The following is a 50379-nucleotide window of genomic DNA, read 5'->3' as shown; positions in this document are numbered from 1 at the left end:
ACATGCGGGTGCTGGCTGCGGAGCTGGAAACGGCGCTGGCCGGCGTGCAACCCGCAGATAGTGAGGTCGCGTTCTGCTCTTCGGTGGTCGGCGATCTGCTGGATGGGGCGGGGTTGTCGGGCCGGTACTGGGTGGACAACCTGTGCCGGCCGGTGTTGTTCGAGCAGACCGTGCAAGCTGCCGCTGCGGCGGTGAGCAGGCCGGTGTTCATCGAGGTCAGCCCGCATCCCGTGTTGGTGGGCGATGTGGAGGACATCTGCCGGGCGGTCGGGTTGGACGCCGGCGTGTGCGGCTCGTTACGGCGAGGTGAGGGCGGCCCTCACCGGATGCTGGCTTCGCTGGCGCAGGCGTGGGTGCTGGGTGCGCCGGTGGCGTGGCCGCTGGTGTTGGCGACCGGGCCGGGTCCGGCGGGTCAGCCTCCTACCTACGCCTTCCAGCGAAACCGCTACTGGCTCGGTGACGGCCTGGCGACCGGCCGCCCGCCCGGCGCGGGCATCGACGGCTCACGCCACCCGCTGCTCAGCGCCGTCGTGTCCGTGGCCGACGACAGGTTCGTGTTCACCGGCCGGCTCTCGCGCAGGACCGCGCCCTGGCTGGCCGACCACGCCGTGGCGGGCGGCGTGCTGCTGCCCGGAGCCACGTTCGCCGAACTCGCGCTGGAGGCCGCCGCCCACGCGGGCTGCGACCGCCTCGACGAGCTGATCATCGAGACCCCGCTGTACCTGCCCGACACCGGCACGGTCACCATCCAGGTCACTCTCGACCCTCCGGACGCCGAACGACGCCGTCCCGTCGCCGTGTTCGCCCGCCCGGCGGACGCCGACGGCTGGCAGCGGCACGCCTCAGGCATCCTCGCCGAAGACGCCACCGCCGCCGCCCCGTACGGCTGGGCCACCGCCTGGCCGCCGCCCGGCGCGACTCCGGTGGACATCGCCGACGGGTACGAGCGCCTGGCCGAACAGGGCTACGAGTACGGCCCGGCCTTCCAGGGGTTGCGCGCCCTGTGGCGTATCGGCGAGGAACTGTACGCCGAGGTCGTCACGCCCGACGGAGTGGACGTGGCGGGCTTCGGCATCCACCCTGCCCTCCTGGACGCCGCGTTCCACCCCCTGGTGTTGTCCCGCGACGACGAGGAACTGCGCCTGCCGTTCGCCTTCAGCGGGGTGCGGCTGCACACCGCCCGGGCCCCGGCCCTCCGCGTACGGCTGGCCACCACGGGACAGGACGCCGTCGTGGAGGCGGCCGATCCCACCGGCGCCTCGGTGCTCTCGATCGACGCCCTGCGCACCAGGGCCGCCGCCTCCCGCGCCACCACCACCCTGACCCCGTATGGCGTGGACTGGGTGGAGGCTTCTCCCTCCGCGGCCGGAGCCCCCGACCCGGTCGTGATCCCCTGCGTGAGCGAACAACAGGACGTGACCGCCGCCGCCAGAGAGCTGACCGCCCGTGTCCTGGACGCCATCGCCGCTCAGCCGGACGACGTTCCCCTGATGTTCGTCACCCGGCCGGGCGACCTGGCGGGCGCGGCGGTGTGGGGCCTGGTGCGCTCGGCGCAGTCGGAGCAGCCGGGCCGGTTCACGCTGGCCGAGGTCGAGGACGGCTACACCGACTGGGGCCGGCTCGCCTCCGCAGACGAGCCGCAGATACGGGTACGCGAAGGCAAGCTCCTCGTGCCCCGCCTGGCCCGCCGCAAGGCCGTCACCGAGCCCTCGACGGACGTGTCAGGGACGGTGCTGGTGACGGGCGGCACCGGTGGCCTCGGCGCTCTGGTGGCGCGGCACCTGGTGGAGCGGCACGGGGTAGGCGACCTGCTGCTGCTGTCCCGGCGCGGCCCGGCTGCTCCCGGCGCGCAGGACCTGGTTGCCGAGCTAGAAGAGCTGGGCGCGCATGTCACCGTGACGGCCTGCGACGTCTCCGACCGCGAGGCCCTGGCAGCCGCGTTGGCCTCGGTGCCGGCACTGACCGGGGTCGTGCATGCGGCGGGAATCCTGGACGACGCCCTGGTGGCGGACCTCACCCCGGCCCGGATGGCGTCGGTGCTCGGGCCGAAGGCCGATGCCGCCTGGCACCTGCACGAGCTGACCCGCGATCGGCCGCTGTCGACGTTCGTGCTGTTCTCCTCCCTGGCCGGCGTGCTGGGCAACGCCGGACAAGGCAACTACGCCGCGGCCAACGCCTGCCTCGACGCGCTGGCGACGCACCGCCACGAGCTGGGCCTGCCCGCCGTGTCGGTGGCCTGGGGCCTCTGGGACACCGCCTCCGACATGACCGGCGGCCTCAGCCAGGCCGACCTCGCCAGGCTGGCGCGGGCGGGCATCGCCCCGCTCTCCGCCGAACAGGGCCTGGGGCTGTTCGACGCCGCCCTGGTCAGCGCCGAGCCGGTCGTGGTGGCCGCCCGTTGGAACGGGGCGGGACTGCGTACCAGAGCCGAGAACGGCGACCTGCCGCCCATCATGCGCGGCCTGGTACGCGCGCCGCGCCAGACGGCGGCCCCCGCGACCCAGGCGGCGGCGCCCGCCACCCTCGCCGACCGCATGTCCGCGCTCCCGAGACCTGCCGCGTTACGCCTGGTCACCGAAACCGTCCAGGCCCACGTGGCCGCGGTACTGGCCCACGGCAGCACCGACAACGTCGAGGTGGACCGCCCCTTCAACGAACTCGGCTTCGACTCCCTGACCGCCGTCGAGCTCCGCAACCGGCTCAACACCGACACCGGCCTGCGGCTGCCCGCCACGCTCGTCTTCGACCACCCCACCGTCGCCTCGCTCGCCGAACACCTGTCCAACTCGCTGGCCCCACCGGAGTCCGCGCCCGATGACCTGCTCCGCTCCGCCCTGGCGCGGATCGACCAGGTGCTCGAGCGCGCCAACGGGGACGCGGCGGCCATCCTCGACCGGCTCGTGCCCATCCTGCAGAACGCGCTCACCAAGCTCGGCTCGGCCCCGGCCACCGCCGACGGCGTGATGGACAAGATCGACTCAGCCTCCGACGAGGAGATCTTCGCCCTCATCGACAACGAACTGTGACCACGACCGCGACCGGAAAGGCTCTTCCGTTGGGGACCGAGGAAAAGCTCCGCGCCTATCTCAAGCGCGTGACCGTCGAACTGGCCCAGACCCGCCAGCGTCTCACCGACCTGGAGGAACGCCGCCACGAGCCCATCGCCGTCGTCGGCATGGCCTGCCGCTACCCGGGCGGCGACACGGTCGAGGACTTCTGGGACCTGCTGCGGCGGGGCGACAACGCGGTACGCGAGGTGCCCGCCGCCCGCTGGGACATCGACGCCTACTACAACCCGGACCCGGGCGTCCCCGGCGGCATGTACACCAGGTACGGCGCCTTCCTGGACGACGTCACCGGATGGGACGCCGAGTTCTTCGGCCTCTCGCCCCGCGAGGCGCTGCGCGTCGACCCGCACCAGCGCCTGCTGCTGGAGCTGGCCTGGGAGGGCCTGGAGAACGCCGGCCTGTCGCCCTCCCGCCTGGCCGGCAGCCGCACCGGCGTGCTGGTCGGGTTCATGGACACGCTCCAGTACGGCAGGCTGCAGATCGAACGGCAGGGCGACGCGGCCGCGTCCGACCCCTACCTGGGCCAGGGCGCGGTGCCCAGTGTCGCCGCCGGGCGCATCGCGTACCAGCTCGACCTGATCGGCCCCACCGTCACGGTGGACACCGCCTGCTCCTCGTCCCTGATCGCGATCCACCTGGCCGCCGAGAGCCTGCGCAGGGGCGAGTGCGACCTGGCCATCGCGGGCGGGGCGTCCCTCACCCTGCACCCCACGGTGTACCTGCAGGCGTGCGCCGGGCTGATGATGTGCTCCGACGGCCGGTGCAAGACCTTCGACGAGGAGGCCGACGGCTACGTCATGGGCGAGGGCGGCGGCGTGCTGGTGCTGGAGCCGCTGTCCAGGGCGCTGGCCAACGGCCGCCGCATCAGGGCCGTGCTGCGCGGCTCCGCGGTCAACCAGGACGGCCGCAGCAACGGCCTCACCGCCCCCAGCCGCCGCGCGCAGACCGACGTCATCACCCGCGCGCTGGCCGCGGCGCGCGTGTCGCCCGACGAGATCGACTACGTCGAGGCGCACGGCTCCGGCACCCACCTGGGCGACGCCATCGAACTGTCGGCGCTGCACGACGTCTTCGGCGCCCGCTCGCCGGAGCGTCCGCTCCGGGTGGGCGCGGTCAAGACCAACATCGGCCACACCCAGGCCGCCGCCGGAGTGGCCGGCGTCATCAAGACCGTGCTGATCCTCGAGAACGGCCTCGTCCCGCCCAGCCTCAACCTGACCACCCCGGCCGTCGCCATCCCCGAAGACGGCACCGTCCAGCCGGTCACCACCGGAGTCCCGCTGCCGTCCCGTGACACCCCGAGACTGGCGGGCGTCAGCTCCTTCGGCCTGTCCGGCACCAACGCCCACCTCATCCTGGAATCGGCGGCGAAGCTCGCCACTGTATCTGAGAGCGCTGTATCTGAGGACGCCCCAGCCGTTCGCGGGCATGTCCTGCCGGTGTCGGCGGCCAGTGCCGTCGCGTTGCGGGAGCAGGCCGCCCGGCTGGCCGGCTGGCTGACCGAGCGTCCCGGTACGGCGCTGGACGACCTCGCCCACACCCTCCAGACCGGCCGCGCCGAGCTCGACCACCGCCGCGCCCTGGTCTGCGGGGACCTCGGCGAGGCGGTGCGGCGGCTGCGCGCCACCGCCGAGGACGGCGGCGGGCACCGCGTCAAGGGCCGCCCCCGCATCGCCTTCCTGCTCCCCGGAGTAGGCGACCAGTACGCCGGCCTCGGCAGCGAGCTGTACGCCACGGAGCCCGTCTACGCCGAAGCCGTCGACCAGTGCGTCGACCTGGTGCGCGAGCGCTCGGGCGTGGACCTGCGCCCGTTCTTCACCCCCGGAGCCCCCACCGCGGACCGCCCCGCCGACCTGGCCGCCCTGCTGGGCCGAAGCGACGCCCCGCCCGCCGACGACCCGCTCGGCCACGCCGCCGTCGCACACCCCTTCCTCTTCACGGTCGAGTACGCGCTGGCCCGCCTGCTCCGCCATTGGGGCGTCACCCCGGACCTGCTCATCGGCTACAGCCTGGGCGAGTACGTCGCCGCCTGCCTGGCCGGCGTGTTCACGCTGGAGGACGCCCTGCACGTGGTCGTCGAACGAGCGCACCTCATCAGCGCGGTGCCCGCGGGCCGCATGGTCGCGGTCGCCGCCCCCGAGGACCGCATCCGCGCCGCGCTCTCCGCGGCCGGGGTCGAGGTGGACGTGGCCGCGCGGAACGGCCCGGCGATGACCGTGCTCAGCGGCCTGCCGGCGGAGATCGAGGCCGCGACCGCCGTACTGACCGGGGAGGGCCTGGCCTGTCGCCCGCTGCGGTCCGCGCACGCCTTCCACTCCGTGCTGCTGCAGCCCGCGCGGGAGAAGCTGGTCGCGGTGCTGGAGACGGTCCAGCGGCACGCGCCCGCCGTCACCATCGTGTCCAACCTCACGGGTGAACCGCTCACCGCCGAACAGGCCACCAGCACCTCGTACTGGGCGGACCAGCTGGTCAGCACGGTCCGCTTCGCCGACGGCGTGCGGCACTGCCTGGGCCAGGACGTGACCGCGTTCGTCGAGCTGGGACCGGGCCAGACCCTGGGCGGGCTGGTACGGCAGAACCTGACCGGCGGGCCCGCCGCCGTACTCGGGACGTTGCCCCCGTATTGGACGGCGGGGCAGCCCCGCGACGCCCACGCCGAGCTGCTGGCCTCGTGCGCCGCGCTCTGGGAGCTGGGCGTCGGGGTGTCCTGGGAGCGCACCCGCCCGAGCGGGGGCCGCGTGCTGAGCCTGCCGACCTACCCGTTCCAGCGAACCCGCTTCTGGCCGGAGCCCACACAGGAGCCCGAGGTAACGCACACCCAGCAACCCGCCGAGCCCACCGACTTCACCTTCGTGCCCACCTGGCGGCGGGACCCGGCCTCCGGCGCCCTCCCCACCGCCCTGAACCTGCCCGGCCCCCTCGTCGTCTTCGCCGACCCCGAGGGAGTCGGATCGGCGCTCGCCGACCTGGCCGCCGCGTCCGGAACGCCCGTGGTGGAGGTGGTGCCCGGGTCCGGGCCGCGCCGCGAGGGGCGCCGCCTGACCATCGATCCGGCCGTGCCCGAGCACTACGCGGAGGTGTTCGCGGAGCTCCCACCGGGCCCGGTGCACGTGGCCCACCTGTGGAGTCTGGTCTCCTCCGCCGGGATGCCCGATGACGACGAACTGCGGGACGCGGTCGGGCACGGCTTCGACAGCCTCATGCTGGCCGTGCAGGCGCTGGGCGAGCGGCCCGGACGGCTGCTGACCGTGAGCCGGGGAGCGACCGAGATCCTCGGCGGCGACGTTCCCGCCCCGCACCAGTCGCTGGGGCACGGTCTCGGCCGCGCCGCCAGGCACGAGTACGCCGGGCTGACCTGGAGCGGCGTGGACCTGGACGCCGAGGCGGGCTCCTCCGCCACGGTCACGGCCGCGCAGGTCGCCCACGAGCTCCTGTCCCGGCCGGACGAGGACACCACCCCCGAGGCACCCGACCCGCTGGCCGGATGGCGCCGGGGCCGTCGCTGGGTACGCGGCTGGACGGAGGCCCCCGCCCAGCCACCCCAGACGTGGCGCGAGGACGGCGCGTACCTGATCACCGGCGGCACCCGCGGCCTCGGCATGGCCCTCGCCAAACACCTGGCCCGAGCCGGCGTGCGCCGCCTCGCCCTGGTCAGCCGCACCCCGCTGGCCCGCGAGGGAGCCCCGCAGGGCGATACCGCCGGAGTCGTGGCCGGACCGGACGAGGGGCGGGTCGCGCAGACTCTTCGCGACGTGGCCGAGTTGGAGGCGGCGGGCGTCGAGGTGCTGCCGCTCACCGCCGACACCGGCGTACCGAGTCAACTGCGCGCCGCCCTGCGCAGCGCGCGCGAGCACTTCGGCGGGCTGCACGGCGTGATCCACGCCGCGGGGCTGCCCGCCGGGGGCATGCTGCGCCGCCGTACCCCCGCCGAGGCCGGGCGGGTGCTCGCGCCCAAGGTGCTCGCCATGGGACCGCTCGCCGAGCTGGTCAGCGCCCGCACCCCGGCCGACGAGCGGCCGGAGGTGCTCGTGCTCTACTCCTCCGCCGTCACCGCGTACGGCGGCGTCGGCGAGGCAGACTACTGTGCCGCCAACACCCTGCTCGACGCGTACGGCCAGGCGCTGGCCGCCACCGCCCCCTCCACCCGGGTCGTGTCGGTCGCCTGGGGGCCGTGGCAGCACGACGTCTGGCAGGCCGAAGGGCTCAAGGCGACCGGCGGCCTGGCCGGCCGGGTGGCGGACTACCGCGCCCGCTACGGCTTCGCCGACGACGCCGGATGCGCGCTCCTCGACCGGATCATCGCCGGGGGACACGGCAGCGTCATGGCGGTCAGGCAGCCGCTGCGCGAGGTCCTGCGCGCCTGGTCGGCCATGCTCGACCTGGGCGACCTCGTCGGGGCGGCTGCCGTCGTGCCCCAGGGGCAACGGTTCCCGCGCCCGATGCTGCGTACCGACTACGCGGCGCCGCGAACGGAGTCCGAGGCCGGGATCGCCGAGCTGTGGGGCGCCTACCTCGGCATCGACCGGGTCGGCGTGCACGACCCGTTCTTCGACCTCGGCGGCAACTCCCTGCTCGGGATGGCCATGGTGCTCGCCATCGAGAAGGAGCTCGGCCGCCCCGTGGCGCCGGCGGTGCTGTTCGAGCACCCGACCGTCGCCGAGCTCGCCGCCGCGCTCGACGGCGACGGCGGCGCGGACCCGCAAGAGACGCTCACCACCAGTTCGGCGCGGGGGCAGCGGCGACGCCGGGCCCGTTCCAGCAACCGGAAATGAGGACGGTAGACGTGAACGACGACATCGAAAGCCCGGGCACCGACATCGCGATCGTCGGGATGTCCGGCCGCTTCCCCGGGGCGTCCGACGTCGCCGAGCTCTGGTCGGTCATCCGGGCCGGGGCGTCCGGGATCACCCGCTTCAGCGAGGAGGAGCTCCGGGCCGCGGGGGTGCCGGACGACCTGCTCGCCGACCCCGCCTACGTGCAGGCCGGGCCGGTCATCGACGGCGTGGAGCTGTTCGACGCGGCCTTCTTCGGATTCAGCCCCAAAGACGCCCAGATCCTCGACCCGCAACACCGGCTCTTCCTCGAACACAGCTGGACGGCGCTGGAGGACGCGGGTTGCGACCCCAAGCGGTTCGACGGCTCGATCGGGGTGTTCGGCGGCTGTGCCCACAGCTCGTACCTGCAGAACAACCTCCTCCCCAGCGGTATCGGAGCCGTTGTGGGAGAGCTGGCGCTGGGGCTGGCCAACGACAAGGACTCGCTCACCACCCGCGTGGCGCACGCGCTGGGCCTGTCGGGCCCCAGCTACGGCGTGCAGAGCTACTGCTCGACCTCGCTCGTCGCGGTGTGCGCGGCGGCCACCAGCCTGGCGGGCTTCGAATGCGACCTGGCCCTGGCCGGCGGCGTCGCGGTCAACGTGCCCCACCGCGTGGGCTACCTGTACCAGCAGGGCGGCATCGCGCCGCCGGACGGCGAGTGCCGCGCCTTCGACGCCGGCGGGCTCGGCAGCCCGCTCGGCAGCGGCGTCGGCGTGGTCGCGCTGCGGCGGCTGGAGGACGCGCTCGCCGACGGCGACCAGATCTACGCGGTCATCCGCGGCTGGGCCGTCAACAACGACGGCGGGCGCAAGGTCGGCTTCACCGCCCCCGGGGTGCGGGGCCAGGCCGCCGTCATGGCCGAGGCGCTGGCCAGCGCCGACCTGACGGCCGCCGACATCGACTACGTCGAGGCGCACGGCACCGGCACCGCGCTGGGCGACGCCGCCGAGCTGGCCGCGCTGCAGCAGGTGTTCCGCGGCCAGTCGCTGCTGATCGGGTCGGTCAAGACCAACCTGGGCCACCTGGACCGGGCGGCGGGGGTGACCAACCTCATCAAGGCCGCGCTGGCCCTGTGCCACGACGAGATCCCGCCCACGCTCAACCTGACCGAGCCCAACCCGCAGCTCGCCGCGGGCGAGGCCGACCTCGAGGTGGTCACCGGCCTGCGGAGCTGGCCGCGCGAGGCGGGCCGGACGCGTCGGGCAGGGGTGAGCGCGTTCGGCATCGGCGGCACCAACGCCCACGTCGTGCTGGAAGAGGCGCCGCTGGTGCCCAGGACCGAGGAGCCGCCCCGGCCCGAGCTGCTGGTCTGGTCGGCCCGTAACGCCGGCGCCGCCGACGCGATGACCGGGCGCCTCGCCGCGCACCTGGACGGCGACGGGCGCGAGCATCGGCTGGCCGACGTGGCCCACACCCTGCAGACGGGCCGTCAGGTGTTCGGCCACCGCAGGATGCTGGTCGCCTCCTCCCCGGCCGAGGCCGCCGAGGGGCTGCGGAACGCGGGCGTACTGGGACGTGCGGAGAGCCGTACCGACCGTCCCGCCGCCTTCCTCATCCCCGGGACCGGCGAGCAGTACCCGGGCATGGCCGAGGAGCTGTACCGGTCGGAGCCGGTGTTCCGCGAGGTGCTCGACGAATGCCGGGCCGAGCTGCGCCGGCTGATGGGCGCCGGTACGGACCCGCTCGCCGACATGCTGGCCCCCCGCCAGACGAGCCAGGACCGCCTCGGCCGGCTGCTCGGCCGCGGCCCCGCGCCGGACGCCGCGACCCCGACCGAGGTCCTGCAGCCGGCGCTGTTCGCGGTGGAGTACGCGCTGGCCAGGCTGGTGTTGTCGTGGGGGATCCAGCCCGCGGCGCTGGCCGGGTACAGCCTCGGCGAGTACGTCGCGGCCACCCTGGCGGGCGTGTTGGCACCGAACGACGCCCTCGCCCTGGTCGCGCACCGCGCCCGCCTCATCGGCGAGTTGCCCGCGGGCGCGATGAGCGCGGTCCCGCTGCCCGCCGCCGACCTCATGGACCGTCTCCGGCGGGCCGGGATCACCGGGGTGGACGTGGGCGCCGTCAGCGGCCCAGAGCTCACCGTGCTGTCCGGCGAGCCGGAGGCCATGCGGGCCGTCAGGGCGCTGCTCGAGGCCGAGGCGGTGCCGTGCCGCCCGCTGGCCACCACGCACGCCTTCCACTCCGCGATGATGGCGCCGATCAGGGACCGGCTCACCGCCTGGATCGCGGCCAACGTCCCGCTCCGGGCACCCCGCATCCCGTACGTCTCCAACGTCACCGGGGAACTGGTCACCGCCGAGCAGGCGAGCGACCCGGCGTACTGGGCCGAGCACATGTGCGCACCCGTCCAGTTCGACGGTGTCCTGCATACCCTGCTGGCCCTGGACGGCGACGCGGCGCTGCTGGAGATCGGCCCGGGGCAGTCCCTGGGTGCGATGGCCCGCGGGCACCGCGACTGCCCGCCCGAACGCTGGCCCCTCATCGTGGCCACGCTGCCCGGCGCGGACGACCCCCGACCGGCCCAGACGGTGCTCGCCGCGGCGGCGGGACGGTTGTGGCTGGCCGGCGCGCCGATCGACTGGTCCGGATACCGCCAGGACCGTCCGGTGGCCAAGGTCGGACTGCCGACCTACCCGTTCCAACGCGAGCGCTACTGGGTGGACGCCGCCGCCGTCCCGACCCCAACCCCCGCCGGCGTCCCGACCCCGCCCCCCGCCGACCCCCGGCTCCCGCACGTACGCCTGATGGCACCCCGCTGGACCCTTGCCCCTCTGCCGGACGCCGCCGAGCCGGTCGGGACCTGCGTCCTGCTGGCCGGCCGCGCCGAGACCGCGGAGGCGGTGGCCCGCGCCCTGCGCGCCGCCGGCACCGAGATCGTGACCGTGCTGCCAGGAGACTCCTTCGCCGAGACGCCCGGCGGCCACACCATCGCCCCGGAGTCGGCGGCGGACCACGCCTCCCTGGCGCGGCACCTGAGCGACGCCACCGTCGTGGTGGACCTCCGCCTCCTCGACCAGCCGCCCTCCGGCCAGCCCGCCAACGGGCACTTCGACCGGCCCATTGACCGGCCTGCGGACAGGCCCTCCGACCGGCATGCCGACGGGCGTGGCAGTCTCCTCCCCGTGGCCCGGTTGCTGCACGCCTGGGGCGAGGACGGCGGCGACAACACCCGGGTCCTGCTCGCCACCAGAGGCGGCCATGCGGTGGCCGACGGCGAAACCCCCGACCCCGGGCAGGCCGCCGCCGCCACCCTCCCCATGGTCGCCAACCAGGAGTACCTCACCCTCGACTGCGCCACCGTCGACTTCGCCCCGGACGTCACCCTGGAGGCCGTGGCCGAAGCGCTCGCCACCGAGGTCCGCCACCGCGGCGACGGCACGTTCGTCGCCTACCGCGACGGATCCCGCCTCGTCCGCGCCCACACCGACGCCGAACCGGAGAACCACCCCGCCGACGCCGAGCCGGAGAGCCACCCCGCCCTCGCCGACACCCAGCCGGAGAACGCCCCCGCCATCCGGGCCGGCCACACCTACCTGATCACGGGCGGGCTCGGCGACGTCGGGCTGATCGTGGCCGAACACCTGGTCAGGGCTGGTGCCGACCGGCTCGTTCTGACCAGTCGCGGTGGCGTTCCTGACGACGAGGACGACCCGCGGCACCGCGCCGTACAGCGGCTGCGTGCGCTCGGGGCCGAGGTGCTGACCCCGCGCGTGGACGTCACCGACGCCACCGCCATGCGGGCCGTGCTCGCCGACACGCTCCACGACGGAACGCTCGGCGGCGTGGTCCACGCCGCGGCCGAGACCTCCCCCGACACCTTCCGCCCGCTGCGCGACCTCGACGAGGCCGCCGTCGCCAGGCACTTCGCCGCCAAGGTGACCGGCGCCCTGGTCCTGGAGGAGGTGCTGGCCGAGCTCCAGGCCGCGCCCGGCTTCTGCGTGCTGTTCTCCTCCACCTCGGCCGTTCTCGGCGGCATCACGTTCGGCAGCTACGCCGCCTCCAACGCCGCGCTCACCGCGCTCGCCCACCGCAACCCGCGCTGGGTGGCCGCGAGCTGGGACACCTGGGCGGTCACCCTCGACCGGATCGAGGGCGGCCTGGGCGCCGCGATGGCCGCGCACGCCATGTCGGCCGACGAGGCGCTGGCGGCCTTCGACCGGCTGCTGGCCGACCCCCGGCCCTCCCTGGTCGTGGCCGCCGGCGGGCTGGAGGACCGGCTGCCCAGGAAGGTGCCCGCCGCACCGGCGAGCCGCGACCGGTTTCCCCGCCCCGAGCTTCCCCAGCCCTACGCGCCGCCGCTCACCCAGGCCGAGCGCGACCTGGCCGCGCTCTGGTCCGAGGTGCTCGGTGTGGAGCCGGTCGGCACCCGGGACAACTTCTTCGACCTCGGCGGCAACTCCCTGGTGGCGCTGCAGATGCTGGCGCTGGTGAAACAGCGCTTCGGCGTGGCGGTCCCGACGGTGGTGCTGTTCGAGGCCCCGACCGTGCACACCCTGGCCGCCGTCCTCGACGAGCGCTCCGCGCCACCATCCCCGCAGCCGGTCGGCCAACCCCGGTCCGTGCACGTCACGGAGCAGTCTGACGAAGACGACCGGCGCATCGCGATCGTCGGCATGGCGGGCCGCTTCCCCGGGGCTCCGGACGTGGAGGCGTTCTGGCGGAACCTGCGTGACGGCGTCGAGTCCATCAGCGTCTTCACCGAGGAGGAGCTGCTCGGCTCCGGCGTGCACCCCGACCAGCTCGGGGACCCGGCGTACGTGCCCGCCCGCCCGGTGCTGGACGACGTCGGCGGCTTCGACGCGGCCTTCTTCGGCATGAGCCCCCGCATGGCGGCGATCACCGACCCGCAGCAGCGGGCCTTCCTCGAGGTCTGCTGGGAGGCGCTGGAACAGGCCGGGTACGCCGCGCCGGAGCACCGGGGCCGGGTCGGCGTGTTCGGCGGCGCCAACATCAGCACCTACCTGCTCCGCCTGACCGGCCAGCTGCTCGGCGGCGGCCAGCAGGAGTTCAGCGACTTCGAGGTCATCATGGGCAACGACAAGGACGCCCTGACGACGACCGTCTCCTACCTCTTCGACCTGTACGGCCCGAGCGTCGCCGTACAGACGTTCTGCTCCACGTCGCTGGTCGCCGGGCACCTGGCCGTGCAGAGCCTGCGCAACGGCGAGTGCGAGCTGGCCCTGGCCGGAGGCGTCTCCATCCGCGTGCCCGACCGGGTGGGCCACCTGTACGGCCCCGGCGGCCAGGAGTCGCCCGACGGCCACGTACGCACCTTCGACGCCCAGGCCCGAGGCAGCATGTTCGGCGACGGGGCGGCCGTGGTCCTGCTCAAGCGGCTGCCCGACGCGATCCGCGACGGCGACCACATCTGGGCCGTGATCCGCGGCTCGGCCATGAACAACGACGGCGCGCTCAAGGTCGGCTACACCGCCCCCAGCGTCGTGGGCCAGGCCAGGGTGATCGCGGACGCGATGGCCGACGCGGGCGTCACCGGAGACGACATCAGCTACGTCGAGGCGCACGGCACGGCCACCGAGCTGGGCGACCCCATCGAGGTGGCCGCGCTGACCCGCGCCTTCGGCCCCACCAGCGACAAGCGGTACTGCCCGATCGGCTCGGTCAAGACCAACGTCGGGCACCTCGACCGGGCGGCGGGGGCCAGCGGCCTGATCAAGACCTCGCTGGCGCTGCGCGAGGGCGTGATCCCGCCCAGCCTCCACTACACCAGCCCCAACCCGGAGATCGACTTCGACGACAGCCCGTTCTACGTCAACACCGAGCTGTCGCCCTGGCACACCCGGGACGACCGCCCTCGCATCGCCGGGCTCAACTCCCTCGGCATGGGCGGCACCAACGTCCACATGGTGGTCGAACAGCCGCCCGCCAGGCCGGCCGCCGAGCCGTCCGCGCGCCGTTACCACGTCCTGCCCTTCTCCGCCCGCAACGCCGCCGCCGCGGACCAGGCGCGCGACCGCCTTGGACGGCACCTGACCGCCGGGCCGGGCGCGCGGCTCGCGGACGTGGCCTACACGCTGCAGGCCGGGCGGAAGACGTTCGAGCACCGCCGCGCGCTGGTCGCCGACGGCACCGCGGCGGCGGCCCAGGCGCTGGGCGGCGGGGCCGGGCTGCTGGGCCGGATCGACACCGTGCAGGGCCGCCAGGTCGCCTTCCTCTTCGACGGCGTCGGCGAGCAGTACCCCGGCCTCGCCGGCGAGCTGCACCGGCACGAACCGGCCTTCCGTGCCGCGTTCGACGAGTGTCTGGACCTGCTCGGCGAGGCCGCGCACGCCCCCGACCTGGCCGCCCTGCTCACCGGTGAGCGCGCCGACCCGGGCGCGACCCTGGCCGCCCTCCTCGGCCGCACCGGCACAGGCGCGGGCGACGACCGGACCGCCGCGCTCGAACGGACCGAGGTGGTGCAACCCGCGCTGTTCGCCGTGGAATACGCGCTGGCCCGCACGCTCATGTCCTGGGGCCTGCATCCGAGGCTCATGCTCGGCTACAGCCTCGGCGAGTACGTCGCGGCCACCCTGGCGGGCGTGTTGTCACTGAAGGACGCACTGGCCCTGGTCACCCACCGGGCCCAGCTCATCGCCGCGCTCCCCGCCGGAGCCATGCTCGCCGTGTCCCTGCCCCCCGACCGGCTGCGCCGCCGCTTCCGGCTGGACGAGCGCGGCCTCGACGTCGCCGCCGTCAACGGCCCCCAGGTCACCGTCGTCGCGGGCCCCGGCGAGGCCGTCACGGGGCTGGCGGCCGACCTGCGGGCGGCCGAGATCCCCTGCCGCCAGCTGGAGACCACCCACGCCTTCCACTCCCGGATGCTGGAGCCGCTGAGCGACGAGCTGACCCAGTGGGTCAAGGCCAACGTGCGGCTGAACCCGCCCGCCCTGCCGTACATCTCGAACGTGACCGGCGAGATCGCCGACGCCGAGCTGGTGTGCGACCCCGGCTACTGGGCCAGGCACATGTGCGCGACCGTGCGCTTCGCGGACGGGATCGGCCGGCTGCTGGCCGACCCCGAGCTGGCCGTGGTGGAGATCGGGCCCGGCCAGTCGCTCGGCGCGCTGGTGCGCGGCGCCGGCTGCCCGCCGGAGCGGTGGCCGCTGATCACCCACACGCTGCCCGCGGCGAGCGACCCCAGTCCGGGCGACCAGGTGCTCGCCGACTGCCTGGCCAGGCTCTGGTTGTGCGGCGTCACCCTCGACTGGGACGCCTACCACGGCAGGACGGAGGGGGCCGACCCCGCCGCGCTGCCGGGCCGGATCCCGCTGCCCACCTACCCCTTCCAGCGGCAGCGCCACTGGATCGACCCCCCGGCCCAGCGGCAGCAGCTCCCGGCCGAGCCCGCCAACCTCTTCGACGCGATCACCAGCCTGCCCAAGCTACCGGAGGAGAGCTGGCTCCACCTGCCCGTATGGCGGCAGAGCGCACCCCCGGCGCCCGCCGCGAGCGGGCCGAAGTCGTGGCTGGTCTTCACCCGCGACGGGCTCGCCGACGCCGCCGCGGACCGCCTGCGCGCCACCGGCGTCCCCATCACCCTGGTACGCCCCGGCGACGCCTACACCTCCACCCCCGACGGCCACACGATCAGAGCGGGCAACGCGGCCGACCTGCGCGCCCTGCTCCGGGACCTGCGTACCGCCGGCCGCCCCCTGGACCGGGTCCTGCACCTGTGGACGCTGGAACCGGGAGCCGGCACCACCGCGTACGGCCTGCACACCCTCGTCGCGCTGGCCAGGGCGGCAGGCGAGTCGGGCATCGCCGAGTGGTCGCTCGACGTGGCCGTCTCCGGCACCCAGCAGGTCATCGGGACCGAGGTCACCCACCCCGAGGCCGCCACCGTGACCGGCCCCTGCCTGGTGATCCCGCTGGAGTACCCAGGCGTGACCACCCGCCTGATCGACCTGCCCGGCGACCCGGCGGCGGCCGACCTGGCCGCGCTGACCGCCGAGCTGGCCCGCCCGCAGACCGACCGCATCCTGGCGCTGCGCCACGGCCGCCGCTGGCTCCCCGGCTACGAGCAACTGCCCGCCGGCCCGCAGGACGCGCCCTTCCGCGACGGCGGCGTCTACCTGATCACCGGCGGGCTCGGCGGCATCGCGCTCGGCCTGGCCGGGCACCTGGCCCGCGACCACCAGGCCAAGCTGATGCTGCTGGCCAGGCACGGCCTCCCGCCGCAGGAGAGATGGGCGGGCATCCTGGCGGGAGAGCAGGCCGACGAGACCACTCGGCGGCGCGTCGCCCAGGTCTCCGAACTGATCGAGTTCGGCGCCGAGGTCGAGATCGTCACCGGTGACGTGGCGCGGGCCGAGGACGTCCGCCGCGCCGTGGACGCCGCCCTGACCCGCTTCGGCGCGCTGCACGGCGTCCTGCACGCGGCAGGCGTCCCCGGCATGGGCCTGATGCAGTTCAAGCGGCCGGAGGAGCTGGAGGAGGTGCTGGCCCCCAAGGTCGCCGGCACGCTGGCCATCGCCGAGGCGCTGCGGATCGGCCGTACCGACGAGATCGAGCTGGACTTCCTCGTCCTGTTCTCCTCGATCACCTCGGCCACCGGCGGCGGTCCCGGCCAGGTGGACTACTGCGCCGCGAACGCCTTCCTGGACGGCTACGCCTGCGAGCTGGCCGCCACCGGCCGCCGGGTGGTGGCCGTGGACTGGGGCGAGTGGACCTGGAACGCCTGGGAGGCCGGGCTGGCCGGGTACGAGGAGGCGCTGCGCGACTTCTTCAAGCAGAACAGGGCCAGGATCGGCATCGGCTTCGCTGACGGCTGGCGCCTGCTGCGGCGGGCCCTGGCCGCCGGCGAGCCGCGCGTCGTGGTCTCCACCCAGGACTTCCCCACGCTGGTCAGCGGCAGCTCCAGGTTCACCCTGGAGGCCGTCACCTCGCCGGACATGGGCGGCGCGAGCAGCGAGCTGCACCCCAGACCCGAGCTGGTCACCTCCTACCAGGAGCCGGCCGGCCCCACCGAGGAGGCCATCGCCGCGATCTGGCGCGAGTCGCTGCGGCTCGACCGCGTCGGCGCGCTCGACAACTTCTTCGAACTCGGCGGGAACTCCCTGCTCGGCGTGGCCATCGTCGCCGCGGTGCGGCGCGCCTTCGACCTGGCCGAGCTGCCGCCGCACATTCTCTACGAGGCGCCCACCGTGGCCGCGCTCAGTCAGACCGTCGAGGCCCTCACCTCGGGCACGGCGCCCGCCTTCGCCGACGCGGACAGCGGCAGCCAGGTGCGTGCCCAGCTCCGCCGTTCGGGCCTCGAAGCCTCGGCCGCCCGCAGACGCGGGCAGCACCCACAGGAAGCGCACCGATGAAGGAGCCATCATGAGCGGAACGGAGCGGACATGACCGTGATCGGGGTAATCGGCGCCGGTGTCATGGGCGTCGGGGTCGCCCAGAACCTCGCCCAGACCGGGCACGACGTGGTGCTGGTCGACCAGGACGAGAAGATCCTCGGCGACGCGCTGGCGACCATCGCCCGCAACACCAGGATGAGCCGTCTCATGGGCGGGCCCGCCCTCGACCCGGACGAGGTGCTGGCCAGGGTCACCACCGCGGTGGGCGCGGCGGGAGCGGCCAAGTGCGACCTCGTCATCGAGAACGTGACCGAGAACTGGGAGGTCAAGCGGGAGGTGTACGAGACGCTGGACGCCGAGTGCGGCCCGGACACCGTCTTCGTGGTCAACACCTCCGCCATCCCCATCACCAAGGTCGCGGCCGTCACCGGGCGGCCCGACAAGGTGGTCGGCGTGCACTTCATGAACCCGGTGCCCGCCAAGCCCGCCGTGGAGCTGATCCCGGGCTTCCACACCTCGCCCGAGACGGTCCAGCGCACCAGGGATCTGCTGACCGCCATGGGCAAGAAGTCCATCGACGTCAAGGACTCCTGCGGCTTCGTCTCCAACCGGGTCCTGATGCTCACCGTCAACGAGGCCGCCTACCTCGTCCACGAGGGCGTCGCCGACGCCGAGTCGGTCGACGAGGTCTTCAGAAGCTGCTTCGGCCACCCGATGGGCCCGCTGGAGACCGCCGACCTGATCGGCGTCGACACGATCCTCTACAGCGTGGAGGTGCTCTACGAGCACTACGCCGACAGCAAGTACCGCCCCTGCCCGCTGCTGAAGCAGATGACCGACGCCGGGCTGCACGGCCGCAAGTCCGGCCGCGGCTTCTACACCTACGCAACGAACTAGAAGGAGTCATCGCACATGTCGCACACCACCAAGGAGCAGATCCTCGACTTCGTCCGCGGCAGGTACCCGCAGGCGGAGATCGACGAGACGCAGGACATCTTCGCGCTCGGCTTCGTCAACTCGCTGTTCGCGATGGAGCTGGTGATGTTCGTCGAGAAGACCTTCGGCGTCACCATCCCCAACGAGGAGTTGCGGATCGACAACTTCCGCACCGCCACCACGATGGCCGAGCTGGTGGCGCGGCTCTCGCCGACCCTGGCCGTCGCGTGACGCTCACCGCCACGGCGCCGGTCCAGGTCGTCGACAAACGTTCGGCCCGGGCGTTCGTCGACACCCACGTCATGCCGTACGCCGACGACTACGACAGGATCGGCCGGGTCCCCGAGGACCTGCTGCGGCAGGTGGCCGCCGCGGGACTGTGGGCGCCGTTCCTGCCCGCCGAGTCGGGCGGGGCCGGGATGGACCTGGTCACGCTCGGCGAGGTGCACGAGGAGGTGGGCCGCGGCTGCTCCTCGCTGCGCAGCCTGCTCACCGTGCACACCATGGTGGCCTGGACCGTGCAGCGCTGGGGGACCCCGGGCCAGCGCGAGCGGTGGGCGCCGGCGCTCGCCGCCGGGGACGTGCTCGGCGCGTTCTGCCTGTCCGAGCCGGGCGCCGGCAGCGACACCGCGGCGATCACCACGACCGCCGTCGAACGCGGCGACGGGTGGCTGCTCAACGGGGTCAAGAAGTGGACCACCAGCGGGCAGCGGGCGGACCTGTTCCTGGTGTTCGCCCGCACCGCCGGCAGCATCGGCGCCTTCCTCGTGCCGCGGAACGCGCCCGGCGTCCAGGTCAGGCCGATCGACGACATGCTGGGCACCCGTGCCTCCATGCTGGCCGAGATCTCCTTCCAGGACGTCGTGCTCGGCCCCGACGCGCTGCTCGGCCCGAGCGGCTTCACCGCGGGCATGGTGCTGACCGGCACGCTGGACCTCGGCCGCTACAGCGTGGCGGCGGGCTCGGTCGGCATCGTCCAGGCGTGCCTGGAGGCGTCGGCCGCCTACGCCGCCCACCGCCGGGTCGGCGGCAAGGCGCTCGCGGAGCTGCCGCTGATCCAGGCCAAGCTCTCCGACATGGTCACCGACGCGCGGGCGGCCCGGCTGCTGCTGGCCGAGGCCGGCCGCCTGAAGGACGCCGGGGAGTCGAGCACGATCATGGCCACCTGGATCGCGAAGTACTTCGCCTCCACGGCCGCCGTCAGGCACGCCGCAGAGGCCGTCCAGATCCACGGCGCCAACGGGTGCAGCCCCGACTACCCGGTGGCGCGCCTCTACCGGGACGCCAAGGTCATGGAGATCATCGAGGGCAGCAACGAGATTCAGCGGATCACCATCGCAGGCCAGGCAGAGCGGGAGATGACGAGATGAGCGTGACCACCGAGCCCGGCGTCGCCCTGCCGCCGGAGAAACCCCGGCGGGGCCGCGTCAAGTGCATCGTGTGGGACCTGGACAACACCCTGTGGAACGGGGTGCTGCTGGAGGACGGCGACGTCACCGTACGGCCCGCCGTCGTCGAGCGCATCCGCGAGCTCGACCGCAAGGGCGTCCTGCACTCGATCGCGAGCAAGAACGACCGCGACGCGGCCATGGACAAGCTCGCCGAACTCGGGCTCACGGACCTGTTCCTGTACCCGCAGATCAACTGGAACGCCAAGTCCGATTCCATCAGGAACATCGCCAAGGCGCTCAACCTCGGCGTGGACGCCTTCGCGTTCGTCGACGACCAGGAGTTCGAGCGCGGCGAGGTGGCGCACGAGCTGCCCGAGGTGATCTGCGTCGACGTGCTGGAGCTGGCGGAGGCGCTGGCCAGGCCCGAGTTCCGGCCCCGGTTCGTCACCGACGAGTCGGCGCGGCGGCGCGAGATGTACCGCGGCCAGCTCGCCAGGGACGAGCTGGAGGAGAAGTTCGTCGGCACCAACGATGAGTTCCTCGCCGGCCTGGAGATGGCCTTCACGATCGCGCCCGCGCGCCGGGAGGACCTGCAGCGGGCCGAGGAGCTGACGGTACGCACCAACCAGCTCAACTCCACCGGACGCACCTACTCCTACGAGGAACTGGACGCCCTGCGCGAGTCCCCCGACCACCTGCTCCTGGTCGCCTCGCTGACCGACAGGTTCGGCGGCTACGGCAAGATCGGGCTCGCCCTGGTCGAGAAGCGGCAGGACGTCTGGTGGTTGCGCATGATGTTGATGTCGTGCCGGGTGATGTCGCGGGGCGTGGGCATGGTGCTGCTCAACCACATCCTGCGGCTGGCCGCGGCGGCCGGGGTGGCGGTACGGGCCGATTTCGTGGAGACCGGGCGCAACCGGATGATGCAGGTGACCTACGCCTTCGCCGGTTTCCGCGAGGTCGGCAGGAATGACGTCCACGTGGTGCTTGAGGCCGACCTGGGGGCGGTGCAGCCGCCGCCCTCGTACATCCGGTTGGAGATCGAGACATGAGCGTTGCGACCAGCGACGACGTGCTGTCCCGGTGGCTGCCGTTCCGCGCTCTGACGGGCGCGGAGCCGGGCGCGCTGCCGCTGTACTGCCTGCCGCACGCCGGCGGCGCCGCCTCGGCGTTCCGCACGTGGCAGGGCAAGCTCCCCGGCGTGGCCGTCCAGCCCGTGCAGCCGCCGGGCCGGGAGTCCAGGCACCGGGAGCCGCCCTACCAGCGCATGCCGCCGCTCGTCTCCGACCTCGCCGACGCCGTGCTCACGGACGTGGAGACGACCGCGGCCGGGCGCAGGTACGCGCTGTACGGCCACAGCCTCGGCGCCATCGTCGCGTTCGAGCTGGTCCGCGAGATCAGGCGGCGCGGCGGTCCCCAGCCGGTCCACCTGTTCGTCTCCGGCTCCGACGCCCCCCACCTCACCTGCGAGGACGGGCCCCAGGTGCGGAGGATGAACCGGGACCAGGTCGTGGCCCTGCTGCGCAAGCTGGGCGGCACGCCCGAATGGCTGCTGGCCGACCAGGGGGCCCTGGAGATGATCCTGCCCGCGGTGCAGGCCGACTTCACCGTCAAGGAAACCTACGTCTACCAGGACGAGCCGCCGCTCGACGTACCGATCTCGGCGCTGATGAGCGACGCCGACCCGCGCGTCGAGCCCGCGAAGGCGGCCGGGTGGCGCGCGCAGACCAGCGGGCACCACGCCCCGCACCCGTTCGACGGCGGCCACTTCGCCGTCTTCGAGCAGGCGACCCGCACCCACGAGATCGTGGCGGAGGCGCTGCGCCCGTGGGTGTGAAGGTCTGGAGGGTCCACCTGGACCGGCCGGAGCGGCCGGGGTGGTGGCGCTGCCTGTCCGGTGCCGAGCGCGAGCGGGCCCTGGCCCTGGCCGGCCCGCTCGACCGGCGCCGCTACGTGGCGGCGCACGCCGCCCTGCGCACCGTGCTCGGCCGGGCCTGCGGCGTGCCCGCCGGACGGCTCCGCCTGACCGTGGACGACGCGGGCCGCCCCCGCCTGGACGAGGGGCGGCCCGACTTCAACCTGTCGCACTCCGACGCCTGGGCCCTGGTCGCGGTCGCGCCCCCGGGTATGCGGGTGGGCGTGGACGTCGAACGGGTCCGCGCCGACCTCGACCACCTGGGCCTGGCCCGCCGCCTGTACCAGCCGGAGGAGACCGCCCGCCTGCTCGCCGCCGGCCCCGACGAGGGCCTGGCCGGGTACTTCCGTCTGTGGACCGCCAAGGAGGCTTTCATCAAGGCCACCGGCACCGGCCTCGCGGGCCTGAGCGACGTCCTGATCCGCGAAGGGAGCGCGACCTCCGTCCGGTCGCGCTCCCTCAGTGGTCCCGTCCGCTGGCTCGACGTCGCACCCGGCTACGCCGCCGCGGTGGTCACGATCGCTTCGACACCGGCACCACGTACCGGCTGAACACCAGGTCGCGCAGGACGTCGTCGCCGCCCTCCACGATCGACACGTACCGCATGTCCCGCAGCAGCTTGCCGATGACCAGCTCGTGCGTGTAGCCCAGCCCGCCGAACATCTCCGAGGCCGTCGAGGCGATCTGCCAGCCCGTCTGCCCGCAGAACATCTTCGTCGTCAGCGCCTGCTTCAGCGTGCCCACGCGCAGGAACTCCTCGCCCGCGTCGGGCCGCGCCGCGATCTCGTCGTACGCCCGGGCCGCCGCCAGGCACTGGTTGGCCATCACCTCGATCTGCATCTCGAACTGCCCGAGGCGGCCGGCGAAGACCGCGTTGGCCGTCAGCGGCGCGCCCTTGACCGACTTGGGCTTGGCGTACTCCATGCACACGTCCCGCACCCGGCGGGCGATGCCGAGCGCGGTGGTGGCGATGAGGATGCGGCTGGCGTTCAGCCCGACCTCCAGCAGGCGCAGCCCGTTGCCGCGCAGCACGTTCCCCGCGGGCACCCGCACGCCGGACAGCGACACCTGGTACGTCGCCGACGAGCGCAGCCCGATGACCTCCCACCGCTTCTCCACCGTGATCCCCGGCGTGTCGTGCGGCACCAGGACGGCCAGGTACCCCGACGGATCGTCCTCGGTACGCGCGATCACGACGATGAAGCGGGCGAAGCCGGTGTTGGTGGAGAAGGCCTTGTGGCCGTCGAGGACCACCGTGTCGCCCTCGCGCCGCGCGGTGGCGCTGATCCTGGCCATCTCGCTGCCCGCCGCGTGCTCGCTGCCCAGCGTGGCGCAGAAGCCGTTCTCGGCCACCAGTGGGCCGAGGTGGCGCTCCTTCAGCTCGGCGCCGCCGTACCAGGAGACCATGCTCGTGGCCAGCACCGGGATGAACAGGGTGAAGGCCGCCCCGGCGTCGGCGTAGGCCAGCTCGGCCGTGATGCGCACGCTCTCCTCCAGCCCCATGCCGAGGCCGCCGAACTCCTTGGGCATCCACCAGTTCGCCAGGCCCGTGTCGGCGAAGCGGCGGTAGAGCGGGAGCGGCGCCTCGGCCAGCGAGTCCAGGTACGCCTCCTTGCCCAGCAGCTCGCGCCGGGCGAAGCCCTGCACGGCCCGCAGGTAGTCGGGCTGCTTCATCGGCTGCTACTCCTCCTCGTCGCGGGCGTCCAGCAACTCGGCGAGCTGGCGGACCGTGGGGCACTCCAGCAGGCCGGTCACCGGCACCGACGCGGCCAGCGTCTTGCGGATCCTGGTGGTGAGCTCGATCGCCAGCAGCGAGTGGCCGCCGAGCTCGAAGAAGTTGTCCAGAGCCCCGATGGGGTCGATGCCGAGCACCTTGGACCAGATGCCGGCGAGGGTGGCCTCGGTGCCCTCGCGCGGTTCCACGTACGGGTTGTTCAGCTCGGGACGCGGGTGGAGCTCGCGGTCGTCGAAGTCGTCGTCGCTCTCGTGGATGTCGCCGGTCACCCACTGGGCGATCCTGGCGTCCAGCGAGCCGGTCGAGATGACCAGGTGCCCGACGCGGTCGGCCGCCGACAGCGCCCGCTCGAAGACGTCCACGCCCTCGGCCGGGGTCATCGCGTAGTCCACCACCGCGGCGCTGTGCCCGGCGACCCGGTCGGGGTCGATGTTCCAGGTGTCCCAGTCCACGGTGACCCAGCGTCCGGCGCCCTCCGTACGGGCGACGCGGACGTAGGCGTCCAGGGCGGCGTTGGCGGCCGCGTACGGCGCCAGCGTCATGCCGCCGAGCACCGCGGCGATGGACGACAGCGTGATCCGCCGGTCCGGGCAATGCTCGCCGAGCACCTTCTGCAGCACGTGGAAGCCGGTCACCTTGGCGGCCAGGTGCGCCTCGCACTGCGGGCGGTCCATCAGGTGGGCGAAGTTGAAGTACGCGCCGTCCTGCACGCCCGCGCCGTGCACCACCACGTCGATCGTGCCGAAACGGTCGACCGCGGCGGCGACGACGGCGCGCATCTCCTCTTCGTCGGCCACGTCGGCCGACAGGGCGAGCACGGTGGCGCCCCTGCTCTCCAGGTCCCGGATGTTGCGGATGTGCCGGGCCGTGCGCTCGCCGCCGGGCGGCGGCGCGGCCAGGTAGGCGTCCCACTCCTCGCGGGGCGGCAGCGGGGAGCGCGCGGTGAGGACCAGGCGGCAGCCGTATGCGTCGGCCAGGTGCCGGGACAGGACCAGGCCGACGTCGCCGAGCCCGCCGGTGATGAGCACCGTGTCCCCGTCGCGGATCCGCCGCTGCTCCGGCTCCAGCTCTTGCACGGGGTACGGCTCGTAGCGGCGCAACCACGTCTCGCCCGCGCGTACCGCCATCGGACCCTCGTGTGCGCAGACCGTCGCGGCCAGCACCTGGGCGGCCAGGGTGTCCACGTCCTGGGCGGCGTCCACGTCGATGTGGCGGCAGCGCAGCCGCGGGTTCTCCTGCTGGAGGCTGGGCGCGAGCGCCGCGAGCGTGGCGTGCTCGGGATGGCGCAGGTCGGCCCCGGCCACGCTCACGGCCTGCGACGTGAGCAGGACCAGCTCGGCCTTGGGCGCCGAGCCGGTGTTGTCCACCAGCTCCCTGGCCAGCGCCAGCGCGGAGTAGAAACCGCGGTGCTGCTCGGCCGTGAAGTGCTCCACCGGGTCGGTGCCGGAGCCGGGCGGCGGCGAGGCCAGGCTGAGACCGTGGACGATCGCCCGCGGCATGGCCACCAGCGAGTACATCAGCTCGGCCATGTCGTCGGCCTTGTGCGCGCGGATGGTGAAGTCGCCGCTCTCCTCCTGCCGGAACCGGTCGCCGTCGCGCACCGCGGTCACCTCGGCTCCGGCCTGGTTGAGCCGCTCGACCAGCGCCTCGCCGCGCTCGTCGGCGGCGAACACCAGCCACGGACCGGCCTCGCGCAGCCGCTCGTCCAGATCGGCGACGGGCAGCGGTCGCTGCCGCCATGTCGGCAGGTGGGTCCACTGCGCGCGGTCGTACGTCTTGCCCTCGCCCGCCTGCGCCTGCGGCTGCGCGGGGCCGGCCTTGACCCAGAACCTGCGCCGCTGGAACGGGTAGGTGGGCAGCTCGACCCGGCGCCCCTGACCGCCGTGCAGCGCCGCCCAGTCGACGGCGCTCCCGGCCAGCCACAGCCTGGCCACCGTCGCCAGCAGCCACTCGGCCGCCGTTGCGCCCTTCTCCGGCGCGACCACGATCTCCTCGGCCTGAGCCGTGTCGTCGTGCGGCACGTGGACGCCGATGCCGCCCAGGCCGTCGGCCAGCGCCCCGAGCGCCGCCTCGCGGGAGGAGCCCGCGGGCGCGGGGCCGTGCCGCAGGACGGACTCGACCGCCTGGTGCAGCTCCGCCCACCAGGTCGCGGGCGGCTCGGCCTCGGGCACGGCCAGCCGTACCTTGGGGTTGCGCCGCTGGGTCTTGCCGTCGATCCAGCGAGTGGGGTCGCCCAGCGCCGCCACGGCGTCGTCGCGGTCGTGGCAGACCACCGCCCGGCGCAGCGCGAAGCCGCCCCGGGAGACCTGGAGCGTGAACGCCACGTCCGCCAGGTCGTCGCCCCCGACCTCGGTCAGGTGGCGGCGCAGCCGCTCGGTCACCTCGCCCAGCGCCTGGTCGTCCCCGGCGGAGAACACCAGCAGGTGCGGTCCGGGCCGCGCGGGCCGCTCCCGCCGCGGCGGCGCCTGCTCCATGACGATGTGCGCGTTCGTGCCGCCGAGCCCGAACGAGCTGACCCCGGCCCGCCGCACGCCCGGCCCCCAGGGCCGGTCCTCGGTCAGCACGGTGAACCAGTCCTGCGCGGAGGCCAGCGCGGGGTTGGGCGTCTCGTAGCCGGGCGTGCCGGGCAGCAGCTCGTTCTTGAGCGCCATCGCCGCCCGCATCAGGCCGGTGACCCCGGAGGCGCGGTCGAGGTGGCCCAGGCTCGGCTTGAGCGAGCCCAGCACGCACGGCGTCTCCCTGGGCTGGGCGAAGACCCGGTTCATGGCCGCCAGCTCGATCGAGTCGCCCAGCATGGTGCCGGTCGCGTGGCACTCGACGTAGCCGACGGTGTCGGGCTTGACCCCGGCCACGCCCAGCGCCGACTCGATCACCTCGGCCTGGCCGTCCACGCCCGGCGCCGTGTACCCGGCCCGCAGGCGGCCGTCGTTGTTGGCCGCCGAGCCCAGGATGACCGCGTGGATGACGTCGCCGTCCGCCAGCGCGTCGGACATGCGCTTGAGCGCCACCGCGCCGGCCCCGCTGCCCATCACCGTGCCGCCGGCCTCGGCGTCGAAGCTGCGCACCCGCCCGTCGGGCGACATGATGCCGCCCTGCTCGTACAGGTAGCCGGACGGCTGGGGGAGCGGGGTGAACGCGCCGCCGGCCAACGCCACGTCGCACTCGTACGTCAGCAGGCTCTGGCAGGCCAGGTGGACCGCGACCAGCGAGGTCGAGCAGAACGTCTGCACCGATATGGCGGGCCCGCGCAACCCCAGCTTGTACGACACCAGCGAGGCGAGCGAGTCACGCTCGTTGCCGATGGCCATCAGCAACGCGCCGCCCGGCTGGGTGCCGAGGCTCTGCAGGTTCTGCACGATGTAGTCGGGGAACCCGCACCCGCCGAAGACCGCGACCTGGCCCGGCACGTCGGTCGGGCAGTAGCCGGCGCCCTCCAGCGCCTCCCACGAGCACTCCAGGAACAACCGGTGTTGCGGGTCCATGGTCTCGGCCTCGCGCGGGTTGATGCCGAAGACGGTGGCGTCGAAACGGTCGAGGTCGTCCAGCGGGCCGCCGACGCGCACGTAGCGCGGGTCGGCGAGCTTGCCCGGATCGACCCCGGCCTCCCGCAGTTCCTCGTCGGTGATGGTGCGCAGGCCCTTGACCCCGGCGAGCAGGTTGTCCCACAGCTCGGCGACGCTCCGGGCGCCGGGGAAGCGCCCGGACATGCCGATCAGCGCGACCGCGGAGTCGTAGTCGGTTCCGGTCATGATGTCCTTCCGCTTCTGAGCATGTTGCGTCGCTGGGCGATGCGGGACCGCTGCTGGTCCCGGGCCTGGCTCGGCTGCTCGCCCGCGTCCTGGTCGGCCCTGGCCGCCTCGGCGAGCGAGGCGATCGTGGGCGCCTGGTAGAGGATGTGCGGCGGCAGGTAGGACAACTCCAGCGCCCTCCTGACCTCGGCGATGATCTCCATGCCGAGCAGCGAGTTGCCGCCCAGCTCGAAGAAGTTGTCGTGTACGCCGACCTGCTCCAGGCCCAGCGCCTCCGCCCACACCCCGGCGATGGTCTCCTCCGCCGGCGACTGCGGCTCGACGTAGGCCGTGGACAGGTCCGGCCGGGGGTGCCGCCCGAACGCGTCGCGGATCTTCTTCACCGTCGCCTGGTGGCTCTCGATCGACGACTTGCGGCTCATCGCCACCAGCGGCGCGAAGTCCTGCGTGGAGGCCACGACGTGCCGTTCGCCGCTGGCCAGCGCCCGCAGCAGCGTCTGCCAGCCCTGGTCGAAGGTGAGCCCGAAGTTCTCCCGGTACCAGGCGAAGTACTGCTTGGAGCCCTCGTCGTAGTTCTCCAGGCCCTCGGTCCAGCCGTTCCAGGTCCACTCGCACCAGTCGATCGAGGTGACCGTCACGCCGGGCAGCGCGTCGCCGAGCGCGAAGGCGTCCAGGAAGGCGTTGGCCGCGCAGTAGTCCACCTGACCGGCGCCGCCGCCGGTGGCCGAGGTGGTGGAGGAGAACAGCGCCACGAAGTCCACGGGCTTGTCGCGCAGCGCCGCGGCCAGGGCGAGGGTGCCCATCACCTTCGGCGCGAGCACCCGTTCCATGTCGGCGACGGTCTTGAACTGCATGAGCCCGACGGCGGGCACCCCGGCGCAGTGCAGCACGCCGTTCAGCTCGCCGAAGCGCTCGATCGCGGTGTCCACCGCGCGCCGCGCGTCCTCGGGCTTGGAGACGTCCCCGGCGACGGTGACGACCTCGACCCCGGCCGCCTCGAGCCGGCGCAGCCCCTCCAGCCGCCTGCGGACTTCGGGCGCCGTGGTGTCCGAGGCCAGGATCGAGGCCCACTGCTCGCGCGGCGGCACCGGCGTGCGGCCGAGCAGTACCAGCCGCGCCTGATAGTGCTCGGCCAGCCGCTCGGCCATGCCCAGCCCGATGCCGCCCAGCCCGCCGGTCACCAGGTAGACCCCGCCCCGCCGGACCTCGGCGGCGGGGGGCGCCGCCTCGATGACGGAGGCGTCCAGCACCTCGTAGTCGGGAATCCACCGCTGCCCGCCGCGCAGGCCGACCAGCTGGTCGGCCGGCTCGGCGCGCAGCTCGGCGAGTAACGCGCGGGCCCCGCTGTCCGCGTCGACGTCGATCAGCCGGGTCTTGACCCTCGGGTACTCCACCGGGATCAGCCGGGCCGGGCCGAGCAGAGTGCCGAACGCGGAGTGGACGCGGTCCCCCGGGAGCACCCGCTGCCCGCCCGCCGTGACGATGTCCAGCGACCAGCCGGGCAGCCCCAGGTCTCCGGCGGCGCGGGCGAAGCCGACCAGCGTGTGCAGGCCGCGCTGCAGGCTCTCCTCGATCGGGCCGTCCTCGGCCGACCACAGATGGACCACGCGCTCGGGCTGCCAGCCGCGGCCGTCCAGCTCGCGCAGGGCCGCGACGGCGTCCTCGGGCGAGCCCGGGCGCACCCGGAGGCCGTCGGGGTCGCTGGAGAAGCGCTCGCCAGGCCGTACGAGCACCACGTCCTTGCCCGTGTCCGCCAGATGTGCCAGCAGGGGAGCGGCCAGCGCGGCGGCGAGCCCGGCGTCGGTGTAGACCAGCCAGCGATCGGCCTCCTCCGCGCGGGGCGGCCTGAGCGTGGTCTGACGCCAGACCGGCGTGTGGAGCCAGCGGGTGTCGGGCAGGCGCGGGTACGCCTTGGCGATGCTCGTCGGGTCGTTCTCGTCGAAGGCTGGCGTGCCGGCGCCCATCGAGGTCTGGTCGATCTCCAGCCAGTAATCCTGGTGCTCGAACGGGTAGGTGGGCAGCGGGACACGGCCGGGCCGCCAGGGGGTGTCCTCGTGCAGCGCGGCCCAGTCCACCGGCGCACCGGTCAGCCAGAGCTTGCCGACGGCGGTCGCGAGGGCCGCGCCGGCGTCCTGCGGGTCGTTCGCGGCGGGCAGCGTGGTCACGATGAGCGGCCACTGGGCGCGGTCGCAGGCCGGGTGGCTGCGGGTCAGCGCGCCCAGCGACTGGCCGGGCCCGATCTCGACCAGCGCCAGGTCGGCCTGCCCGAGCACGTGCCCGAGCCCCGCGCCGAACTCGACCGTCTCGCACATGTGCCTGGCCCAGTAGCCGGGGGAGGTCACGACCTCGGCGGTGGCGAGCTCCCCGGTCACGTTGCTGAGGTACGGCAGCGCCGGGGCGTTCAGCGTGATGTTGTCGGTGATCCAGGCGGTCAGCTCGCCGGCCACCGGCGCCAGCATCCGGGAGTGGAAGGCGTGCGTGGTCTCCAGCCGCCGATGCCCGATCTTGGCCTGCAGCAGCAGCGCGGCGGCCCGCTCGGCCGCCTCCGCCGGCCCGGCGAGCACCACCTGGGAGCCGGTGCGCACGGCCACGTCGAGGTCGTCGGTGAACAGCTCGCCGAGCACCGCGCGCAGGCGCTGCTCGTCGGCGGAGACCGCCAGCATCGCGCCCTCGGGCTGGGAGGTGATGAGCTTGGCCCGGTAGGCCACCAGCCGTAGCGCGTCGGGCAGCGACAACACGCCCGCGAGGCAGGCGGCGACGTACTCGCCGAGGCTGTAGCCGATCATGATCTCGGGGTGCAGGCCCCAGCGGATGAGCTGGCGCGCCAGCGCGTACTCGGCCACGAAGACGGCCGGCTGGATCAGGTGCGCGTTGGTCGTGGAGCGCGGCGCGTCCGCCTCCGCCCGGCCCAGCAGCCTGGCCAGGTCGCCCGCGCCGTCCCGCGCCCCTTCGGCGGGTACGAACACGTCGGAGAGCTGCCCCACCTCGGTCAGCCCCAGCACGGACAGGCACTCATCCACGTCGGCGCGGAACCGCGGCTCCTCGGCGTACAGGTCGGCCACCATCCCGGGGTACTGCTCGCCGACGCCCGCGATCAGGAAGCCTGCCTTCCTGCCCACGGTCGAGTCCGCCCGCCCCAGGGCCCCGGCGGGATCGGCCAGCTTGGCCGCGGCACCCTCCACCGAGTCGGCGACCACGACCTTGCGGTGCCCGAACACCTTCCGCCCGGCCTGCAGCGTGTAGGCCACGTCGCCGAGGTCGTCGGACGAGCCCGCCAGGTGCTCGGCCAGCCGGGCGCACGACTGCTCGGCGGCGGCCTGGGAGCGGGCCGAGACCGGCAGGATCTGCCAGCGGCGGGGGCGCGCTCCCCGCGGCTGCGGGAGCGGTGCCTCGGTGATGATGGCGTGGGCGTTGGTGCCGCCCATGCCCAGCGAGCTGATCCCCGCGATCCGGGGCCGGTCGGCCGCGCGCGGCCACGGGACGGGCTCGGCGGAGACGCGGAAGGGGCTGCCGGCGAAGTCGATCTCGGGGTTGGGCGAGGTGTAGTGCAGCGTGCCCGGGATCAGCTCGTTGCGCAGCGACTGGACGACCTTGATCAGGCCGGTCACGCCGGAGGCCCGGTCGAGGTGGCCCACGTTGGGCTTGATCGAGCCGAGCACGCAGTACTGCTTGCGCTCGGTCGGCCCGTAGGCCCGGGTCAGCGCGGCCACCTCCATCGGGTCGCCGACCTCGGTGGCGGTGCCGTGCGCCTCGACGTAGGAGATGTCGGCCGGGTTCACGCCCGCTTTGGCGAGGGCCGAGGAGACGCAGCGGCGCTGGCCGTCGATGCTGGGCGCCAGGTAGCTGAACTTCATCGCGCCGTCGTTGTTGATGGCCGAGGCCCGGATGACGGCGTGCACGGTGTCCCGGTCGGCCACCGCTTCCTCGAGCCGCTTCAGCGCGACGACCGCCGCGCCGTCGCCGAACATGCTGCCCCTGCCCTCGGCGTCGAAGGTACGCACGTGGCCGTCGGGCGACTCCTGACCGCCCTCCTCCCACAGGTAGCCCACGCGGTCGGGGATGCGCACCGACACGCCGCCGGCCAGCGCCATGTCGCACTCGCCGCGCCGCAGGCTCTCACTGGCCAGGTGGACCGCGACCAGCGAGGTCGAGCAGAAGGTCTGCACCGACAGGCTCGGGCCGTTCAGGTCGAAGCGGAAGGAGACATTCGTGGCCAGCGAGTCCTTGTCGTTGCCGATCATCAGCGCGGAGGTGTCGATGCCCATCTGGAACGCCATGAGCCGGGTCAGCAGGTAGCCGCTGATGTTCATCCCGGCGAACACGCCCACGCTGCCACGGCCCTCGGGGGCCGCGTACCCGGCGGACTCCAGGACCTCCCACACGCACTCCAGGAAGATCCGCTGTTGCGGGTCGGCGAGCGCGGCCTCGCGCGGGTTGTAGCCGAAGAAGCCGGCGTCGAAGCCGCGGACGTCGTCGAGGACCGGCCGCGAGCGCACGTAGTTGGGCTGCTGGAAGGTCGCCGGGGAGACGCCCGCGTCGAGCAGCTCCTCGTCGGAGAACCGGGTGAAGGACTCCACCCCGGTGCTGATGTTGCGCCAGAACGTCCCGATGTCGGCCGCACCCGGGAACCGACCGGCCATGCCGATGATCGCGATGTCGGCGTCGCCTGGTGAACGGTGCTGATCCATCAACATGCCCTTCTTCACTGAAGTTGCTCTCACAGCAGCCCGCCCCGATCCCAGCCGCGCGTCAGGCGACGGGCGGCGAACACGCCGGCCAGCAGGCCGAGCGCCAGCAGGACGGCGGCGGGCAGCAGGACGCCCGCCACGTCCGCGCGGACCGCGGCCTGCATCATGGTCAGCGCCCAGTAGCCGGGGGAGACGTGCGCGGCCACCTGCGCCCAGTCGGGCATGATGCTCAGCGGCACCAGGGCCCCGCCCAGCGAGCTGAGGGTGAGCGCGCCGACGTCGGCGATCACGCTGAGCTCGCCGTGGCTGCGCACCGTCGTGGCCAGCGCCGCGCCGATCGCCAGCAGCGCGAACGCCCAGATCACGATGGCCAGCAGGACCAGGCCCGGGGCGGGCGGCACGGGCAGCCCGATGGCCAGGCAGCCGTACACCACCAGGATCGACTGCTGCGCGATCATCACCGCGAACAGCGGCAGCGTCTTGCCGATCAGCAGCTCGTACGCCGGCGCCCGGCTCACCCGCAGCCGGTCCCAGGTGCGCCAGGTGCGTTCCGACAGGATCGAGTTGCCCGCCAGGGAGATCGCGAACACCGAGAACATCACCATCAGGCCGGTGGCGATCTGGGTCGCGCCGCCCTCCAGAGCCCTGACGTACAGGGGTTTCAGCACCAGCATGAGCACCATCGGCATGACGACGTAGCTGATCATCTGCCCCGGATCGCGTAACCGGATGATCAGGTTGTGCCTGGCCAGCGCGGAGATCCGGTAGAGGGCGTCGGACACGCCGAGCCCGCGTGGCGCGGAGTCAAGAAGCATCGTGGACCGCCAGGGATCGATAGAGGTCGTCCAAGGACGCGTTGCGCACGTCCACCGCGGTGACCGGACGGTCCACCCGGCGGAGCAGGTCGATCAGGGTCGCGGCCGGATCCGAGGTGGAGACCGCGATCTCCTCCTGGTCGTCCAGCGTGACCCGCACCTCGCCCGGCAGGTCCTTCAGCAGCTCATCGCCGGCGCCCCTGGCGATGATCCGGCCGTTGCGCGCGACCGCGATCGTGGCCTGGAGCTCGGTGAGCTCGGGCAGGTAGTGGGTGGTGTAGACGACGGCCGCGCCCTCTCCCGCGCGCTGCTTGACCACCTCGAGCATGGCCTGCCGGGTCTCCAGGTCGGCGCCCGCGGTGGGCTCGTCGAGCAGCAGCAGGCCGGGCCGGTGTACGAGCGCGCTGGCCGCTTGGGTACGGCGCTGCTGCCCGCCGGAGAGCTTGCCGGCCCTCCTGTCCATGATCTTGGTGAGCCGCAGGACGACCGAGAGATCCTCGATGGCCGCGCGCAGCGCCGCCCGGCGCAGTCCGGCGAGCCTGCCGTACAGCTCCAGGTGCTCCCGTACGGTGACTGAGGGGTACAGCGCGATGTGCTGGGGTGCCACGCCGACCTCGCCGCGGGCGGCGGAGGGGGGCTTGCCGTCGATGGTCACCTGTCCGCTGTCCGGGCGGACCAGGCGGGACACGATCTCCACGAAGGTCGTCTTCCCAGCGCCGTTGTGCCCGAGGAGCCCGACGATCTCACCGGGCGCCACGCTCAGAGTGAACCCGTCGAGCGCCTGGACCGTGCCGTACCGTTTGACGAGATCGGTTGCCGCCAGCAACGTGTCACCTCCCTATAATTAATGGAATAAGCGGGCGAGTGCGGTTAAAGCCATATTGGCCGGGCGATGGCCGGAAATAAGGGGCTGGCTGGTGGCAGGTAGTTGCCGGAAAAACCGGCCACTGGCCCGATATTTCGTGACTTGGCTTTACTGCCTAATCTGACCGATATGAACGCTGGGTCGTTGATCGCGTCCGGATACGACTGCGAGATTTTCGAGGCCGGAGCGGGGAGGATCATCCGGCGTGCCCGCGACGGCCGCAGCCTGGAGCGTGAGGCCGCCGTCATGCGCCACGCCTGGCGCCACGGATTCCCCGCCCCCGAGGTCTTCGACGCCGACGGCCCTGACATCCTCATGGAGCGCGTGGAGGGCCCGAGCCTCATGGCCGAGGCGGCCCGCGCCCCCGGGCGCGCACCGGAACACGGCCGCCTCCTGGCCGCCCTGCTGCGCGAGCTGGCCACCGTACGGGCCCCCGGCTGGCTCCAGGCCGCCGCGGGCTGCCCCGGCAACCGCCTGCTCCACCTGGACCTCCACCCCGCCAACGTGCTCCTGACCGAGGAGGGCCCCCGGGTCATCGACTGGGCGAACGCGGCACGGGGCGCTCCGGGTGCGGACGTCGCCTGCACCTGGCTGGTCCTGGCCACCGTCCCCGTCGAGCCGTCGATCGAGGCGGGCCGGGCCGGCATGCTCGCGGCGTTCCTGGAGGACATCGACGCCGCGGCGGCGCGGCCGTACCTCCAGGCCATCGCCGACCGCCGCCGCGCGGACCGCAACATCACGGCAGCGGAAAAAGCGGAGATCACCGATTTCCTCGACCGGGAAACCCGGACGGCTTTTCCGCTGGGAGATCGCTGGGAGATCTGACATGGACGAGCACCGCGACGTACGGGCATCCGACACCGACCGCGAAGCCGCCGCCGAACGGCTGCGCGTGGCCGTGCAGGAGGGTTGCCTCGACTTCGGGGAGTTCAACGACCGCGTGGGCCTGGCCTACCAGTCCGTGACCCGCCGCGAGCTCGCCGCGCTGGTCGCCGACCTGCCCGCGGAACGCCGCCGGAGCCGGCCCCCCGCCCCGCCGAAAGTGGTCCCCCGCTGGCTGAAGGTCGTCTGGGCCGGGTGGGCCGCTCTCCTGGGGGGCAACATCGCGGTCTGGGCGGCGGTGAGCGCGGCCGATCCGTGCCCGGTGGACTTCTGGCCCAAGGAGATGTTCGCGCCCGCGGTCATCCTGGCTATGGTGACTGCGGTCACCATCATCCGCAGACGAGACGCGACAGCCGAAGGACGCTGACATGGCCCTGCAATCGCCCACGGCATCGGGGCGGCGCACGGAGCTCGACTCCCTCCGCGTCCTGATGGTCGTCGGACTGGTGTTCTTCCACTCGGCGATGGTGTTCGACGCGCGCGACGACTTCTACGTGAAGAACGCGGAGACCACCGGCGCCACCTTCGTCATCGCCGCCGCCGGCGTGTTGTGGGCGATGCCGATGCTCTTCTTCGTCGCGGGCCTGGGCGCCTGGCACTCCCTGCGCCACCGCGGCACCGCCGGGTTCGTCGCCGAACGCCTGCGCCGCATCGGGGTGCCGCTGGTGTTCGCGACGGTCGCGATCGTCCCGGTCCCGCAGTGGTTACGGCTGCGCTCCGACCCTGCCCAGCAGCTGTCGTACCTGGAGTTCCTGCCCCGCTTCTTCCGGGTCCACCTAGACCTGAGCGACTTCCCCTTCATCCTGCAAGGCGACTATTTCGAGACCGGCCACCTGTGGTTCCTGGTGCTGCTGCTGACGTTCTCCCTGCTCCTGGCCCCTTTGACGCACTGGGTCCGGGCCGCCGCCGCAGCCGGGCGATCCGGCTGGACGGCCCGTCTCGGCGAGCGCGCGGCCGCGTACGCGCTGCGCCGCCGCGGCGCCACCCTCCTGCCCGCGCTGCCCCTGGCGCTGTTCTGCGCGCTGGCGGGGCTGGAGGAGGAGTACGCCGGCTGGAACCGCTGGGCTTACCTGATCTTCTTCCTGCTCGGCTTCGTCTTCACCACCGACGCACGCTTCAGATCCGCCCTCCGCCGCGACACCCGCCTGGTCGCCGCCGTGGGCCTGGCGTTCTTCCTGATCGGCGCCCCGATGATGCTGGCGGCCGGCGACGGCGCCTTCACGGACCTGACCCCCTTCGCGATGGCCGGCAGGTTCCTGTACGGCGCGGCCGGATGGTGCTGGCTGACGGCGATCCTCGGCCTCCTCGACCGCCCGCGCCCACCCCGCCCAGGACCCGCCCGCGAGGCTGGGGGCCGGCGCGCCTACCTGGCCGAGGCCGTGTTGCCCCTCTACGTCCTGCACCAGCCGATCGTGGTCGCGGTCGCCTACCTCGTGGTCCGGTGGGACGCGCCGATCCCCGTCAAGTTCCTGATGATCGTCGCGATCTCGCTCGCCCTGATCGGCACCGCCTACGAGTTCGTGGTCCGCCGTACCAGATTGACCCGCTTCCTGTTCGGCATGCGCCCCAAGCCCTGAGCGGGTCAAACGCGGGCATCGAGTACGGGAAGGCGCAGGACGAATCGGGCGCCTCGTTCGCTGTCCTCGATGGTCAGGGTGCCCCCGTGGGCTTCGGCGATCTCCTTGGCGATCGCCAGCCCCAACCCGGTCCCTCCCGCGTCACGGTTGCGCGCGGCGTCCAGCCGGGTGAAGCGGTCGAAGACCATCTCCCTGTATTCGGCGGCGATTCCGGCGCCGTCGTCGGAGACCGCCATGACCGCCGACGCCCTGTCGGTTCGTACGCTGACGGTGATCTGCGAGATGGCGTGGCGTTCGGCGTTGTCGAGCAGGTTGACCAGCACCCGCGTGATCCGCAGCCGGTCACAATCGACGAGGACGCTCTCCGGCAGGTCCTTGATGATCTCCTTCCGGTAGACCCGGCGGTCCAGTTCGGCACTGACCAACTGGCGCAGATCTGTCGGAACGCGACAGATGGGGGCGTGCGCGTCCAGCTCGGCCAGAGTCAGCAGGTCGGCCGCGATCCCTTGGAGCCGGTCCACCCCGGTGAGCACCGCCTTGGTCATCGTCGGCCAATCGGTGTCCCGTGGGTGCAGGAGCGCCTCCTCCAACTGGGCCCGCATGCCGGTGATGGGGGTGCGCAGGTCGTGTGAGGCGTCCGCGGTGAAGCGCCGTAGCCGCGTGTAGGCGCCCTCCAGGCGGTCCAAGGTGTCGTTCACGGTTTCCGCCAGGGACTTGATCTCTTCGTACTTCCTGGGGACCGGGACCCGGCGGTCGAGGTCGGTGGCGGTGATCTCCGCGAGTTCGGCCCGGATGGCGTTCACCGGGCCCACGGCCTTGGTGAGATCACGGAACACCCAGGCGGTGATCAATGTGGTGGCCACGAATGACACGCCGATCGCCAGCAGGAGCGCCGCGGTCTCTCCGTACCAGGGGACCACCGGAACCGTCACGTAGAGCAGCCAGACCCCTTGCGGCTGATAGACCTTGTACGAGGCGACGGTCATGCAGCCCTTCAGCCCGATCGGCGGGCACAACACCCGGGCGGTGCGCACGTTCCTGTTGATCGCCTGGAAGGTGGCGATCGGCGGCTTGCCGACGAGTTCCGGGGTCGCCGCGGCCACCCGGCCGTGTGCGTCCAGGACCTGAATCGCCTCGACGTCGGCTTTGGGCAGGACGGGGGGGAGGGGGCCCTGCCGGATGAGGGGGACGACCTGGTTCCAGGCCTCGGTGACCTGACCCTGGGCGGCGTCCGCCTCCTGATTGCCGGTGAACAGGAGGAAGAGCATGCTGACGACGACGCACACCAGTGCCGCGACGGCGCCGGACGCCACTGTCCTGCGAGCCCGAAACGATGGCCGATACCAGAGCATGCCACTCACCCAGAAAGTCAGGTGCTCACCCCCTGAGTCAGAGTGCCCTCGTATGGTAGCGAGGAGCGCTTCGTCACTCGCCATACGTGAACTGTATGGCCGTTCCGGCGAAGTTGACTGGGTGTGCCACGGTCAGTCAGCTTCAACCGCGCCGTTGAGGGCTTCCAAGGAAACAACGAAATGTTGTCGCAGGGCCAAGGGCCGGTCAAGAATCGCCTCAGGTCAGCGGGGTTGTGGTGTCGATGCGATCAAATATGTGAATGGGTGTTGATATGGCCGCATCTGACGCTACGGGGGGCGGCGCGGCGAAAGCGGTAATCCCCGCAGTTGCCATGATCGACGCCGAGGGCACGGTGATCGGATGGACCCAGGCCGCGGAAGATCTCCTCGGATATCGTGCCGCCGATGTTCTCGGCCGTTCCGGCGCGGTTCTCCTCAAGCCCGACGACCGTGAGGCGCGGATCTCGGCGTGGGTCAGGAAGTTCGGCCACCTGGATCACTGGATCGGCGTAGCCGAGGCACGCCACCGCGACGGCAGCGCGCTCCTGCTGCGACTCGAAGGCTCCCGGCTGCGTACCTCGCAAGGGACCGCGGTCTGGCTCCTGTCGGCGATGACCGCGGGCGCGGAAGACTCCGCGAAGTCGGTGATGGAGCCGCTGATCAACCGCTCTCCCGTGGCCATGTGGATGTGGGACCGCGAGCTTCGTTGCGTCTGGCGGAACGAGAGGGCGCAGTACCTGCGGAAGCTCCTCCAGGCCGGCGGCCCGCTGGAGGAGAGCGCGTCGGGGTTCGACGCCGAGGACCTTCGAGCGGCGATGCGGCAGGTGCTCTCCGACGGCGCCCCCGTGATCGACCGCGAGTTCCATTGGACCACGGCGGACCAGGGCGAGGACCGTACCTTCTCGATCTCCCTGTTCCGTCTCGACAGCAGCCTGGACGGCCGGCCGACGGGGGTGTTGGCGCTGGCCCTCGACATCACTCAGAGCCGGGCGCGCCAGCGCCTGACCCTGCTCATCGAGGCCGGCGCCCGGATCGGCGGCACGCTCGACGTCAAGAAGACCGCGCAGGCGCTGGCGGACGTGGCCGTGCCGGTCCTGGCCGACTACGTCTCGGTCGATCTCGCCGGGGCGGTCCTGCAGGACGACGAGCCCCTGCACCGGCTGGCCGCCACGGAGGTGGGCATCCCGGTGTTCCGCCGCGCGGGTCTGGCCTCGATCCACGAAGGAATCCCCGAAGCCCTCTGGCGGCTCGGGGACCCGGTCTTCGTCGCTCCGTCCTCCCCCTTCACCGAAGTCCTGTCCTCGGGCCGGTCCCATTTCGAACCCGTACTGGACACCTCGCCGGGACGATGGCTCGACCGGCAACGGCTGAAGATCATTAACGAGACCCGCATGCACAGCTTGATCATCGTGCCGCTCCGGGCCCGCGGCGACATCCTGGGCATCACCGTGTTCGTCCGCACCGACAACCCGGTGCCGTTCGCGAGAGACGATCTGGCGCTCGCCGAGGAGCTCGCCGGCCGCGCCGCGCTGAGGCTCGACAACGCCCGCCGCTACACCCGCGAGCGCACCGCCGCCCTGGCGCTGCAGCGCCACCTGCTGCCGCACGACCTGTCCGGCGGCGGCGCCGTCGAGGTGGCCTGGCGCTACCTGCCCTCGGGCATCCACGACGGCGTCGGTGGCGACTGGTTCGACGCGATCCCGCTGCCCGACGGCCGGATCGCCCTGGTCGTGGGTGACGTGACCGGGCACGGCATCAACGCCGCGGCGCGGATGGGACGAATGCGCATCGCCGTGCGCACCCTGACGTACGTGGGCCTGCCGCCCGACCAGCTGCTCGCCCACCTCGACCTCCTGGTCGCCCGCATGGGCGAGCCGGACGCCGGCGCCGACGGTCTCGACCATGACGTCATCGCCGCCACCTGCGTGTACGTGGTCTACGACCCGGCCACCCGGCGCTGCACCATGGCCGCGGCCGGCCACCCGCCACCCGCGCTCGTCGACCCGGCCGGCGGCGTCGGCTTCCCCCGCCTGCCCAGCGGCACCCCGATCGGTCTGGGGCTGGGCTCCTACGAGTCCCTCGAACTCGAACTCGCCGAGGGCACCCTGATCGTCCTGTACACGGACGGCCTGATCGAGACCCGCGAGGCCGACATCGACGCGGGCCTGGAACGCCTCCGCGCCGCCCTGTCCCAGGCCACGCTCCCGCTGGAGCAGCTGTGCACCACGGTGATCGACACCATGGTCGGAGGCACCACCGCCGAGGACGACGTGGCCCTCCTCATGGCCCGCACCCGCGTATCGAATCCCAGCGTTCCACCCTCCCGGCGACGTTCCTGGCGCCGCTGGAAGTGACGGCCGTCGCGGAGGCCGCACCGATGCCGTCTGGAGTCCGCCCGGAGGCCGTGGTCGATCCCGCCCGACGCCCGCCCGACCCCCGCCCGGCGCCCGCCCGTGGTGCCGCCCGGACCCAGGCCCAGGGCAAGCCGGTCAAAGTCGACAAGGAGCGGTTCGAGTCCCTGGCCGCCCGTGCGACCCAGCCGAAACGTGCCATCTCCCCTGTCTAAGATCCTTTGCCGATGAAAGGGATCCTTTAAGATCCATAGAGGGCGTGAGGACAAAGGAGCAGGAATGACCGAGCAGGAGCGGGCCCCTGTGGGGGTGGACCCGACCGTGCCGAGCGTGGCCCGGATGTACGACTATTTGCTCGGCGGCAAGGACAACTTCGCCGCCGACCGTGAGGCCGCGGCGCAGATCATCCAGCTCTCGCCCAACGCGAAGGAGATCGCGCAGGCCAACCGGGCGTTCCTGGGCCGTGCCGTACGCGCGGTCGCCGAGAGCGGGATCCGCCAGTTCCTTGACATAGGCACCGGCCTGCCGACCCAGGAGAACGTCCACCAGGTGGCGCAGCGCGTCTCTCCCGGTTCCCGGGTGGTCTACGTCGACAACGATCCGATCGTGCTGGTGCATGCCCGCGCTCTGCTGGCGGAGACCGCGGACACCATCGTGGTGGAGGGCGACATGCGCGACCCCAAAGCCATCCTCGGCCACCCGGAGATCACGCGACAGCTCGACTTCCAGCAGCCTCTGGCCGTGATCCTGGTCGCCGTGTTGCACTTCATCCCCGACGACGATCTGGCCCAGGGCATCGTCCGTGCCATTCGCGAAAGCCTGCCCTCCGGCAGCCATCTGATCCTCTCCCACGTGACCGCGGGCGAGCTCGACAGGGACGTGGTGGGCGAGGGCCGCGAGGTCTACCGCAGGACCAGCGCGGGAAACGTGACCCCGCGCACGCGCGAGCAGGTGGCCGGCTTCTTCGAGGGCCTGGAGATGCTGGAGCCGGGCCTGGTGTCGACGACCGACTGGCGCGCCGAAGGCACTCTTGATCCGTCGCTGGCCGGCCCGGGCGGAGCCGACATCCTCTGCGGCATCGGCCGCGTTCCCTGAGCCTGAATGCCCGAGCCGGGTTCCCCCAACAGCACCAGACGCTGGGTGGGAACAGCAGTGGTGACGATCCGGTGCAAATCGTCGAGGGCCCCGTCCAGCCACAGCGGGGACTCATCAGTGCCTTGGCGGATGACCGACCAGTGATCGCTGAACGGCGGGCCGAGGGTGTGCCACGTCACCCGCAACGGGAAAGGGTCGAGCAGCCTGCGCTGCCGCTCCTCGCGCGTCCACTGCTCGGCGACGGCATCGGCCGGCATTTCCAGGCGCCGCGCATTGGACTCCGGGAAGAGGGGCGAACGGTGTTACGCGATGCGGTACGTACGCTGATGGTATGTGATCATGCTTAAGGAGTCTCGTCGGCGTCGGATGCGGGATCCTGTCAAGATCGCCATATGCTGCGATTAGTCATGACACTTCTGACGGTGGTGCTGCTTCTCAGCGGCGGCCGTCTCCTAATCGGGCCGCTCACGTTTGAAGACCACGCCGCGCAAGCCGTCTGGACCTGGCGGACCAGCGGTGCGGCGGAGATCTGGCGCAAGGGTTTCGTCCCGGTCGGGGACCTGAGCGCGATGCCGCCGGAGGTGCACAAGCGGATCCAGCATGATGAGGAGTACGGCTGGGTTGTGGCCGGCTCACTCCCCACTTCGCCGGCCGAGGCGCAGGTCCGCTGGGACGACGGGTCCACGATGCGGGTCCCTGTGATCGGGCCGCGAGATGCGCTGCTGGCTCTGTCCCCCTGGCCTGAGGAGTACACCTTTCCCGACGACGAGTCGTACAAGCTGACCGGCGCCACCTTCACGACGATGCGGCTGAAGACCGTACGCGGCATGGCAACCGTGCCCGCGTGGCGGCTGTACTTCTCGAACCTGCCTGGCCCGATCGACCGCGTCGCGGTCGACCGGGACGCGGTCGGCACCGTCGAGGACGCCGTCGGCGACCATGTTTCAGGCGAGCAGGTTACGGACTTCGAGGTACTCGACGAACGCACGCTGCTGGTGAGCTATGACTACGGCTCCTGCAGCAGAGAGCCGCTCGACGTCAGCCTACGAGTCAGCGAGAAGCCGGATGTGGTGGTCCTGGGGCTCTACGTCCCCGATCAGGGCGGCGGCCTGTGCGCGGGCGTTGGCCGATTCGGCCGGGACGTCATCAGGCTGGACGAGCCGCTGGGTGATCGCGTGGTGTTGGACGCATTAAGCAGGCTCCCCGTCCTATGCCATCGTGCGCCTGACGCGTGCCGTTCCAGGAGCGAGTGACGTCGGCAACGCCCGGGGTTCCGAGCCTCTGAACTGAGCGCGGAACCCCCGGCACCCGAGCCACCCGAGCACGGGACCCCGAGACGTAAGCCCTCTCACCCGAACACGGGAGACTCAACACCGCCCCTGCCCTGTACTCCGACCGTTCTCCGCCAACTCCCGCACAACCTGAATGAGCTCAGCCGGATCGAACGGTTTCGTCAGATACGCATCGACTCCGATGCCCCGCCCCCGCCTCTTGTCATCGTCCTGCGCCCTGGCCGTGATCAGCACCACCTTGATGTGGCTGGTCGCCTCCTCAGTGCGCAACCTCTCCGCCGTTGCCCATCCATCCAGACACGGCATCATCACGTCCAGCGTGATGACATCCGGCATGACGTCGAGCACACGTTCGAGACAATCCTGCCCATCGGTGGCGGTTGCGACCTCGAACCCCTCCAGGTTCAGGTTGACCGCAATGAGCTGCCGGATGACCTCGTCATCGTCCACGACCAGTACTTTCCCAAGAACCTCGCCCACGGGCGCAAAGTTAACCTGTAGCGAGGCGGTCACGGGCGGTTTTCACAGGATGCGTTCGAGGAGCGTTATCCGGTGCCGAGTGGTGTCAGGATGCTGATAGCCTTATCACTCGTTGAGCCCCCTTAGCTCAGGGGATAGAGCACCGGCCTCCGGAGCCGGGTGCGTAGGTTCGAATCCTACAGGGGGCACTCGATCTTGAGCAGCGGTTTCGGCCGCTGACCAGGGCAAACAGCGTACGAACGGGCGGGCCTCCAGTCTCACGGAGTCCCGCCCGTTCTCGTTGACGCTCGCTAGCTGTGGGCCAGTTGTGGGCCACGATAGAGCTTCTGACCAAGCCTCGAACAGCGCGGCGACCTCATGTCACGCCCCTGCTTCTTCAGACGCGATTGAGATCGGCGGGTCAGCAGATCCTCCGTATCACCCAGGTGCTGATCAATTCGTCGGCGGCCACGATCATTGTGAGATCGCCTGTGGTGCGCTCGATGGTGATGAACTCGTGGAAGTCGGCATGGACCCCGCCCCCCAGTCGTGGAAGGCCGCGGCCGAGGCCCTTGAGCCGGTAGCGCCTGCTCGCCTGGCGGTCGCGCCGGAAGGCCTCGCGCTTCAGAGCGGCCTGCAACTGCTCGGGAACGTCGCCGTGCTGATGGGCCCAGCCACTCAACGCGGCGCGTTTGGCCTCCAAGAAGGAACACTCCCTCTAACTGACAGCTGTAGCGCCTCGATCGTCGGCGCGTTCGGGAGAACGGGAGCGGTCCGCCCCTGCTGCTCTTGATTTCCTCACGTTGGAGGTTTGTACAGATATAGGAATTAAAAGTCCTATATGACCGTCGCCCGCATCGCCTTAAGATGGCCTGACAGTAGCTCCACCGATGTTCCGGGCGAGCATTGCACGGTATTTATGGAAGCCCGAAAACCATTTCCGGGCAACGATAACCAATTGACAGAGATGCTGCACGCCGTCCGGGTGGCAGCCGCCCCGGGTGAAGCCACCGAGGAACAGATCGCCGCCGCCTACCACCCGTGGTCCAGCAGTTCAGGTGACTGGAGCGCCAGCCTTTCCGATGATCTGTCGGAAATCGCCGTCCAGGTAGGTGTGCCCGCACCGACCACGCGGCGGGAACTGCTCCAGCTCTTGGTGACGGCCGGCCAGGTGATCGCTGAGACGACCTCCGATGAGGTGACCCGCTATCGCCGCTCCACGAAGCCACCGCGTGCCGAGGAGGTGCTGCGCCTGCCGACCGGGCAAGTGGCCATGATCCGGCGTCAGGACGCGTTTCACCGCTACACCTCCTTCGCCGCCGACCTGGCCGCCGTGGCGGTGTGGAGCCCGGGCTGCACCGTCTCGGCGACGTTAGGAGAACTCTCCAGGCAGCTACTGGCCGCAGAAGAGGAGATATGCGAGGCTTGGCGGCGTTCTGAAGAGTATCGGCATGCGGCTTGACCTGCCCGGATGATTTATCGGCTCCCACACGTCATCATCTGTTCATGCGTAGCGTTTTGTCGTTCACGGTTCTTCGACCAGAGGTCACTGAATCCTTGCGGCACTGAACTGCTGGTCCCGGGCTTCGACTCCAATATCACGTGGCGACGATCTAGATACACCGCCCAGATCCTAAGCAGCCAGACGCGTCACTTCGGATGGCCCGGCAGGCTTCGGGGTGGGGGCACCGCCGGATTCAGGGTGAGCTGGCCCGGCTGGGTCACAAGATTGCGTACTCGACGGTGTGGGAGATCGTGAAGAGGGCAGGGACCGATCCCCTCGCTCCTGCGTCATGCGACTCTGATATCTATCTGTGGGGAGTGCTTTGGATCCATCCAGCGCAGCACCTGCAGCAGTTCGTCGACCGGCAGACTGACGCAGCCCGTGGTGGGCGCGCCGCTACTGATGTGAAGGAAGATCGCGCTACCCAGGTAGGGGGTACGGTTTTTGGTGTTATAGGCGATCACGGCGCCGTAGTCGTAAGCCGGGGGAGTCACCATGTTCTCGGGAGCGACCCCCGGATCGGCGTGGCGGGCGTCCACCCACTCGTTGTAGAGGGGACTGGTGGAGTCGTCATTCCACTTGTCGTAGGAGAACGCCTGCCGGTATGGGAACTTCACACCGGGGTCGGGCTTGATCCCGAACATGAAGTCGAACCCGTACGTGCCGGACGGGGTGCGCCCGTCGCCTTCCCGCTTCTGGCTCGGCGGGGCGATGCCGCTCTTGCCGACGTTCGCTGTCCACGGCCCATACGTCTTCACCCAGCGGCTGCCCTCTGCGGTGTAGGCCACCAGTGTGGCAGTGGTCTTCTGGTATGAGTCGGCCGTCACGGTGATGAGCTGCCGTCCCGGCGACGGGGGTGGCAGAGCGGCCGCAGACGCGGACACGGCACGGGCACCGAAGAACCCGCTGAAAATCATGACGAGTGCAAGCAGAGCGGCACTCACGCGGACGGAAGCCATTCTCGGGTCCGCAGGCGCTCTCTGATTGGTGCTGTTCATGCAGGTCAGGCTAGCCAGGCGAGAGGTGTGCTCGGGCGGCGTCCCCGCGCTCTCCGGCAGCGGTCGCGGCGCAGACGTCATCGTCCGTTCTGGGAGAAGTGCTGGTAGTCCTTCTCGCCAGACCAGGATCCGCCCCAGCCCCAGCCGATCTTCTTGAACGCGCGAACGACGTCGTCAGCGGGGTTGATGACTCCTGGCCGGTTCAGAGGCCGCTGAACATAGCCCTTCGCGTTCGTGGGATCGATGGTGCCGCCTGGATAGGGGTGGATGTAGGGATTCTCTCGGGGATTGACGTCGATCGCCAGGCCGTAGGCGTGTTGCGACCAAGTGCCGGTGGTCTTGACGTGCCGGCAGTTGAAGGCCGAGGTGTTGTCCGCCGTCATGGAGGCGTCGTCGCTGCCCTTGTAGACGTCCACCGGCTGCATCTGCCGAATGGGGAAGCGATGACCGTACAGCATCTTGAAGACCGAGACGACCTGGTTGGTCACTGATTCGTTGACCACCAGCTTGCCTGTGTGGGGCCTGCCATCGAAACCCCAGTAGGTCATGCTGATCATTCTGAGATCGTCGGGTTGCACCGGGCATCCACGGCGCCAGGAATAGCGCAGCTGGTCCGGGGACACTGGTGTCACTATGGCGGTGAATTTCTGTGATGTGCCCGAGGGAGAGGGCGCCGGAGGGGACGCCGCAGCCGTCACCATAGCGACGCCGGTCACGCTGAGCAGAACGAGTGCCGCCGCAGCTGGCGTGCGGTGCGGGATGAATGCCATCTCCCCAGGTTAGGCACTCTTCAGCTGCCTGTTCTAATCGATCAGATATGACCGGCCATCGATCCTCTTACGGACATAACGGCAGACTCAGGCCACGCCTGTGGCCGCGATCCGTGTGCCGTCGTAGAACTCGAACCCTGGCCTGCTACGTCCGGCTCGGCGGCGAGTTGGGCCGCCGCGCCCCCTTCCCTGAGGACTATGGCGCTGGCCCGGGCGGCCACCGGAGAAAGGGCCTCAGCGCCTTCATCGACACCGTGGAAGGCGAACGAGCCTCGGTGAGCTGATCGACGAGTACCGACACGCCGCCCGACTCGAGTGCCACAAGCCCATGGATCTACGTGGTCGGCTGCGTCGGTCTCGACGCCGTCACGGTCTCGATGACGCTGGCAGCGAGAAGGTCGATGGTCGTGGGGTGCCGTGGCGCCATGCGTACCTTGCGGGGTTTCCGGTCTCCACGATCCGGCCTGCTGACATGACGAGCATCTGGTCGGCGTGGTCGGCGACCAAGGTCACGTCGTGGGTGATGAGCAGGATTGAGATGTCGAGCTCATGGCGCAGGGTGTCGAGCAGATCCAGGGCCGTAGCGGCGGTGGAGGCTCGCTCCAGCCGTTCAGGGTTCGCTGGGAGCGATCGGATTATCTCCGGCCGAGGGCGCGGAGCTGGTCCTGGTGCAGGGAGGAGACGTTCTGGTCCACCGGGTCGTCGGTGTACTGGTGGATGATCCACTTCTTCCAGGGCGACGGCGGGGTGACCGTGCCCTTGGCCTCGTTGTAGTTGGCCACCCACAGTGGGTACTCGCCCAATCCCTGGCCGTACTTCTCGGCGAAATTGGAATTGGCATAGAAGAGTGGTGTGACGCCGGTCTTGGACTTCACCCGTTGCAGCCATGTCTTGGCCCAGGCGTTCACTCGCGCCGGGGACTGACCGTCGGTCGTTTCCAGGTCGAGGACCAGCAGGTCCCCTGCCTTGGCGGGCTGCTTGTTCACCACGGAGAGGAAGAAGTCGGCCTCTGCGACGGGGTCGTTGGAGGGGCGCCCGAAGTGGTACGCACCGCGCACCATGGGAAGTTTGCCGATCTCCGCCCAGTGACGCGCGAACGAACTGTCGATGATGTCGGTGCCTTCGGTCGCCTTGACGATGCCGAACTGGGCGCCGCTCCCGGCCCAGTCGTAGCTGGATTCGTAGTGGGACATGTCTCGCCCCTCGATGAAGCCATCCGCCTGTGCGGGACCGGCGAGACCGGCGCCCGCCAGGGCGGCGGCCAGGGCCAGCGATACGGTCGCCGCGACCTTGCGCAGGGGGCGGGTCTCGCCGACGAAGGAGGTGTTGATCTTTGGAACACGGAGGGTACGGTGCTTGGCCATCGTGAAGGGGTTCTCCTTGCTTCCATACCGCTTACCGGGTTAGCTGACGGGTTCGGGCGTGGAAGCTGCCCTACGGCACGGCGTGCCGATTCACCCCAATTGGGACGTGGGTCCCCGGTTCCGCGTGTGGCGGATTCAGCGGTCACAGGGCGGTTCTGTGATGGTCTTGCGATGGTCTGGTAACGAGCTGACGAGTCGGACGTATACCTACAAACACCCCATAAGGGTAAATACCTGACAAGCAGGCTACAAGTGGATAGATTTCCAGTCAAGAACGGTCGCCCTACGGCTGGAAGCAGCCGCATCCGCAGCTCGAGGGATACAACTCTCCGGTTGGGAGGGCGTTCCAGCAGGCCGTGGCCGAACTGGTGCGCATCCGCACCGTCCTCGTCGTCGCACACCGTCCGGATCCTCGTAAGAGGTAAACATCGGTGAACGGTCACGTTCAGTGGCGGGGTCCGGCCACGATCTGAAGAACGGGCCAGTACCCCCGGGTCCTTCCGGGGGGGCGCTCGACCGGATCGAACAGGCGCTGAGCATCAGCGCGATGGACTGCACTCTTGCCTGGGAAATACCGTAGGGGGGTATAGTGTTGTAGTAGGTGAGAGGCTCGATGGGAGGCTGGCATGGTCGGATATAGCGGTAGCAAGCAGGATCACGCGGTGCGGCTGCGCCGGGTCGAGGGGCAGGTGCGTGGTCTGCAGCGGATGGTCGAAGACGACAAATACTGCATCGACATCCTGACTCAGGTGTCGGCGGCCACCAGCGCGCTGCGGTCGTTCGCTCTCTCGTTGCTGGAGGAGCATCTGGCTCACTGTGTCGCTGAGGCCACGTTGAAGGGTGGTCCCGAGGCTGACGTGAAGGTCAGGGAAGCCTCTGATGCCATTGCCCGGCTTGTCCGTTCCTGACCAGGGTTGAAGGAGAGATCGATATGAGTACCGCCACCTACATCGTCAAGGGCATGACCTGCGGCCATTGCGTCAGTTCGGTCAAGGAAGAGGTCGGCGAGGTGGCTGGCGTCACGAGCGTGGAGGTCGACCTGGCCAGCGGGCTGCTGAGGGTGGACGGCGACGGTTCCGTTGACGCGGCGAAGATCGTTGCCGCGGTCGAGGAGGCCGGATACGAAGTGGCGAATCAGTCATGAACACCGCAGCCAAGCTCGGTTCCTACATCCTGGGGCTGGTCGTCGTCTTCGGCGGCGCCCTGGGTGCGGGCAAGGTGGTCGGGCCGGTCGGAGCGGCTCCGGCCGACGAGCACGCCGCCATGGCGGCGCCCGCGGCGGAGCATGCGGCGATGGCGGCGCCATCCTCTGAGGAGTCCGGTGAACACAGTGAGCACGCCGCCCAGCAGGTGAGGAGCGATACACCTGGGGGGCTCCAGGTGTCCGAGAACGGTTACACCCTCACCTCGCTGACCGGGGCGATCAAGCCGGGTGAGCCCACCGATTTCCGCTTCACCGTGACGGGTCCGGACGGCAAGCCGGTCACCGATTACCAGGTCGAGCACGACAAGAAGCTGCATTTCATCGTCGTCTCCCGTGATCTGAGCAGTTTCCAGCACGTGCATCCGGAGATGACGCCTGAGGGCGTCTGGTCGGTCGAGCTGACGTTGCCGGAGGCGGGGACGTACCGGGCCTTCGCCGACTTCGCGCCCACCGGCGGCGAGGCGCTGACGCTGGGCACGGACCTGTCTGTGGCGGGCGAGTATGAGCCCAAGGCGTTGCCGCTGGCCGGCCGTACCGCGACGGTCGACGGATACACCGTCACCCTCGACGGCGACCTGACACCGGGGCAGGCGAGTAAGCTCACCCTGAAGGTGAGCAAGGACGGCGAGCCGGTCACCGACCTGCAGCCCTACCTGGGTGCTTACGGGCACCTGGTGGTCCTGCGCGCCAGGGACCTGGCCTACCTGCACGTCCACCCGGACGGCGCGCCGGGCGACGGCAAGACCCAGGCCGGGCCCGAGATCGTCTTCTACGCCGAGGTGCCCAGCGGCGGCGACTACCGCCTGTTCCTGGACTTCCAGCACGGGGACAAGGTCCGTACGGCCGACTTCACCCTCGGCGCGGATAAGACGGCGGCGCCCGTTACGACCACGACTCCCACGGCCACGCCCCTTACGACCACGACCACGACTCCGACGGCCACGCCCAGCGGGCATGGCGACGATCACGGCCACTGAGCGAGAGAAAGGAGAACGGTGATGTCTTCTGTCATCGATGACCGGCAGAACGCGGTCGAGCTCTCGATCGGCGGCATGACCTGCGCCTCGTGCGCCAACCGCATCGAGCGCAAGCTCAACAAGATGGACGGCGTGACCGCGACGGTCAACTACGCCACGGAGAAGGCGAAGGTCACCTTCGGCGAAGGCGTCGCACCTGAGCAGCTCATCGCCGAAGTGGAAAAGGCCGGCTACACCGCGGCGCTGCCCGCTCCGCCCAAGGCTGAGGCAGGCGAGGAAGAGCCGGGGGACGAACTTCAGCCGCTGCGCAACCGCCTGATCACTTCCGTGGTGTTGTCCGTGCCGGTGGTCGCGATGGCGATGATCCCGGCGTTGCAGTTCACGAACTGGCAGTGGTTGTCGCTGACGCTGGCCGCGCCGGTGGTGGCATACGCGGGCTGGCCGTTCCACAAGGCCGCCTGGACCAATCTGCGGCACGGCGCCGCGACCATGGACACGCTGATCTCGATCGGCACCCTTGCCGCGCTCGGCTGGTCGTTGTGGGCGCTGTTCTTCGGTACGGCGGGCACGCCGGGCATGACGCATCCGTTCGCGTTCACCATCGAGCGCAGCGACGGGTCCGGCAACATCTATCTGGAGACCGCGGCGGCGGTGACGGCGTTCATCCTGGCCGGGCGCTACTTCGAGTCCCGCGCCAAGCGCCGCGCGGGCGCCGCGCTGCGGGCCCTGCTGGAGCTGGGGGCCAAGGATGTCGCGGTGCTGCGTGACGGTGTGGAGACCCGCATCCCGAGCGACCAGCTCACGGTGGGGGACAGGTTCGTCGTACGACCCGGCGAGAAGATCGCGACGGACGGTGTGATCGAGGAGGGTAGTTCCGCGGTCGATGCCTCCATGCTGACGGGTGAGTCCGTTCCCGTGGAGGTTGGGCCGGGCGACGCCGTCACGGGTGCCACGGTCAACGCGGGCGGCCGCCTGATCGTCAGGGCCACCCGGGTGGGCGCCGATACCCAGCTGGCCCAGATGGCCAGGCTGGTGGAGGAGGCGCAGACGGGCAAGGCGCAGGTGCAGCGGCTGGCGGATCGTATCTCGGGGATCTTCGTGCCCATCGTGATCGCGCTGGCCATCGGGACGCTGGGGTTCTGGCTGGGCACCGGCGATGGCGTGGGGGCCGCGTTCACCGCGGCGGTGGCGGTGCTGATCATCGCCTGCCCGTGCGCGCTGGGCCTGGCCACGCCGACGGCGCTGCTGGTGGGCACCGGCCGGGGTGCGCAGCTCGGCATCCTGA

At 71.4% G+C, this 50379-nt stretch carries 32 protein-coding genes, 1 tRNA gene and 1 riboswitch; of the genes, 22 read left to right on the top strand and 11 right to left on the bottom strand.

Annotated features, from left to right (window positions below):
• The 9 genes from ACFLIM_RS45870 to ACFLIM_RS45830 all read left to right on the top strand — a co-directional run.
• On the top strand, window positions 1-3026 hold a 3026-nt coding region (locus ACFLIM_RS45870), incomplete at its 5' end, for a type I polyketide synthase (RefSeq protein WP_393176372.1).
• Between the two features lie 29 nt (window positions 3027-3055).
• Window positions 3056-7840 carry a beta-ketoacyl synthase N-terminal-like domain-containing protein gene (locus ACFLIM_RS45865; RefSeq protein ID WP_393176370.1) on the top strand — a complete coding sequence of 1595 codons (4785 nt, stop codon included), beginning with the start codon at window positions 3056-3058 and terminating at the stop codon, window positions 7838-7840.
• Between the two features lie 11 nt (window positions 7841-7851).
• Window positions 7852-17193 (top strand): type I polyketide synthase, encoded by a 9342-nt coding sequence (locus ACFLIM_RS45860; RefSeq protein WP_393176368.1) that lies wholly within the window; start codon window positions 7852-7854, stop codon window positions 17191-17193.
• Window positions 17194-17223: 30 nt separating this feature from the next.
• Window positions 17224-18072: a 3-hydroxyacyl-CoA dehydrogenase family protein gene (locus tag ACFLIM_RS45855; RefSeq protein WP_393176366.1), complete on the top strand. Its 849-nt coding sequence runs from the start codon at window positions 17224-17226 to the stop codon at window positions 18070-18072.
• Between the two features lie 15 nt (window positions 18073-18087).
• A complete protein-coding gene (locus ACFLIM_RS45850; RefSeq protein ID WP_393176364.1) occupies window positions 18088-18342 on the top strand; it encodes an acyl carrier protein in 255 nt (84 codons plus the stop codon).
• Entirely contained in the window at window positions 18339-19481 is a 1143-nt protein-coding gene (locus ACFLIM_RS45845; protein ID WP_393176362.1) for an acyl-CoA dehydrogenase family protein, read from the top strand. The genes ACFLIM_RS45850 and ACFLIM_RS45845 overlap by 4 nt, the downstream gene beginning before the upstream one ends.
• The gene (locus ACFLIM_RS45840) at window positions 19478-20554 is read left to right on the top strand and encodes an HAD-IIIC family phosphatase (protein ID WP_393176360.1); all 1077 of its coding nucleotides are present in this window, start codon (window positions 19478-19480) and stop codon (window positions 20552-20554) included. Before ACFLIM_RS45845 ends, ACFLIM_RS45840 begins: the two co-directional genes overlap by 4 nt.
• A complete protein-coding gene (locus ACFLIM_RS45835) occupies window positions 20551-21339 on the top strand; it encodes a thioesterase II family protein (RefSeq protein ID WP_393176358.1) in 789 nt (262 codons plus the stop codon). The genes ACFLIM_RS45840 and ACFLIM_RS45835 overlap by 4 nt, the downstream gene beginning before the upstream one ends.
• Window positions 21336-21968, top strand: coding sequence for a 4'-phosphopantetheinyl transferase family protein (locus ACFLIM_RS45830; RefSeq protein WP_393176357.1), 633 nt, complete (start codon window positions 21336-21338; stop codon window positions 21966-21968). The genes ACFLIM_RS45835 and ACFLIM_RS45830 overlap by 4 nt, the downstream gene beginning before the upstream one ends.
• Here ACFLIM_RS45830 and ACFLIM_RS45825 read toward each other — a convergent pair.
• The 5 genes from ACFLIM_RS45825 to ACFLIM_RS45805 are packed head-to-tail and all read right to left on the bottom strand — an operon-like array spanning window position 21931 to window position 33230.
• Window positions 21931-23091, bottom strand: a complete 1161-nt coding sequence (locus ACFLIM_RS45825) for an acyl-CoA dehydrogenase family protein (protein WP_393176355.1) — start codon at window positions 23089-23091, stop codon at window positions 21931-21933. The genes ACFLIM_RS45830 and ACFLIM_RS45825 overlap by 38 nt on opposite strands.
• Before the next feature lie 6 nt (window positions 23092-23097).
• On the bottom strand, window positions 23098-26901 hold the full coding sequence (locus ACFLIM_RS45820; protein WP_393176353.1) for an SDR family NAD(P)-dependent oxidoreductase: 3804 nt from the start codon (window positions 26899-26901) through the stop codon (window positions 23098-23100).
• Window positions 26898-31589 carry a type I polyketide synthase gene (locus ACFLIM_RS45815; protein WP_393176351.1) on the bottom strand — a complete coding sequence of 1564 codons (4692 nt, stop codon included), beginning with the start codon at window positions 31587-31589 and terminating at the stop codon, window positions 26898-26900. Before ACFLIM_RS45815 ends, ACFLIM_RS45820 begins: the two co-directional genes overlap by 4 nt.
• Window positions 31590-31618: 29 nt before the next feature.
• Complete coding sequence (locus ACFLIM_RS45810) at window positions 31619-32404, bottom strand: ABC transporter permease (RefSeq protein WP_393176349.1); 786 nt, start codon at window positions 32402-32404, stop codon at window positions 31619-31621.
• Window positions 32394-33230, bottom strand: a complete 837-nt coding sequence (locus ACFLIM_RS45805) for an ABC transporter ATP-binding protein (protein ID WP_393176347.1) — start codon at window positions 33228-33230, stop codon at window positions 32394-32396. Before ACFLIM_RS45805 ends, ACFLIM_RS45810 begins: the two co-directional genes overlap by 11 nt.
• A 168-nt stretch (window positions 33231-33398) precedes the next feature.
• Here ACFLIM_RS45805 and ACFLIM_RS45800 point away from each other — a divergent pair, with 168 nt between their 5' ends.
• Genes ACFLIM_RS45800 through ACFLIM_RS45790 form a run of 3 tightly spaced genes read left to right on the top strand, consistent with a single transcriptional unit; the run spans window position 33399 to window position 35728 of the window.
• A complete protein-coding gene (locus ACFLIM_RS45800; protein WP_393176345.1) occupies window positions 33399-34094 on the top strand; it encodes a phosphotransferase in 696 nt (231 codons plus the stop codon).
• Window position 34095: 1 nt separating this feature from the next.
• Complete coding sequence (locus tag ACFLIM_RS45795; protein WP_393176343.1) at window positions 34096-34518, top strand: DUF1707 SHOCT-like domain-containing protein; 423 nt, start codon at window positions 34096-34098, stop codon at window positions 34516-34518.
• A gap of 1 nt (window position 34519) precedes the next feature.
• Complete coding sequence (locus tag ACFLIM_RS45790; protein WP_393176341.1) at window positions 34520-35728, top strand: acyltransferase family protein; 1209 nt, start codon at window positions 34520-34522, stop codon at window positions 35726-35728.
• A 5-nt stretch (window positions 35729-35733) separates the two neighbouring features.
• Here ACFLIM_RS45790 and ACFLIM_RS45785 read toward each other — a convergent pair whose 3' ends face one another.
• Complete coding sequence (locus ACFLIM_RS45785; protein WP_393176339.1) at window positions 35734-36996, bottom strand: sensor histidine kinase; 1263 nt, start codon at window positions 36994-36996, stop codon at window positions 35734-35736.
• Window positions 36997-37340: 344 nt separating this feature from the next.
• On the opposite strand from ACFLIM_RS45785, the gene ACFLIM_RS45780 reads away from it, so the two are divergent.
• The 4 genes from ACFLIM_RS45780 to ACFLIM_RS45765 all read left to right on the top strand — a co-directional run bounded on the left by ACFLIM_RS45780 (window position 37341) and on the right by ACFLIM_RS45765 (window position 41779).
• Window positions 37341-39434, top strand: a complete 2094-nt coding sequence (locus ACFLIM_RS45780) for a SpoIIE family protein phosphatase (protein ID WP_393176337.1) — start codon at window positions 37341-37343, stop codon at window positions 39432-39434.
• Between the two features lie 23 nt (window positions 39435-39457).
• Window positions 39458-39646, top strand: a complete 189-nt coding sequence (locus ACFLIM_RS45775) for a hypothetical protein (RefSeq protein WP_393176335.1) — start codon at window positions 39458-39460, stop codon at window positions 39644-39646.
• Between the two features lie 64 nt (window positions 39647-39710).
• The gene (locus ACFLIM_RS45770; RefSeq protein ID WP_393176333.1) at window positions 39711-40526 is read left to right on the top strand and encodes an SAM-dependent methyltransferase; all 816 of its coding nucleotides are present in this window, start codon (window positions 39711-39713) and stop codon (window positions 40524-40526) included.
• Between the two features lie 407 nt (window positions 40527-40933).
• Window positions 40934-41779 (top strand): hypothetical protein, encoded by an 846-nt coding sequence (locus ACFLIM_RS45765; RefSeq protein WP_393176331.1) that lies wholly within the window; start codon window positions 40934-40936, stop codon window positions 41777-41779.
• 114 nt (window positions 41780-41893) lie between these two features.
• Here the strand turns inward: ACFLIM_RS45765 and ACFLIM_RS45760 are convergent, their stop codons facing one another.
• Window positions 41894-42298 carry a response regulator transcription factor gene (locus tag ACFLIM_RS45760; protein WP_393176329.1) on the bottom strand — a complete coding sequence of 135 codons (405 nt, stop codon included), beginning with the start codon at window positions 42296-42298 and terminating at the stop codon, window positions 41894-41896.
• A gap of 116 nt (window positions 42299-42414) precedes the next feature.
• On the opposite strand from ACFLIM_RS45760, the gene ACFLIM_RS45755 reads away from it, so the two are divergent.
• Window positions 42415-42486 (top strand) — tRNA-Arg (locus ACFLIM_RS45755).
• Window positions 42487-42698: 212 nt separating this feature from the next.
• Here the strand turns inward: ACFLIM_RS45755 and ACFLIM_RS45750 are convergent.
• Window positions 42699-42980 carry a hypothetical protein gene (locus ACFLIM_RS45750; RefSeq protein ID WP_393176327.1) on the bottom strand — a complete coding sequence of 94 codons (282 nt, stop codon included), beginning with the start codon at window positions 42978-42980 and terminating at the stop codon, window positions 42699-42701.
• A gap of 138 nt (window positions 42981-43118) precedes the next feature.
• Here ACFLIM_RS45750 and ACFLIM_RS45745 point away from each other — a divergent pair, with 138 nt between their 5' ends.
• Window positions 43119-43739 (top strand): DUF6042 family protein, encoded by a 621-nt coding sequence (locus tag ACFLIM_RS45745; RefSeq protein WP_393176325.1) that lies wholly within the window; start codon window positions 43119-43121, stop codon window positions 43737-43739.
• A 329-nt stretch (window positions 43740-44068) separates the two neighbouring features.
• Here the strand turns inward: ACFLIM_RS45745 and ACFLIM_RS45740 are convergent, their stop codons facing one another.
• The 3 genes from ACFLIM_RS45740 to ACFLIM_RS45730 form a co-directional block, all read right to left on the bottom strand.
• A complete protein-coding gene (locus tag ACFLIM_RS45740) occupies window positions 44069-44779 on the bottom strand; it encodes a L,D-transpeptidase family protein (protein WP_393176323.1) in 711 nt (236 codons plus the stop codon).
• 77 nt (window positions 44780-44856) lie between these two features.
• Window positions 44857-45549 carry a M15 family metallopeptidase gene (locus ACFLIM_RS45735; protein ID WP_393176321.1) on the bottom strand — a complete coding sequence of 231 codons (693 nt, stop codon included), beginning with the start codon at window positions 45547-45549 and terminating at the stop codon, window positions 44857-44859.
• Between the two features lie 635 nt (window positions 45550-46184).
• Complete coding sequence (locus ACFLIM_RS45730; protein ID WP_393176319.1) at window positions 46185-46913, bottom strand: glycoside hydrolase family 25 protein; 729 nt, start codon at window positions 46911-46913, stop codon at window positions 46185-46187.
• A gap of 13 nt (window positions 46914-46926) precedes the next feature.
• Window positions 46927-47064: riboswitch (cyclic di-AMP (ydaO/yuaA leader) on the bottom strand.
• Between the two features lie 475 nt (window positions 47065-47539).
• Here ACFLIM_RS45730 and ACFLIM_RS45725 point away from each other — a divergent pair.
• The 4 genes from ACFLIM_RS45725 to ACFLIM_RS45710 form a co-directional block, all read left to right on the top strand.
• Window positions 47540-47821, top strand: coding sequence for a metal-sensitive transcriptional regulator (locus ACFLIM_RS45725; protein WP_393176317.1), 282 nt, complete (start codon window positions 47540-47542; stop codon window positions 47819-47821).
• A 23-nt stretch (window positions 47822-47844) separates the two neighbouring features.
• Window positions 47845-48057: a heavy-metal-associated domain-containing protein gene (locus ACFLIM_RS45720; protein WP_393176315.1), complete on the top strand. Its 213-nt coding sequence runs from the start codon at window positions 47845-47847 to the stop codon at window positions 48055-48057.
• Complete coding sequence (locus tag ACFLIM_RS45715) at window positions 48054-49094, top strand: hypothetical protein (RefSeq protein ID WP_393176313.1); 1041 nt, start codon at window positions 48054-48056, stop codon at window positions 49092-49094. Before ACFLIM_RS45720 ends, ACFLIM_RS45715 begins: the two co-directional genes overlap by 4 nt.
• A 21-nt stretch (window positions 49095-49115) precedes the next feature.
• Window positions 49116-50379 (top strand): heavy metal translocating P-type ATPase (locus tag ACFLIM_RS45710; protein WP_393176312.1); only part of this gene is annotated, 1264 nt, incomplete at its 3' end.

Origin of the sequence: Nonomuraea marmarensis (assembly GCF_043197025.1) — a bacterium.
Taxonomy (GTDB): domain Bacteria; phylum Actinomycetota; class Actinomycetes; order Streptosporangiales; family Streptosporangiaceae; genus Nonomuraea; species Nonomuraea marmarensis.
The sequence above is the reverse complement of the archived record's forward strand: the minus strand, read 5'-3'. Positions and strand labels throughout refer to the sequence as shown.

Excerpts from the sequence above, each read along its gene's own strand:
- ACFLIM_RS45795 (WP_393176343.1), top strand. The coding sequence starts at position 34,096 with ATGGACGAGCACCGCGACGTACGGGCATCCGACACCGACCGCGAAGCC.
- ACFLIM_RS45780 (WP_393176337.1), top strand. The coding sequence starts at position 37,341 with ATGGGTGTTGATATGGCCGCATCTGACGCTACGGGGGGCGGCGCGGCG.
- ACFLIM_RS45785 (WP_393176339.1), bottom strand. The coding sequence starts at position 36,996 with ATGCTCTTCCTCCTGTTCACCGGCAATCAGGAGGCGGACGCCGCCCAG.
- ACFLIM_RS45765 (WP_393176331.1), top strand. The coding sequence starts at position 40,934 with ATGACACTTCTGACGGTGGTGCTGCTTCTCAGCGGCGGCCGTCTCCTA.
- ACFLIM_RS45855 (WP_393176366.1), top strand. The coding sequence starts at position 17,224 with ATGACCGTGATCGGGGTAATCGGCGCCGGTGTCATGGGCGTCGGGGTC.
- ACFLIM_RS45820 (WP_393176353.1), bottom strand. The coding sequence starts at position 26,901 with ATGACCGGAACCGACTACGACTCCGCGGTCGCGCTGATCGGCATGTCC.
- ACFLIM_RS45730 (WP_393176319.1), bottom strand. The coding sequence starts at position 46,913 with ATGGCCAAGCACCGTACCCTCCGTGTTCCAAAGATCAACACCTCCTTC.
- ACFLIM_RS45740 (WP_393176323.1), bottom strand. The coding sequence starts at position 44,779 with ATGAACAGCACCAATCAGAGAGCGCCTGCGGACCCGAGAATGGCTTCC.
- ACFLIM_RS45720 (WP_393176315.1), top strand. The coding sequence starts at position 47,845 with ATGAGTACCGCCACCTACATCGTCAAGGGCATGACCTGCGGCCATTGC.
- ACFLIM_RS45745 (WP_393176325.1), top strand. The coding sequence starts at position 43,119 with ATGACCGTCGCCCGCATCGCCTTAAGATGGCCTGACAGTAGCTCCACC.
- ACFLIM_RS45725 (WP_393176317.1), top strand. The coding sequence starts at position 47,540 with ATGGTCGGATATAGCGGTAGCAAGCAGGATCACGCGGTGCGGCTGCGC.
- ACFLIM_RS45790 (WP_393176341.1), top strand. The coding sequence starts at position 34,520 with ATGGCCCTGCAATCGCCCACGGCATCGGGGCGGCGCACGGAGCTCGAC.
- ACFLIM_RS45800 (WP_393176345.1), top strand. The coding sequence starts at position 33,399 with ATGAACGCTGGGTCGTTGATCGCGTCCGGATACGACTGCGAGATTTTC.
- ACFLIM_RS45840 (WP_393176360.1), top strand. The coding sequence starts at position 19,478 with ATGAGCGTGACCACCGAGCCCGGCGTCGCCCTGCCGCCGGAGAAACCC.
- ACFLIM_RS45810 (WP_393176349.1), bottom strand. The coding sequence starts at position 32,404 with ATGCTTCTTGACTCCGCGCCACGCGGGCTCGGCGTGTCCGACGCCCTC.
- ACFLIM_RS45825 (WP_393176355.1), bottom strand. The coding sequence starts at position 23,091 with ATGAAGCAGCCCGACTACCTGCGGGCCGTGCAGGGCTTCGCCCGGCGC.
- ACFLIM_RS45770 (WP_393176333.1), top strand. The coding sequence starts at position 39,711 with ATGACCGAGCAGGAGCGGGCCCCTGTGGGGGTGGACCCGACCGTGCCG.
- ACFLIM_RS45850 (WP_393176364.1), top strand. The coding sequence starts at position 18,088 with ATGTCGCACACCACCAAGGAGCAGATCCTCGACTTCGTCCGCGGCAGG.
- ACFLIM_RS45835 (WP_393176358.1), top strand. The coding sequence starts at position 20,551 with ATGAGCGTTGCGACCAGCGACGACGTGCTGTCCCGGTGGCTGCCGTTC.
- ACFLIM_RS45715 (WP_393176313.1), top strand. The coding sequence starts at position 48,054 with ATGAACACCGCAGCCAAGCTCGGTTCCTACATCCTGGGGCTGGTCGTC.
- ACFLIM_RS45775 (WP_393176335.1), top strand. The coding sequence starts at position 39,458 with ATGCCGTCTGGAGTCCGCCCGGAGGCCGTGGTCGATCCCGCCCGACGC.
- ACFLIM_RS45735 (WP_393176321.1), bottom strand. The coding sequence starts at position 45,549 with ATGGCATTCATCCCGCACCGCACGCCAGCTGCGGCGGCACTCGTTCTG.
- ACFLIM_RS45815 (WP_393176351.1), bottom strand. The coding sequence starts at position 31,589 with ATGGATCAGCACCGTTCACCAGGCGACGCCGACATCGCGATCATCGGC.